The following is a 55,030-nucleotide window of genomic DNA, read 5'->3' on the forward strand; positions in this document are numbered from 1 at the left end:
TGAACCTGCGCGAGCGCCGGCTCGAGATCGTCTCCTGCCCCAGCTGCGGCCGCGCCCAGGTCGACGTCTACACGTTGGCCGAGCAGGTCACCGCGGGGCTGGAGGGCCTCGAGGTGCCGTTGCGGGTGGCCGTCATGGGGTGCGTGGTCAACGGACCTGGAGAGGCACGGGAGGCAGACCTCGGCGTGGCCTCGGGCAACGGCAAGGGGCAGATCTTCGTCAAGGGCGAGGTCATCAAGACCGTGCCGGAGTCCCAGATCGTGGAGACCCTCATCGAGGAGGCTCTGCGCATCGCCGAAGGCATGGAGCCCGTCGACGGTGCGGCGCCCTCCGTCAACGTCTCCTGACTGCCGGCGGTGGCACTGCTCGGACTAGGCTCGCGGCCGTGACCACCGACGAGCTCCGCGTCCTCGGCGCCGCCGACCTGGTGGAGTTCCTGGCCCTCGCGGACGCCGACCCCGTGGTCAACGTCTTCGCCGACCACCGGGCGCGGACCACCGGGCTGGACCCGCGATGGCTCGGCGGGGAGGTCTGGGGGCGCTTCGTCTCGGGCCGGCTGGTGGCTGCCTGCCACGCCGGCGCCAACCTGGTGCCGGTCCAGTGCGACCAGGAGTCCGCGGCCCGGTTCGCCGAGCGCGCGGTCCAGGTGGGGCGCCGGGCCAGCACCATCGTGGGGCCGGACGCGGCCGTGCGTCAGATCTGGCGGACGATCGACGGTGCCTGGGGTGCCGCGCGTGAGGAGCGGTGGCTCCAGCCTCACCTCGAGATCGCCGGTGATCCCCTCGTCGATCCCGATCCCGGTGTCCGCAACACCACGCGGGAGGACCTCGCAGCGCTCTACCCGGCGTGCGTGGCGATGTACACCGAGGAGGTCGGGGTCTCACCCGAGGCCACCGGCGGGGCAGAGCTCTACCGAGCCAGGATCCAGCAGCTGATCGCGCGACAGTGGTCCTTCGCCCGGTTCGACGACGCGGGCGAGGTGATCTTCAAGGCGGAGGTGGCGTGCGTGTCGCCGTACGCCGCCCAGGTGCAGGGCGTCTTCGTCCCACCGCACCGCCGGGGCGAGGGACTGGCCACCCACGGCATGGCGGCGGTGGTGGAGCACGTGCGACGCAGCATCGCGCCGGTCGTCTCGCTCTACCTCAACGACTGGAACCACCCGGCCCGCACGGCCTACGAGCGTGTGGGATTCACCGAGAGCGCCAGGTTCGCCACCATCATGTTCTAGGGGCACGTCCGGTTCGTCGCACGCCTCGACGCGCCAGTAGCCTGACCCCCATGATCCTGCGGATGTCCCAGCTCTTCCTGCGCACGCTCCGAGACGACCCGGCTGACGCGGAGGTGCCCAGCCACCGGCTGCTGCTCCGCGCGGGCTACATCCGCCGCGTGGCCCCGGGCATCTACACCTGGCTGCCGCTGGGGCTGCGGGTGCTGCGCCGCATCGAGGGGGTCATCCGGGAGGAGATGGACGCGATCGGCGCCCAGGAGGTGCTCTTCCCCGCGCTCCTGCCCAAGGAGCCCTACGAGGCCACCAACCGGTGGACCGAGTACGGCGACAACATCTTCCGGCTCACCGACCGCAAGGGCGGTGAGTACCTGCTGGGTCCCACCCACGAGGAGATGTTCACCCTGGTGGTCAAGGACCTGTACTCCTCCTACAAGGACCTGCCGCTCTCGATCTACCAGATCCAGACCAAGTATCGCGACGAGGCGCGGCCCCGCGCTGGTCTGCTGCGGGGCCGGGAGTTCGTGATGAAGGACTCCTACTCCTTCGACGTCGACGACGCCGGACTGGAGGCCGCCTACCAGCGGCACCGTGACGCCTACATCAGGATCTTCGACCGGCTCGGGTTCGACTACGTCATCGTCCGGGCGACCAGCGGCGCGATGGGCGGTTCGCGCTCGGAGGAGTTCCTGGCGCGTACCGACGTGGGGGAGGACACCTACGTGCGGTGCACCCACTGCGACTACGCGGCCAACGTCGAGGCGGTCACGGTCCGGGCGCCGGAGCCCGTGGCCCACGACGGGGTGCCGCCGGCGCACGCCGAGGACACCCCGGCCACGCCCACGATCGCCACCCTGGTGGACCACCTGAACGCGCAGTACCCCCGCCAGGACCGCCCGTGGCACGCTGGAGACACCCTCAAGAACGTGCTCGTGGTGCTCAAGCACCCCGACGGCACCCGGGAGCCCCTGGCGATCGGCCTGCCCGGGGACCGCGAGGTCGACCAGAAGCGGCTGGAGGGCCAGCTCGAGCCCATCGAGGTCGAGGCCATGGACGAGGCTGAGATGCGCAAGCACCCGACGCTGGTCAAGGGCTACATCGGCCCCGGGGTGCTCGGCGAGGAGTCCGCCTCCGGCATCCGGTACCTGGTCGACCCGCGCGTGGTCGAGGGCACCCGGTGGGTCACCGGCGCCGACGCCGAGGGTCGCCACGTCATCGACCTGGTGGCAGGTCGGGACTTCACCCCGGACGGCACCATCGAGGCGGCCGAGGTGCGCGACGGCGACGAGTGCCCGGCATGTGCCGAGGGCTCCCTGGAGTCGGCGCGGGGCGTGGAGATGGGGCACATCTTCCAGCTCGGCCGCAAGTACGCCGAGGCGCTGGACCTGAAGGTGCTCGACGAGAACGGCAAGCTGGTCACCGTCACCATGGGCTCGTACGGAATCGGTCCCTCCCGGGCGGTGGCGGCGATCGCCGAGAACACCCTCGACGCCTCGGGGCTGTGCTGGCCGCGTGAGGTGTCCCCGGCCGACGTACACGTCGTGGCTGCGGGCAAGGACCCCGCGGTGTTCGCCGCGGCTGAGCAGCTCTGTGCCGACCTGACGGCCCAGGGGCTGGACGTGATCTACGACGACCGGGCCGGCAAGATCAGCCCCGGGGTGAAGTTCAAGGACGCCGAGCTCATCGGCGTTCCCACCCTGGTCACGGTCGGGCGGGGGCTGGCCGACGGCACCGTCGAGGTGCGGGACCGGGGCAGCGACGACCGGGTCGAGGTGCCGGTGGCGGAGGCGGCCGGTCGTATCGTCGCGGCGGTCCGAGCCTGACGGGATTGTTGCGGGTTTACGCACTGCAAGAACATGCAGGCGACAAGCCGTTACTCCGGTCGGTTCTCTGCTGCATACTCATGTCAGTGAAGTGATCCTCGACCCAGGTTGAACTCCACGACGGACTGCTGCTGACCAGTCCACCAGGGCCCGCTGGCTCGGCTTTCTGGGGAAGATCTCGGGACTTCCCCAAGGAGTCGAGACCGCGGGCCTTCGGGCTTTTCCGGGCCCCTGTCCTCGCGCGAGTGCTGCGCCTACAGCTCGTCGGCCCCGGGGAACGACGCGGGTCGAGCGCCCCAGGCAAGCTCGGCCAGGGCGGTCTCGCCCAGGGCGCTGATGGCCCAGCGGCGCAACCGGCCCTCGCTCTGGCTCACCAGCTGGGCGTAGGCCCCCGCGCACTGCTGCTCGAGCTCGAGTCCGGCCGCCCCCACCGCGGCCGGCGACCCGAGGGCGGGCAGGTGGTAGGCACTCGCGGCGGGAGTCGGCTCGACGCCTCGCCGCCGCAGGGCCGAGGCCACGTCGTCGCGCCGTTCCCGGTGCACGGCGTACCGGGCGGTGATCAGGCCGTGCCGCGCAGGCTCGGCGGTCAACGACGTCTGGCCGCCCAGCAGGCCATAGAGCTGGACGGCGGCGTGCTCCAGGCTCAGCACCGCCTGCAGGGCGCTCGAGGTCGCCCCCGAGGTCGTCTCCGAGGTTGTCATGGACTCACCGTGGCGGCCGCCGCGCTCGCCAGGTGCTGGTCGACCCCGGCGCTCATGCACGCCAGGACCCGGGCGAACCGGCCACTGCGGGCCTCAGCCGCGCTGGCGCGCAACCACGCGGCATGCCGGCCCTCGGCCGACTGCATCCGGGTGAGGGCGCGGCGGGGAGCCGGTGGCACCGAGGGCGCCGGGGACGGGCTGGCCGAGGAGGTGTCCTCGGCCGGGTCCAGCAGTGCCAGGTGGTCGGCGTGCATCAGGTCGAAGGGGCTCAGGGCCGGCGCGAGTGAGGGGTGGACGGCGATGGTGTCGCCGAGCATCGTCCGCAGCGAGAGCGTCCTGGCCAGGACGGCCGCGAGGAGAGCGGAGTCGGGGTCCGGGGGAGGGGGCTTGGTGCTGGCCGAGCCCTCGACATCGCATCCCGTGAGCAGGGCGCCCGCCCCCAGGGCGGCGACGAGCACGGCACGTCTGGACGGGGCGAGCTGATACTCCGACACCGGACAACCCTACCGAGCCCCGGACGCTCCACGCGCCAGCGCCCGGACTCTGCCTCGGGGGTCGCTCGGGGCTATGGTGGGCGCCGACAACAGCACACGGAGGTCGACACATGAGCCAGGCCAGGAACGACGCCACTCGGAGCCGCATCGAAGCGGAGATCGCCGGCCCCCTGAGTGCGCTCGGTCTCGACGTCGAGGCTGTCGAGCTCACGCCGGCAGGCAAGCGCCGCGTGCTCCGCATCGCCGTGGACAAGGACGGCGGGGTGAACCTCGACGACGTGACCGAGGCGACCCGCGAGATCTCCGGGGTTCTCGACGACTCCGACGTGATGGGGGAGATGCCCTTCCTCCTCGAGGTGACCTCCCGGGGGGTGGACCGGCCGCTGACGCTGCCGCGGCACTGGCGACGCAACCAGGACCGCCTGGTGCGCGTCACCCTCGCCGAGGGCGAGCCCGTCACCGGGCGCATCCAGCAGCACGACGACGAGTCGGTGTCCCTCGAGGTCGAGGGAGCAACGGTGCGGATCGCCTACGCCGACATCGCCAAGGCGCTGGTGCAGGTGGAGTTCAACCGCAGGAAGCAGGACGAGGGCCAGGACCCTGACGTGCACGAGGACATGCACGAGGACACGCACGAGGACATGCACGGGGACGAGAACGAGGACGAGGACGACTGATGGACATCGACCTGAGCATCCTGAGGATGCTGGAACGCGAGAAGGAGATCTCCTTCGACGTGCTCGTCGAGGCGATCGAGCAGGCGCTTCTCACCGCCTACCACAAGACCCCCGGAGCCCAGGAGCGCGCCAGGGTGACGCTGGACCGGAAGAACGGGCACGTCTCGGTGCTGGCCGCCGAGCTCGATGCCGAGGGCAACGTGGTGGCGGAGTACGAGGACACCCCGGACGGCTTCGGCCGCATCGCCGCGACCACGGCGAAGCAGATCATGCTGCAACGGCTCCGGGACGCGGAGGACGACCTGCGGTTCGGCGAGTTCGCCGGACGCGAGGGCGACATCGTCTCGGGCGTCATCCAGCAGGGACACAACCCCGACGACGTGATGGTCGACCTCGGCAAGCTCGAGGCCGTCCTGCCGGTGAGCGAACGCGTCCCCGGCGAGGTCTACGCGCACGGCACCCGCATCAAGTGCCTCGTGGTCTCGGTGCGCAAGGGGATGCGGGGCCCACAGATCACCCTGTCCCGGACGCACCCGAGCCTGGTGAAGAAGCTGTTCGCCCTCGAGGTTCCCGAGATCGCCGACGGCACGGTGGAGATCGCGGCCATCGCGCGCGAAGCGGGACACCGCTCCAAGATCGCCGTCCACTCCACGGTCGCGGGGGTGAACGCCAAGGGTGCCTGCATCGGGCCGATGGGTCAGCGGGTGCGCAACGTGATGGCGGAGCTGCACGGCGAGAAGATCGACATCGTGGACTGGTCGGACGAGCCCGCCGAGTTCGTGGCCCACGCGCTCTCCCCGGCGCGGGTGACCTCGGTGGAGGTGCTGGACGCCGCTGCCCGTTCCTGCCGTGTCGTGGTCCCGGACTTCCAGCTCTCGCTGGCCATCGGCAAGGAGGGGCAGAACGCCCGCCTGGCGGCTCGGCTGACCGGCTGGCGCATCGACATCCGCTCCGACGAGCCCGACGAGGACTGAGCCTGGTCCCGGCTGCGCGCCCGCGGTGCGCTCCCGGTTCGGAATTACCTGGCAGCACCCGCTAAGGTTGAGTCAGTGGCACGTGCAACGCTCTCCCCAGTCCTCAGCCCCATCAGGACCTGCGTGGGATGCCGGAAGCGGGCCACGAAGAGCGAGTTGTTGCGCGTGGTGGCAGGCAAGGGGCCAGACGGTCTTCCGGCCGTCGTCCCTGATCCCACCGCCACGTCACCAGGTCGCGGGGCGCACCTGCACCCCACGCCCGAGTGCTATGAACTCGCGGTGCGACGCCGAGCTTTCACCCGGGCCCTCAGGGTCCGCGAGGGGCTCGCCGCCACACCGCTGGGGGAGTACCTCACCGCTCACCCACCAAGATCGACACCATGATCGACACCGTGATCGACCGACCAGAAACTGGAGCAGGCAGCTCATGAGCACTCGATGAGTACTTTCCGATGAGCCAGCACCACAACTAACGGTCCGAAAAACATCCCTTCGGGGCTCGGGCCAGAAGGAGCAGCGTTCTAACGTGGCCAAGACCCGAGTCCACGAACTCGCCAAGGAGTTCGGAGTCGAGAGCAAGTTCGTTCTCGAGAAGCTGAAGGAGATGGGGGAGTTCGTCAAGTCGGCATCGTCGACCGTCGAGCCCCCTGTCGAGATGCGCTTCAAGAAGCAGTACGGCGCCGAGCTGAAGAGCTCCGCGTCCTCAGCCCCGGCAGCGGAGCAGACCGCGGCGGCACCTGCCGCCAAGCCCGGCCCCAAGCCCGCGCCCCGTCCCGTGGAGACCGCACCGGTCGTCCAGGACGTCGCGCCCGTCGTCGAGGCAGCCGCTCCAGCGGCCGCCCCCGCAGCTGCGCCCGCCGCCGCTGAGGCGCCGTCCCCGGCCCCCGCCCGCCCGGGTCCCAAGCCCGGTCCCAAGGCCAAGCCGACCCCGGAGCCGAAGCCGGAGCCGGAGCCGCAGGCTCCCGTCGCGCCCGAAGCCCCGACCGCCGAGGCGCCCGCCGCGGCAGCGCCGAAGGCCGCGTCCCCGGCTGCGCCGAAGGCTCCCACGCCCGCTCCGCGGCCCGTGGGCAAGCCCGGTGCGCCTCGCCCCGGCAACAACCCGTTCGCCCCGAGCCAGGGCATGGGCCGCCGTCCGGCTGCTCCTGCCGCGCCCGCCGCGGCGCCCGGCGACGAGCAGCGTCCCCCGAGGCCGCCGGCCTCCCGCGAAGGCGGTGCCCCCGCGGCCCGTCCCGGGATGCCGCGACCCAACCCGGCGATGATGCCCAAGTCCCCCTCATCCTTCGGTCGTGGCCCCGGTGGCCCCGGCGGCGGTCCTGGTGGACCGGGCGGACGCGGTGGTGCCCCGGGCGTCCCGGCGCCCCGTCCCGTGGTGGAGCCCCGGGCCGTCCCGGTGCCGGTGCGCCTGCAGGCGGCCGTCCCGGTGGCTTCGGTCCGCCGGCCAGCGGCCGTCCGGGCCAGCGCCCGGGCCAGCGTGGCCAGACCCAGGGTGCCTTCGGGCGTCCCGGTGGTCCGTCGCGTCGCGGCCGCAAGTCCAAGCGCGCCCGTCGCCAGGAGTTCGAGGCCATGGAGGCCCCGACCATCGGCGGCGTGCGCGTCCGCAAGGGCAACGGGGAGACCGTCCGTCTCCCCCGCGGTGCCTCGCTGACCGACTTCGCCGAGCGCATCAACGTCGACGCAGCAGCTCTGGTGCAGATGCTCTTCTCGCTGGGCGAGATGGTCACCGCCACCCAGTCCGTGGGTGACGAGACCTTCGAGCTGATCGGCGAGGAGCTCAACTACGTCGTCCAGATCGTCTCTCCCGAGGACGAGGACCGCGAGCTGCTGGAGTCCTTCGACCTGGAGTTCGGCTCCGACGAGGGCGACGAGTCCGACCTGGTCATCCGACCGCCGGTCGTCACCGTCATGGGTCACGTCGACCACGGAAAGACCAAGCTCCTCGACGCGCTGCGCAACGCCAACGTCGTCGCCAAGGAGGCCGGTGGCATCACCCAGCACATCGGTGCCTACCAGGTCCACACCGAGGTCGACGGCGTCGACCGCCGGATCACCTTCATCGACACCCCCGGTCACGAGGCGTTCACCGCCATGCGTGCCCGTGGTGCGCAGGCCACCGACATCGCGATCCTCGTGGTCGCGGCGGACGACGGCGTCATGCCCCAGACGGTCGAGGCGCTCAACCACGCCAAGGCTGCCGGAGTGCCGGTCGTGGTCGCGGTCAACAAGATCGACAAGCCGGACGCGGACCCGACCAAGGTCCGTGGCCAGCTGACCGAGTACGGCCTCATCCCCGAGGAGTACGGCGGCGACTCGATGTTCGTCGACGTCTCGGCCAAGTCCGGGCTCAACCTGGACAAGCTCCTGGAGGCGGTCGTGCTGACCGCCGACGCGTCCCTGGACCTGCGGGCCAACCCCACCCAGGACGCCCAGGGCCTCGTGGTCGAGGCGCACCTGGACCGCGGTCGCGGCCCGGTCGCCACGGTGCTGGTCCAGCGCGGCACCCTGCGGGTCGGCGACTCGATCGTGGCCGGTCCGGCACACGGCCGGGTCCGGGCCATGCTCGACGAGTTCGGCAACGAGATCACCGAGGCAGACCCGGCACGTCCGGCGATGGTCCTCGGCCTCAGTGCCGTGCCGGGTGCGGGTCAGAACTTCATCGTGGTCGACGACGACCGCATGGCCCGCCAGATCGCCGAGAAGCGCGAGGCGCGCGAGCGTGCGGCCATGCAGGCCAAGCGTCGCGTCCGTCGTACCCTCGAGGACTTCATGGCCTCCATGGAGAAGGGCGAGAGCCAGGAGCTCAACCTCATCCTCAAGGGTGACGTGTCCGGCTCGGTCGAGGCCCTCGAGGACTCGCTGGCCCAGATCGACGTCGGCGACGAGGTCACCCTGCGGGTCATCGACCGCGGTGTCGGTGCGATCACCGAGACCAACGTCGACCTGGCCGCTGCGTCCGACGCCATCATCATCGGCTTCAACGTCCGGCCCCAGGGCAAGGCGGCTCAGATGGCCGACAAGGAAGGTGTCGAGATTCGCTACTACTCGGTCATCTACCAGGCGATCGAGGAGATCGAGGCGGCGCTCAAGGGCCTGCTCAAGCCGGAGTACGAAGAGGCCGTCCTGGGTCAGGCGGAGATCCGCGAGATCTTCCGCTCCTCCAAGGCGGGCAACATCGCCGGCTGCATGGTCACCTCGGGGACCGTCCGCCGCAACGCCAAGGTGCGCATCCTGCGCGACGGCAAGACCGTGGCTGACAACCTCGACCTGGCCTCGCTCAAGCGGGAGAAGGACGACGCCTCCGAGGTCCGCGAGGGCTTCGAGTGTGGTCTGGTGCTCAAGAACTTCCAGGACATCAAGATCGGCGATGTCGTGGAGTCCTTCGAGATGCGCGAGATCCCGCGCTCCTGAAAGTAACCCCCGTCGAGTCGGCGCCGGCCGCAAGGCTGGCGCCGACTCGGCATTTTCACGAAGGTAGGAACATGGGCAACGCACGGTCGCGCAAGATCGCCGACAGGATCCAGGTCATCGTGGCCGAGATGCTGGAGCGTCGGATCAAGGACCCCAGGCTCGGGTTCGTCACGGTGACCGAGGTTCGCGTCACCGGCGACAACCAGCACGCCACGATCTTCTACACCGTGCTCGGTGAGGAGACCGAGGCTGAGGCGTCGGCGGCTGCGCTCGAGTCGGCCAAGGGGCTGCTCCGCTCGGAGGTGGCCAAGCAGCTCGGCATGAGGCTCTCCCCGACGCTGGAGTTCGTCCGCGACGCCCTGCCGGAGACCGCCCGCCACCTCGACGAGGTGCTGGCGGCGGCTCGGGCCAGCGACGAGGCGGTGGCGGCACAGCGTGCCGGCGCCACGTACGCCAGCGAGGAGGACCCGTACCGCAAGCCCCGCGAGGCGGCCGAGGAGCCCGACAGCTCCGAGGCTGGGCCCGAGGTCGGGGACGACGAGGACGACGAGCGGGAGTGAGTGTGGAGCCCGGGCTCGTCGTCGTCGACAAGCCCGCCGGGATCACCTCGCACGGAGTGGTGGCCCGGGTACGTCGTCTGGCCGGCACCCGCAAGGTCGGCCACGCCGGCACCCTGGACCCGATGGCGACCGGGGTGCTCGTGCTCGGGGTGGACCGCGCCACGCGGCTGCTGGGGCACCTCATGCTGACGGAGAAGGCCTACGACGCCACCGTGGTGCTGGGAGTGGCCACCGACACCGACGACGCCGAGGGCGAGCCCACGGCTCGCACGGACGCCTCGGGGGTGGACCCGGCAGCGGTGCGCACGGCGCTGGCGGCGTTCGTCGGGGACATCGAGCAGGTGCCCACCTCGGTCTCGGCGATCAAGGTCGACGGCAAGCGCGCCTACCAACGCGTGCGCGAAGGCGAGGACGTGGTGCTCCCGGCCCGACCCGTCACGGTCCACGAGATCACCGTGGCGAGGATCGAGACGGTGGGGGAGACCGTCGAGGTGGACATCAGGGTGCGCTGCTCCAGCGGCACGTACATCCGGGCCATCGCCCGCGACCTGGGCGCGGCGCTGGGCGTCGGCGGTCACCTGGGTGCCCTGCGGCGCACCGCGGTGGGGAGCTTCGACCTGAGCACCGCCCGCACGCTGGAGGAGCTGGAGGAGCACTTCGCCGTGCTCCCCATCGCGGAGGCCGCCCGGCGCAGCTTCGCCTGCCGGGAGCTCGACGAAGACCAGGCCGCCTCGGCTCGGGTGGGTCGGGCGCTCGCCCTCGGCCTGGACGCGCTGACCGCGCTCTTCGCCCCCGACGGGCAGTTCCTGGCGCTGTACGAACCCACCTCGGACGGCGCACGACCGGTCGCCGTCTTCGTGTGACCAGGCCGTGTGGCAGGCTGATTACGTGCAGATCTGGCGTTCGCTGACCGAGGTGCCCGCGGACGCGGGCCCGACGGTCGTCACCATCGGCAACTTCGACGGGGTCCACCTGGGACACCAGCACGTGCTGCGACGCGCCCGGGAGGTCGCCGACGACCTGGGTGTGGCGCGGGTGGTGGTGGTGACCTTCGACCCTCACCCCATCGCGGTGCTGCGGCCCGAGCACGCCCCGCCGATCATGACCTCGATCCAGACCCGGGTGCGTCTGCTCGGGGACGCCGGCGTCGACGACGTGCTCGTCATCCCGTTCGACCGGGACATCGCGGGCTGGAGCCCGGAGGAGTTCATCGACCGCGTCCTGGTCGAGGCGCTCGGTGCCCGGGCGGTGGTGGTGGGCGCGAACTTCCGCTTCGGCAAGCGTGCGGCCGGTGACCTCGCCCTGCTGCGCGAGGTCGGGGCGGTCCGCGGCTTCGCCGTCGAGGGCGTCGCCCTGGACGGGGGCCCCCAGGTCTGGTCCTCCACCTACGTGCGCAACTGCCTGGCCGCCGGCGACGTGGCGGGGGCCGCGGAGGCGCTGGGACGTCCGTTCACCGTCCGCGGCGTCGTGGTGCAGGGGGACCAGCGCGGTCGGGGACTCGGCTTCCCCACCGCCAACGTGCCCACCGCCGCCATGGCCGCGGCTCCCAGCGACGGCGTGTACGCCGGGTGGCTCACCAGGCTCGACACCGGCGCGCGCTACCCGGCAGCGATCTCCGTGGGGACCAACCCCACGTTCGAGGGGGAGCGCGAGCGTCGCGTGGAGTCCTACGTGCTGGACCGCGACGACCTGGAGCTCTACGGCGTGGAGGTCGAGGTCTCCTTCGTCGAGCGGTTGCGCGGGATGGTGCGGTTCGAGGGGGTCGACTCCCTCATCGAGACGATGCACGACGACGTACGCCGGACCAGGCTCGCCCTCGGCTGATCCGGCCCGAGCGCCGACTCACTCGCTGGTGACGGTGACGACCACCCCGCTCAGCCCGGCGTTGCCGGAGACGTCGAGGATCTCGGTGTCGGTGAGGTCGTTGATCGAGACGCCCTCGACGCTCGCGGCGCGGTGCATGCGGCTGCCCGGGCGACCGTGCCCGTAGCCGTGGGGCAGTGACACGACGCCCTGCATGATGTCCTCGCTCGCCTGGACCTCGACCACGACGCTGCCCACCCGAGAGGCCACGCGTACCCGGCTGCCGTCGGGGATGCCCCGGGCTGCCAGGTCGTGCGGATGCATCAGCAGCTGATGCCGGGGGCGGCCCCGGGTGAGTCGCTCGGCGTTGTGCATCCAGGAGTTGTTGTCCCGCTGGTGACGGCGCCCGATGAGCTGCAGCGAGCCTGCCGCTGGGGCCACGGCGGCGTCCAGGCGAGACAGGTCGTCGAGCACGAGGTCGGGGGCGGCGTCGACCCGGCCGTCCCGGGTGTGGAGCCGGTGGGGCAGCTGGCCCTCCCGGAGGGGGCCCAGGTCGATTCCGGACGGAGCGCGTCGCAGCGCCCTCAGGGTGACCTTGGAGGAGCCGGTCCGCAGCAGCAGGGCGACCGTCCGGGTGGGGGAGACCGCGAGCCGCGCACGGGTGACGAGGCGCTTGCGGACCGACGACCTCCGCTCCAGCCGCTGCCCGAGACGGCGTACCAGTCCGGCGTAGATCTGCCAGTCGTGACGCTGGTCGGCGCTCTTGGCGAAGACCGCGGGGGAGAAGCGCGCGGTGTTCCGGACCGCGAGAGCGTTGAAGACCAGGTCGTAGTGGTCTCGCTCCAGGTGCGAGGTGGGCGGCAGGATCACGTCGGCGTGCCGCGTGGTCTCGTTGATGTAGAAGTCGACGGCCGCCATGAACTCCAGCCCGCCGAGAGCCCGGTCGAGCCGGGCGCCGTCGGGAGTGGAGAGCACCGGGTTGCCACTCATGGTGAGCAGGGCGCGGACCTGTCCGCGCCCCGGGGTCTCGATCTCCTCGCTCAGCGCCGCCACGGGCAGCTCTCCGTGGGTCTCGGGGAGCCCGCGGACCCGGCTGTGCCAGAGGCCGCGATGCCCCCGGCCGACGAGCCCTCGGCCGACCACGTCGATGGCGGGCGTGGTGAACATCGCGCCGCCGACGCGGTCGGTGTTGCCGGTGAGCAGGTTGAGCAGCTGCACGCCCCACTGGGCCAGTGTGCCGAACTCGGTGGTGGAGACTCCGATGCGGCCGTGCACCACGGCCCGCTCCGCGGTGGCGAGCTCCCGGGCCAGGGCCCTGATCCGGTCCGCGGGTATGCCGCTGGCGCGCTCGGCCCGTTCCGGCGTCCGGTCGGCAAGAGCGGCCGCCACCCGGTCCAGCCCGTCGACGTACGCCCCGGGGCGGGCCAGGTCCTCGGTGATCAGCACCCGCGCCATGGCCAGCAGCACGTGGACGTCGGTGCCGGGGCGGATGAACAGGTGCTCGTGCGCGACGCGCGCTGTCTCGGTCCGTCGGGGGTCCACCACCACCATCCGGCCGCCCCGTGCCTTGAGCTCGCGCAGGCGCGCTGGGAAGTCCGGGACGGTCATCAGGGAGCCGTTGGAGGCCATCGGGTTGTAGCCGAAGGCCAGGAAGAGGTCGGTGCGGTCCAGGTCCGGCACCGGGAGGAGGAGCTGGTGGCCGTACATCAGGTGGGCCAGCAGCTGATGGGGGAGCTGGTCGACCGAGGTGGCACTGAACCGGTTGCGGGTGGGGATCGCCTTGGCCAGGGCCGCGCCGTGGGTCATCGAGCCCAAGCTGTGCACGTTGGGGTTGCCGAGGTACACCCCGACGGCGTCCGCGCCGTGCTCGTTCACGATGCCCGAGAGGCGATCGGCGGTGAGGTCGAGGGCCTCGTCCCAGCCGATCTCCTCCCAGGTGGGGTCCTCGACCGGGCCCCGACGGCGCACGGGCGCGCGCAGCCGGTCCGGGTCGACGAGCACGTCGGCGATCGCCACGCCCTTGGGACAGACGTGACCGCGCGACAGCGGATCGTCGGGGTCGCCGCGAACGGCTGTCACTGCACCATCGGTGAGCTCGAGCCGTAGCCCGCAGATGGCCTCGCACAGGTTGCAGGTCGTGGTGCGAGTGATGGTCGTCACACGCCGCATCCTGCCATTTGCACCCACTGGGCACGAGGCCCGAACCAAACCTGCTCAATGTTGTGGAAACGCGCCACTCGGATGCGACGCATATGGAAGCGTCCGCGGTGCCTCGGACCTACACGCCGGGTGAGACCAAGCAGTCTCACCGAACCAGGAAGATGGAGACTGCTGTGCCGCGACGACCTCCTGTGAAACCGGCCAGCAGGGTGGTGCTCAGCAGGTTCGTCGGCACCTCGCGGGCATCTTCAGTGCTCGTCGCGGTCATCGTCTGCTCCACGTTCGCCCGGTTGTACCTCGCAGCGAAATCGGGGGGCTCCAGCGACGTCGCGTACTGGTCGGAGTTCGCACAAGGGGTCCGGGAGCATGGTCCCATCGGCATCTACGGCCACGAGTTCGACATCCAGTACAACCACGCGCCCCTGGCGGGTTGGTTCCTGAAGTTGGTCAACGCGGGGATCGACGTAGGGCTTCCGTTCGCGTACCTGATCCGTGTCCCCTCCTCGCTCATGGATGGTGTGACGTGCTGGTTGATCTACCGGCTGCTCTCGGAACACCTCAGTACCAGGGAGGCGTGGGCGGCCACCGCCGCAGTTGCCTGGAGTCCGGTGCTGATCGTCATCTCGGGATTCCACGGCAACACCGACACGGTCTTCGTTGCGCTCGTGCTTGTCTCCTACTACCTCCTCACCCGTCGCTCGCGGCCGTTCGTCGCGGGTGTGTGCATCGCACTGGCCATCAGCTTGAAGCTGGTGCCGGTGGTGGCGCTCCCGTGGTTGTTGTATCTCGCGTGGCGCGCCGGCTGGGCCGCATGGGGGCGCTTCGTGCTGGGCGGGATGCTGGTGGTGGTCGTCCTGTGGTTGCCGGTCATCGTCCTGGCTTGGCCCGAGTTCCGGGACAACGTCTTGGGCTACCAGGGCATGCCATTCGGGCAATGGGGGGTGGCAGAGCTGCTGCAGGGAGCTGGCTATCCCGGCGGGGACGCCTGGCTGGCGGCACACGCGACGTGGGCGGCGTTCGTCGCGGCAGCCCTTCCATTCTCGACGTTGCTGTCACGGCGACGTCGTCAGGACACGGTCGGCATCGCCCTCGCCCTGGTGTCGATGCTCCTGCTCACGCCAGCCTTCGGCATGCAGTACCTGGCGTGGGGCGTGGCCGCCGCCTACCTGGTCTCCCTTCGCGGTGGTTGGTTGTTCAACGTGGCCGCGAGCGTGTTCGTGCTGCAGGTCTACGGCAGCTGGAGTGGCGGCGGCGGGCCCTGGGTGTGGGAAGTCGCAGTGGCCGAGCCGTTGCATGACGGGCAGCTCCCGCTGATGGCGTTGACCTGGGCGTGCCTCCTCGTCGTGTGGATCGACGGGCTCGTCCCGGCGTCATGGGAGCGCCGAAGGAATGGAACGCTGGGAAGTGGGTATACCTGCGTCGGGCCTCGCATTCGAGGCACCACACTTGACATGGACGGAGACCGCAGATGGGCTACGGAGGCGCAGTCGGACTGATCGTGGTGGGGCTCATCCTGTCCCTGGCGGTCAACAAGGAGCAGGTGGGCCCGGTCAACCTCGGCACCATCGGGTGGATCCTCGCGATCGCGGGGGTGGCGCTGCTGGTGCTGAGCATCGCCCAGCAGAACGCGCGTCGCCGCACCAGCACGGTGGCGACCACCACCGACGCCCAGGGGCGACAGGCCACCACCGAGCGTCACATGGAGACCGACCCGCCGGCCCCGCCGGTGGCCTGATCAAGCTGCACCACCGCCAGCGGGCTCTCGATTGGGAGCCCGCTGTCGTGCGCTGTTAATCTGGTCCGGTGTCCCCGTGTCATGCGGGGCCACGTGCCGTCCAACGGCCGCGGATCCAGAGTGCCCGGGTGAACAGGCCCCGGCGCGCCGCGCAACGAGTGAGCCCCAGGTGGGCCGGAAGGAGCCTTCGCATGTCAATCGGTACCGACGCGGAGACCAAGAAGAAGATCATCGCTGAGTACGGCACCACCGAGGGCGACACCGGTTCGCCCGAGGTGCAGATCGCACTGCTCAGCCACCGCATCTCGCACCTCACCGAGCACCTCAAGCAGCACAAGCACGACCACCACAGCCGTCGTGGTCTGCTGCTGCTCGTCGGCCAGCGCCGTCGCCTGCTGAACTACCTGCAGAAGACCGAGATCGAGCGCTACCGCTCGATCGTCGAGCGCCTCGGCCTGCGACGCTGATGTGACGGAGGGTCCACCCGTGCGGGTGGGCCCTCCCACCATTTTTCGCTAACATTTCAACCGTGGGCTTCGGCCCGCACGCACAACTGAACACCAAACCCATCAGGAGCGACCCGCCGATCCGGCTCGGTCCTCGGTAGTGGCCCTCAGGAGAGAGCTCGCGAGAGCGAGACGTTCTTGGCCTGCGAGCCTCGATCGGAGACCGGCCCACCCCCGTTGGGGGCAGGTCAACCGCGGGTTCGCTCCGCGAAGAGAAAGGGACCACATACTCCGTGGAACCCATCATTTCTGCAGTCGAGACCGTTCTCGACAACGGCAAGTTCGGCAAGCGCACCGTCAAGTTCGAGACGGGCCTCCTGGCGCGGCAGGCCGCCGGCTCGGTGACCGCCTACCTGGACGACGAGACCATGCTGCTCTCGGCCACCACGGCCTCCAAGCAGCCGAAGGACCACTTCGACTTCTTCCCCTCACGATCGACGTCGAGGAGCGGATGTACGCCGTGGGCCAGATCCCCGGCTCGTTCTTCCGCAGCGAGGGTCGTCCGGGTGAGGACGCCATCCTCACCTGCCGCCTGATCGACCGGCCGCTGCGCCCGACCTTCAAGAAGGGTCTGCGCAACGAGGTCCAGGTCGTCATCACCGTGCTGGCGCTCGACCCCGAAATGCCCTACGACGTGCTGGCGATCAACGCCGCGTCCCTCTCCACCCAGCTCTCCGGCCTGCCGTTCTCCGGCCCGGTCGGCGGCGTGCGCGTCGCGCTGATCGAGGGCCAGTGGGTGGCCTTCCCGAGCCACAGCCAGCTCGAGAGCGCTGTCTTCGACATGGTCGTGGCCGGTCGGGTCACCGACACCGGCGACGTCGCCATCATGATGGTCGAGGCCGAGGCCACCGAGGAGGTCCTCTCCCTGGTCTCCGGCGGCGCGCAGGCGCCGACCGAGGAGGTCGTCGCCGAGGGCCTCGACGCGGCCAAGCCGTTCATCAAGCAGCTGTGCGAGGCCCAGGCCGAGCTCGCCAAGGAAGCCGCCAAGCCGGTTCAGGACTTCCCGGTCTTCCTCGACTACGAGGACGACGTGTACGCCGCCGTCGAGGCCGCGGTGAAGAACGAGACCTCCGAGGCGCTCGTCATCGCGGGCAAGCAGGAGCGCGAGGAGCGCCTGGACGCGATCAAGGCATCCCTGCTCGAGAAGGTCGCTGGCGACTTCGAGGGCCGCGAGAAGGAGATCGGCGCTGCCTTCCGTTCGCTGAGCAAGTCGCTCATGCGCGAGCGGGTGCTGCGCGACAAGGTGCGGATGGACGGACGCGGCCTGGCCGACATCCGTCCGCTGCACGCCGAGGTCGGCCTGATCCCTCGCGTCCACGGCTCGTCGCTGTTCGAGCGCGGAGAGACCCAGATCATGGGTGTCACCACTCTCGACATGCTCAAGATGGAGCAGCAGCTGGACACGCTCTCCCCGGAGAAGCACCGCCGCTACATGCACAAGTACGTCTTCCCGCCGTTCTCCACCGGTGAGACCGGCCGGGTCGGCTCCCCGAAGCGTCGAGAGGTCGGGCACGGCGCCCTGGCGCGCCGGGCACTGCTGCCGGTGCTGCCCAGCCGCGAGGAGTTCCCCTACGCGATCCGCCAGCTCTCCGAGGCCATGGGTTCCAACGGCTCCACCTCGATGGGCTCGGTCTGCGCCTCGACCCTGTCGCTGCTGCAGGCCGGAGTGCCGCTGAAGGCCTCCGTCGCCGGCATCGCGATGGGCCTCATCTCCGGAGAGGTCGACGGCAAGACCGAGTACGTCGCGCTGACCGACATCCTCGGAGCCGAGGACGCCATGGGCGACATGGACTTCAAGGTCGCCGGCACCCGTGAGTTCGTCACGGCGCTGCAGCTCGACACCAAGCTCGACGGCATCCCCGCCGAGGTGCTCGGCGCGGCGCTGAAGCAGGCGCGCGACGCCCGTCACGCGATCCTGGACGTCATGGCCGAGGCCATCGATGCTCCGGAGGAGATGTCGATCCACGCGCCCAGGATCATCACGGTCCGGGTGCCGGTCGACAAGATCGGCGAGGTCATCGGCCCGAAGGGCAAGGTGATCAACCAGATCCAGGACGACACCGGCGCGACGCTCTCCATCGAGGACGACGGCACGGTCTACATCGGTGCGACGAGCGGCGCTGCTGCCGAGGCTGCCAAGGCCGCGGTCAACGCCATCGCCAACCCGACGATGCCGGAGATCGGTGAGCGCTACCTGGGGACGGTCGTGAAGACGACCAACTTCGGTGCGTTCGTCTCGCTCATGCCCGGCAAGGACGGCCTGCTGCACATCAGCAAGCTGCGCGGCCTGGCTGGCGGCAAGCGCGTCGACAACGTCGAGGACATCCTATCGGTGGGCCAGAAGGTCCAGGTGCAGATCGCCGAGATCGACGACCGCGGCAAGCTCTCGCTGGTCCCCGTGGTCGAGGACGAGGCTGCTGGTTCGGACGCCGACGCCCCCGAGGGGTCCGACTCCGAGTGACGTCTCGAAGTCAGAGGACGACCGGCCAGCAGAATTCTGCTGGCCGGTCGGCCTTTACCCCTGCTGCACCGACGCAGCCGGTCGGGTCGACCCGCACGTTGCAGACCGTCAAGGACGAGGACGGGCAGGTCACCTCCCGGGTGCGTCGTACCCTGCTCCCCGGTGGCCTGCGCGTGGTCACCGAGCAGATGGCAGGCGTGCGCTCGGCGAGCGTCGGCGTCTGGGTGGCGGTGGGCTCCCGGGACGAGTCGCCCACCCTGCACGGCTGCTCGCACTTCCTCGAGCACCTGCTCTTCAAGGGCACGCGCGAGCGTTCCGCGCTGGACATCTCGGTGGCACTCGACGCGGTGGGGGGCGAGTGCAACGCCTTCACCGCCAAGGAGTACACCTGCTTCCACGCGCGGGTGCTGGACGAGGACCTGCCGTTGGCCGTGGACGTCATCGGCGACATGATCACCAGCTCCACCCTCGCCGAGGACGACGTCGAGGCCGAGCGTGAGGTGATCCTGGACGAGATCGCGATGCACGACGACGACCCCGACGACGCGGTGCACAACCTGTTCGCCCAGCAGGCGTGGGGCGACTCTCCGCTGGGCCGCCCGATCGCGGGCACCCAGGCCTCCATCACCGCCCTGACCCGGGCCCAGGTGCTGCGCTTCTACAAGCGTCACTACCGTCCGGCCAACATGGTCGTGACGGTCGCGGGCAACGTGGACCACGCGTCGGCGGTCCGCACGGTGCGGCGGGCCTTCGGGCGCAACAACTTCCTGGTGGGGGACGAGCCTCCGGTGCGGCCCCGTGTCGGGACCGAGGCACGGCGGGTGTCGGCGGGGGAGTCGCACGTACGGCGCCCCTTCGAGCAGGTCAACCTGGTGCTGGGGGTCAGGGGGATCACCCGCAACGATCCGCGTCGGTTCGTGCTGGGAGTGCTCAACACCGCCCTGGGCGGCAGCACCTCCTCGCGGCTCTTCCAGGAGGTGCGCGAGCACAAGGGGCTGGCCTACTCGGTGTACTCCTTCGCCAGCCACCACGACGACGCGGGGGTCGTCGGCGTCGCGGTCGGGTGCCTGCCCGCGAAGGTGGACGACGTGCTGGAGACCGTGCGGGGCGAGCTCGCCAAGGTGGCGGCAGAGGGGATCACCGAGGAGGAGCTGGTACGCGGCAAGGGGCAGATGCGCGCCGGTCTCGTCCTCGGTCTCGAGGACAGCGGTGCGCGGATGTCCAGGCTCGGGAAGGCGGAGCTGGTCTACGACGAGCTCCTCAGCATCGACGAGATCCTGGCCCGGATCGATGCCGTGACGCTGACCGAGGTCAAGGACCTTGCCGCCGAGCTCTTCACCCAGCCGGAGCTGCTGGCGGTCGTCGGTCCCTGACCGACTAGGTGAGCAGCAACACGCCTGCGCACGACGCCGCCCAGAGGACGCTGACGAAGGTACCGATCAGGAACCTCTCGGCGATACCCGGCCGCTCCTGGTGACGGAGCTCCGGGTATCGCCCCAGGCCCTTGAGCGCCAAGGTGATGGCGATCCCCTCCGGCCAGCCGGCGGCGATCGAGACGAAGATGGCCGCCCGCTCCAGGGCGCCGATCCAGGCCCCACCGCGCAGCACCTCCGCGGCACGGCGTACCGAACCGGTTTCGTCGGGGCCGCGGCCGTCGACCAGGCTGAACACGGCCGTGGTCACCGGGCCCCCGCCGGCGACGGCGAGCGCCCCGGTGAGCACCACCAGGGCGACGCTCCAGCGTGCGCTCGGGGCCTCCCCGGTCCACAGCGCGGCGAGCAGGGCCGCGGTCGCGAGGAGGACGAGCGTGAGCGCCGCCACCAGCCGGCGTCGGCGCACCCGCCAGCCCAGGGCCGAGAGCGCCAGCGCGGCGCTCAGGAGCCCCGCGACAGTGGCGGTCGCGGCGCTCACGCGTCGCCTCCCGCGAGCCACTGCCCGGCCCACGCGGCGACCAGCTCGCGGGCCCGGCGACCTTCGACCAGTCCTGCGGCGGCAGCGCGCTGGCTGACGGCCGACTGGCTGATCCCGAGCCGTTCCCCCGCGCCCTCGTAGGAGAGGCCCTGGTCGACGAGGTCGACCACCTGCCACCCCTTCTCGGTACGGCGGTCGAGCACCGCGGCCCACAGCCACAGGGTCGACTCGAGGTGACGGGAGACGACGTCGGCACCGGCCACCCGCAGGTGCCACGGGGCGGTGCGGGCCGTGGTGACGGCCTCGCGGGCCGCCACGAACGCCGGGCCACGGCCTTCCCGGGTCGAGGTCGGCAGGGGCGTCTCGACCTGGCCGAGCCCCAGTCCGACGTGCCAGCGGCCGTCGCGCATCAGGTCCTCCAGCACCGGTGCCAGCGACTCGGGGGCGGTCAGGACGCCCTGGATCTCGTCCCCCGCGGTGCGTTGGAAGGCGCGGAAGCTGGGCCGGCGCGCCAACCTGGCCAGCACGTCGGGCACGGCATCGGCCGAGGACCTGCTGGAGCGCTGGTCCGCGGTGAGCACGATGGCCCGCATGACGACCTCCTCAGAAGGAAAGTATCTGATGAGGTGTCATTATTAGGTGTAAACCTAATATGAGCAAGGCATGAGGCTCTGGCCTAACGACGGCCGATCACGCCGATCACCGGCGGAGCCTTCTGCTCGATGATCGAGACGCGGAACCCGCCGGCGGCCAGTGCCCGGGAGGCCCGCTCCGCGATGGTGGGGACGAGCTCGGGCCGGTTGGCGTCGTAGAACAGGAACACCGCGCCGCCGGGGACCACCCGCTCGTGGAGCAGGGCGATCTCGTCGGGGCAGTCGCGCACCCAGAAGAGGTTGACGTTGAAGGCGAAGACCTTGTTGAGGCGCTTGACCGGAACCCTCAACGTGGCCAGGTCGATCTGGCGGACCGTGAGCCGACCCGACTCCACGTGCTTGGCATTGCGCCGCTTGGTGCGGTCCACGCCAGACTCCGAGCGGTCGATGGCGAAGAGCTTTCCGGACTCGAGCTTGCCGCAGATCAGCTCGGCGCCGGCCCCTGGGCCGCACCCGATCTCCAGGACCTGGTCGCTGGGCTGGACGTCCATCATGTCCACCGCCCAGCGAAGCCGCGGCGGAATCGTCTGCAGAGCCATGGTGGACAGCCTGCCACTAGGCGGTCCGGGAGTCAGCCACCGGCACCCGTTCCAGCGTCGCGCGGCTAGATTGTGAGCCGTGAGCAACGACGTCGAACCACTCCGTGTCGCAGTCCTGGGAGCCAGGGGCAAGGTCGGGAGGGAGGTGTGCCGTGCCGTCGAGCAGGCCACCGACATGAGCCTGGTGGCCTCCATCGACGCCGACGACCCGATCGAGGAGCTGGTCCGGACCGGCGCGCAGGCCGTCGTGGACTTCACCCACCCCGACGTGGTGATGGAGAACCTCAGGTTCTGCGTCGAGCACGGCATCCATGCCGTGGTCGGGACCACCGGCTTCGACGACGACAGGCTGGGCACGCTGCGAGGCTGGCTCGCGGACTCCCCGGACACCGGAGTCCTCATCGCCCCCAACTTCTCCATCGGCGCGATCCTGATGATGCGATTCTCGGCGCTCGCAGCCCCGTTCTTCGACTCCGTGGAGATCATCGAGCTCCACCACCCCGACAAGGCCGACGCGCCCTCGGGCACGGCACGGCGTACCGCGGAGCTGATCGCCGCCTCGCGCCGGGCCGCCGGGTCCGACCCCATGCCCGACGCCACCTCGACGGCCCTGCCGGGTGCGCGCGGCGCCGAGGTCGACGGGGTTCCGGTGCACGCACTACGCATCCGAGGGCTGGTCGCCCACCAGGAGGTGGTGCTGGGACAGCTGGGGGAGACGCTCACCATCCGGCACGACTCCCTGGACCGCGCCTCCTTCACCCCCGGTGTGCTCGTGGGCCTGCGGGCGATCGGTGGGCGTCCCGGCCTGACGGTCGGGCTCGAGCACCTCCTGGACCTGCCCAGCCTGGAATAGCCCGCTGGGTCAGACCATGCGGATCAGGGCCGCGGTGAGCGCCGCTCCGAACACCACCACGAGGAACGGAGCGCGCAGCACCAGGGCGAGGACCGCGAAGGCCAGCCCGCCGGTCCGCGCGTCCAGGACCAGCGTGGAGTCCGACGCGGCCACCTGCACCGCCACCAGGGCGGAGAGCAGGGCCACGGGGATCAGGTCGGCGACCCGCCGTACCGCGGGCCGCTCGAGCACCGCCGCCGGCACCGAGAGGCCCGCAAGCTTCAGCAGGTAGCAGCCGAGGCTGGCCACCAGCACCGCGGTCCACATCAGTCTGGCCCTTCGCCCGCGGGACGGACCGCATCCGAGGTGGCACCGCCCTCGGTGCCGCGACTCAGCAGTCCGACGAGCAGGGCGACGCCGCCCGCCGCCAGCACCGGGACCCCCGCAGGGGTCACGGGCACCAGGCCCAGCGCCACCGCGGCCGCCAGGAGTGCCACCACCTGGTGGCGACGCGCGGCGAGGCGTGGCCACAGCAGCGCCAGGAAGGCCGCTCCCACGGCTGCGTCCAGCCCGTAGCGCCGCGGGTCGCCCAGTGCGTTGCCGGCGACCGCCCCCACCAGGGTGGCCAGGTTCCACAGCACCAGCACCGAGACGCCGGTGGTCCAGAAGCCCAGTCGCGCCGCCTCCCGGGACGACCGGGTCACCGACATCGCGCTGGACTCGTCGATCACCACGTGGGCGGCGGCGAAGCGGGTCGCGGGCCCGAGCTGGAGCAGCGGGGCCAGCCGCAGCCCGTACAGCGTGTTGCGGGTGCCCAGGAGCAGGGCGGTGAGCGCGCCGGACCAGCCGGAGGCGCCCGCGGCCACGACCCCGACCAGGGCGAACTGCGACGCCCCGGTGAACATCAGCAGCGACAGCGCCACGGTCTGGGCCACGCTCAGCCCGCTGGAGACCGAGATGGCCCCGAACGAGACGCCGTACAGGCCGGTGGCGGCTCCCACGGCCAGCGAGTCACGCACGATCCCGCGCCGCTCGGCGTCCGGGAGTCCGGGCTCCGGACCGGGCGCCGGGACCGGCTCGGAGCCCATCAGCCGATGGCGGTGTGCAGGCGGACCTGCTTGAGACCGGAGGTCTCGGCGCCGTCGAGGGCGAGCTCGCGGTGCGCGCCGTCGGGGGCCCAGCCGGCCTCGACGAGGAAGGTCCGCAGCGCGTCGTCCCGTGCCGATACCCACGTCACCGCACGGGTGAACCGGTCGGCCACCAGGGTGTCGACCGCGGCCTGCAGCAGCCGCGACCCGTGGCCCTTGCGTCGTTCCTCCGGGTGCAGGGTGATCTCGGCGATCTCGCCGTCGGCGATGGGGTCACAGTCGGGGTCGCCCGCGGGGGAGGTGAGGGCGAAGCCGACGACGCGGTTGCGCTCGAGCGCGACCAGGACCCGGTTGCGCGCGTCGGCGGGACGGCTCAGCGCCTGGCGCCACACCGGCGCGAGCGCCTCGGCGTCCTGGGGGAGCGCGTCGGGCGGCACGAGACCGTCGTACAGGGCGGGCCAGGCGACGACCTGCAGCGCGGCGATGGCGGTGGCGTCGTCGGCCCAGGCGATCCGGACGGAGACGTCTGCGGTGGGGCTGTTCATGGGGCCATCCTGCCTTGTCCTGTCCATTACAGAGACACGTTTGAGTTGCACGGGAGTGTTATACCGGTGCTAATGTCGTGATGTGGATCACAGGCAGGCGGCCATCCGGGTCTCGGACGACGAGTTCGACCGGCTGCTGGCCGAGGACGGGCGGATCGAGCCGCGGGACGCGATGCCGCAGGGCTACCGCGACACCCTGGTGCGCCAGATCGCCCAGCACGCCCACTCCGAGATCATCGGCATGCAGCCCGAGGCCAACTGGATCAGCCGGGCCCCCAGCCTGCGCCGCAAGGCGGTGCTCATCGCGAAGGTGCAGGACGAGGCCGGACACGGTCTCTACCTCTACGCCGCGGCCGAGACGCTCGGGGTCTCCCGCGAGGAACTGCTCGACAAGCTGCACCGGGGTCAGCAGAAGTACTCCTCCATCTTCAACTATCCGACCCTGACCTGGGCCGACGTCGGAGCCATCGGCTGGTTGGTCGATGGTGCCGCCATCGTCAACCAGGTGCCGCTGTGCCGCTGCTCCTACGGCCCGTATGCCCGCGCCATGGTCCGCGTCTGCAAGGAGGAGTCCTTCCACCAGCGGCAGGGCTTCGAGATCCTGCACACCCTCACTCGGGGCACCCCGGCCCAGCGCGACATGGCCCAGGACGCCGTGGACCGCTACTGGCGTCCCAGCCTGATGATGTTCGGACCGCCCGACGACGCCTCGCAGCACTCTGCCCAGTCGGCGGCGTGGGGGATCAAGCGCTTCTCCAACGACGAGCTGCGCCAGCGCTTCGTCGACATGACCGTCCCGCAGGCGCAGGCGCTGGGGCTCACGCTGCCCGACCAGGAGCTGAGGTGGAACGAGGAGCGGGGGCACTTCGACTTCTCACCCGTCGACTTCACCGAGCTCCGCGAGGTGATCGCCGGGCGGGGACCCTGCAACGCGCAGCGCCTGGAGCACCGGGTGCGCGCCCAGGAGGACGGCGCCTGGGTGCGGGACGGGGCCGCGGCGTACGCGGCGAAGCAGGCGGCGCGGGCTCCCGGTGCAGCATGAGCGCCTGGACCGAGCCGCTGTGGGAGGTCTTCGTGCGCTCCCGGCGCGGGTTGTCCCACGTGCATGCCGGGTCCCTGCACGCCCCGGACGCCGAGATGGCGCTGCGCAACGCCCGTGATGTCTACACCCGTCGCCAGGAGGGGGTCTCGGTCTGGGTGGTCCCGTCCGCGGCCATCACCGCGAGCAGCCCGCAGGAGAAGGACTCCTTCTTCGACCCCGCCGCGGACAAGGTCTACCGGCACCCGACCTTCTACGACGTGCCGGAGGGGGTCGAGCACCTGTGAACGCAGCGTTGGCGCGCTACGTGCTGGCCCTGGCTGATGACGCGCTGGTCTCCAGCCAGCGCCTGGCCTGGTGGATCAGCCGCGCCCCCCAGCTGGAGGAGGACGTCGCCCTGGCCAACATCGCCCTGGACCAGCTCGGACAGGCACGCTCGCTGCTGTCGTACGCCGCAGAGCTCACCGGCCGAGCCGGGGGAGAGGACGAGCTGGCCTACCTGCGGGAGGAGCGCGAGTTCCGCAACGTCTGCCTGGTGGAGCGTGCTCAGACGGACTTCGGGGTGACGATGGCCCGCCTGCTGTGCCTCTCCACCTGGCAGCACGTGCTCTACGCCGAGCTGGCGCGACAATCCGACGACATGCTCGCCGCCATCGCAGCCAAGGCCGTCAAGGAGGTCGCCTACCACCGGGACCACGCACAGCACTGGGTGGTCCGGCTGGGGGATGGGACCGCGGAGTCCCACCGGCGCATGCAGGCGGCGCTCACGGCCGAGTGGCCCTGGGTGCACGAGCTCTTCGACGACTCCTGGCTGGACCCCGGACTGGCCGCGACAGGGACCGTGCTGGCCCCCTCCACCCTGCGCGAGCAGGCCAGTGCCGAGATCGAGGCCGTGGTCGAGGCGGCGACCCTGACGCTGCCCACGGACCCCGACGCGGTCTCCCGGGGCCGCCACGGCCTGCACACCGAGCAGATGGGCTTCCTGCTCGCCGAGATGCAGCACCTCGCACGCTCCCACCCGGGGGCGACGTGGTGAGCGCCCCCGCCACGGGACGAGGCTCGCGGCCCTGGGCGCTGGCCGCGACGGTGGAGGATCCCGAGCTGCCCGTGGTGACCATCGGGGACTTGGGCATCCTGCGCGACGTCACCGAGGACGACCAGGGGCGGGTCCACGTGCAGATCACCCCGACCTACTCCGGCTGCCCGGCGATGGAGTCCATCCGCGAGGACCTGATCGAGGTGCTGAGCCGCTCCGGCTACCGCAGGGTCTGCGTGGAGCTCGTGCTGGCGCCCGCCTGGACCACCGACTGGATGACCGACGCGGGGCGCCGCAAGCTCGCCGAGCACGGCATAGCCCCGCCGGCCCCGCGGGGACCGGTCCTGGTCCCGGTGTCGGTGCGCTGCCCGCTCTGCGGGAGCCTGGAGACCCGGGAGTCCAGCCGCTTCGGGTCGACGGCGTGCAAGTCCCTGTGGGTGTGCCTCTCCTGCGGCGAGCCGTTCGACCACTTCAAGACTCTGTGATGGCCCTGTGATGGCCCGGTGATGGCCCGTCCCCAGGCGAGCGTGCACCCGCTGACCGTGGCCCGCGTCGACCCGCTCACCGACGAGGCGGTGGCGATCACCTTCGAGGTTCCCGACGACCTGCCGGGGGACTACGCCTTCGTGGCCGGCCAGCACCTGACGATCCTGGGTCCCGACGACGTGCGCCGCTCCTTCTCGTTGTGCTGCGCGCCGTCCAGCGGCACGCTGCGCATCGGCGTCAAGCGTCTGCCCGGTGGCGTCTTCAGCGACCAGGTGGTCAGCACCCTGCGCCCCGGGGACGTGCTCGAGGTGATGACGCCGGCGGGACGGTTCGTCGCGGAGCCGGACCCGTCGCGCAAGGCGTCGTACGTCGCCATCGCCGCCGGCTCGGGCATCACCCCGGTGCTCTCCATCGTCACCGCCCTGCTGGAGGGGGAGCCCGGCTCCACCGTGACCCTGCTGTGCGCGAACCGGACCGCGGCCTCGGTGATGTTCCTCGACGAGGTGCACGACCTCAAGGACGCCCATCCCACCCGGCTCCAGGTCCTGCACGTGCTCTCCCGGGAGGCCCGGGACGCGACGCTGCTGTCCGGTCGGCTCGATGCGGCCCGGCTCGCGCAGCTCCTGGCGGCGTTCGTCGACTCCGCCGCGGTCGACGACTGGTTCCTGTGCGGCCCGCAGCCGATGATGACCGAGCTGCGCGCCCTGCTGGTGGCCCGGGGGACGGGTCGGGTGCACGTGGAGCTCTTCCATGCCACCGCGCCGAGCGGCGAGCCGGCGCGCGGTGGGAGGCTGGCGCAGGTGGCCACCCCCGACGGCTCGGCCCGCGTGGTGGCCCACCTCGACGGACGCGCCAGCGAGATCGACCTCCGCCCGGACGGGCCCACGGTGCTGGACGCCATGGCGACCGTGCGCGGCGACCTGCCCTTCGCGTGCAAGGGAGGCGTGTGCGGCACCTGCCGCGCCAAGGTGGTCCAGGGGACGGTCGCGATGGACCTCAACTACGCGCTGGAGCCCGACGAGGTGGCAGGCGGCTACGTGCTGACCTGCCAGTCACACCCCACGGCGACCCGCGTGGTCCTGGACTACGACGCCTGACCCGCCGACCGCCAGCAGCAGCCCCACGGCGATGCCGGGCCACCAGCCCGGACGCACGCCGTCGCCCAGCAGGGCCAGCCCCACCAGCGCCGGGACGAACGTCTGGGCGGTGATGAGGGGCGCGGTCGCGGCGGAGACCGCACCGCGCTCCAGGGCCGCGGAGTACAGCCAGAACGCCAGCAGGCCCAGTGCGGGGACCAGGAGCGCGGCCAGCACCATGGGCGCCTGGAGCGGCCACCCCACGCCTCGGACGGCGATGGCGGAGCCGGCGTACCCCAGCCCGGCCAGCCAGCCCAGCATCGCGCCGCTGCCGCTACCCCCCAGGCGGCCCGACAGCACGAGCAGGCACGTGGCCAGTGCCAGGATGCCGGAGAACCACCAGTTGGTGACCACGTCCCCGGGCTGGCCGGACGAGTAGGCCAGCAGCAGCAGGCCTGCGGTGATGGCCGCCACGCCCGCCCAGGCCTGCCGGCCCAGCCCCTCGGAGAGGCGGCGCGAGGCGAGCGCCGTGACCGGGAGCGACAGCGAGATCGTCGCCTGCGCGAGGTAGAGGGGGAGCAGCCAGATGGAGACCGCGTGCAGGACGAAGCCGAGGAGGTAGGCCACGACCACGGCCAGCAGCAGCGGGTCGCGGATCCCCGCATGGACGAAGGCACCGAGGCCGTCGGCGGCCGTGGTGCCCCGCCGTACGGCATGGGCCTGGACCACCGCGGAGACGCCGAAGAGGGCCGCGGCCAGCAGCCCGGCGACCAGCCCCCACGTCATAGCGGATCCGCCGTCGCGATCAGCGGTAGCGCTCGGGCAGCGTCTGGCCGATCTTGACCTGGGTCTTGGGCAGCCGCATGAAGCGGATCTGCAGGGCCCGCATGATGGCGTAGTACGTCGTCCCCTTGGTCGACTCGCCGGGGAAGCGGGCCGCCAGCTCGCGGCGCAGCCTGAAGCGCAGGAAGAAGGCGTCGAGCACGATCAGCATCAGGGCCCCGAACAGCAGGGTGTTGCCCGTGCTGACCAGGTAGGGCTTGCCGGACCAGCCGAGGATCAGGGTCACCAGCATCACCGGCAGCATCAGCTCCATGAAGGAGAAGCGGGCATCCACGAAGTCGCGGACGAAACGGCGCATCGGGCCCCGGTCGCGCGCCGGCAGCTGGCGGTCGTCGCCGGACTTGGTGGCGCCGCGCCCGCCCTGGCCGGACTCGGCGCGGGCCGCGCGCTGGGCAGCTGCCAGCTCCTTGCGGGTGCGAGGCACCTTGGCCTTGGCCCGGGCCGCCGCCTCCGCCTCCTTGCGGGTGGGCGTGGGACGCCCCTTGGCGCCGGGCCTCTCGGGTGCCGCAGCGGTCTGCGGGACCGGCTCCGAGGTGGTGGAGGGGGAGTCGGACTTGCTGCGACGGAACAACGCGGGGCCTTCGGACGAAGCGGCGGGTGAACGCGCAAAGCCTACCTTCTCCGGGCAGGTCGCCTCTTGTCTCGCCCCGCTTGGGGTTTGGTCATAGGGTGAGTTGCACAGCACACGACCAGTACAAGGGAGGGGCCCGCCCCGATGAGTCTCATGAAGCGCATCAGCCTGATCTTCCACTCGAAGGCGAACTCGGCGCTGGACCGGGCCGAGGACCCCCGACAGACGCTCGACTACAGCTACCAGCGCCAGCTCGAGCTCCTCTCCAAGGTACGCCGCGGCGTCGCGGACGTGGCGACGAGCCGCAAGCGCGTGGAGCTCCAGGTCAACCAGCTCGAGCAGCAGGCCAACAAGCTGAGCGCCCAGGCCCAGAAGGCCATCGAGATGGGTCGTGAGGACCTTGCTCGCGAGGCCCTCACCCGCAAGTCCGGGCTCGCGACCCAGATCAACGACCTCAAGACTCAGCACGCCAACCTCCAGGGCGAGGAGGAGAAGCTCACCCTCGCGCAGCAGCGACTGCAGGCCAAGGTCGAGTCGTTCCGCACCCGCAAGGAGACCATCAAGGCCACCTACACCGCGGCGGAGGCCCAGACCCGCATCGGCGAGGCGATGTCCGGCATCGGCGAGGAGATGGGCGACGTCGGCCTGGCCATCCAGCGGGCCGAGGACAAGACCGCCCAGCTGCAGGCCCGGGCGGGCGCCATCGACGAGCTGATCAGCTCCGGCGCCCTCGACGACGTCTCTCAGGTCGGCGGGAGCGACGACATCAGCCGCGAGCTCGACGCGATGAGCTCGCAGTCCGACGTGGAGTCCGAGCTCGCCCGCCTCAAGGCGGGCAAGACCCCCGAGGCCCTCGAGGCCGGCGACATCCTGGCCGAGGAGCCGCGCCGCACCAGCACGGAGGGTCAGTCCTGATGATCGTGCGCATCCTCGGTGAGGGGCAGTTCGACGTGGCCGACGAGTCGCTGGAGCAGCTCAACCAGCTCGACTCCGCCCTGGAGACCGCGATCGAGGCGCTCGACGAGGTCGCCTTCGCCCGGACGCTCGAGGCCCTGCTGGCCGGGGTGCGCGAGCTCGGGGTCCCGCACCAGGCCGACAGCCTCGACGAGTCCGACCTGATCCTGCCCATGGCCGACGCGACCCTGGACGAGGTCAAGGGCATGCTCAGCGACGACGGACTCATCCCCGGCTGACATGGCCCACTCGCGCTTCATCAAGGACAACGGGCTGGTCGCCCGCATGGGCCTGGTCATGTTCCTGCTGGGCGCGCTGCTGGTGGGGCTGGTGGTCGTGCTGATCTACCTGTTCCCGAACTTCGCGGTGCTCATCGCTCTCGGCGGCATCGGCATCGCCTTCTACCAGTGGTGGAGCTCGGACAAGGTGGCGATGCGCGCCATGAGGGCCCGCGAGGTCACCCCGGAGCAGGCGCCCGAGCTGCACGGGATGATCGACCGACTGTGCGCCATGGCGGACATGCCCAAGCCTCGGGTCGGGATCGCCGACCTGGACATCCCCAACGCCTTCGCCACGGGACGCTCACCCCAGCGGTCGGTGGTCTGCGTAACCACCGGGATCCTGGGCAAGCTGAACGCCGAGGAGCTCGAAGGGGTGCTGGCCCACGAGCTCTCCCACGTCGCGCACCGTGACGTGCTGGTCATGACCGTCGCCTCGTCGGCCGGAATCGTGGCGGGCATGATGACCAGGGGCGCCCAGTTCGGCGGCCTGACCCGCAACCGCAGCAACGGCAACAACGGGGGAGCGGCCGCTGCGTTCGCCATCGCCCTGCTCGTCAGCCTGGTCGTCTACGCGGTCAGCTTCCTGCTGATGAGGCTGCTCTCGCGCTATCGCGAGATGGCGGCGGACCGCGCGGGGGCCTACCTGACCATGAACCCGGCGGCCCTCGCCTCGGCGCTGCAGAAGATCACCGGAGAGATGTCGGCGATCCCACAGCGCGACCTCCGGGGCGCCCAGGCGATGAACGCCTTCTTCATCGCCCCCGCCGTCAGCGGTGCCTCCCTCAAGACCCTCACCGCGACCCACCCGTCGTTGGAGCAGCGTCTCGAGCAGCTCGCCCGGATCCAGGCCGAGCTCGGCCGCCCGATAGGCTGAGACGTGGGACTGTGGGATGCGGTGCTGGGCCGGACCAGACCGAAGGCCCCTGACCTCGACGCGCTGTTCCTGGTGCCCAGCGCCTCCATGACGCTCCAGACGGCCGCCGGGTTCGAGCCCACCGGCACTGGTTCGGTGTGCTACCGCGCCACCGCCGGGGCAGCCTTCGCCCAGACCCAGCGCGAGGTCGTCGAGCTGCTCGAGGCGGACCCCCAGGCCCCGGCGGTCCGCACCACCCAGGACTCCTACGGCTACACCTGGCTGGTCGTGGACGGCCAGCCGAACGACCTGGCGGGGCTGTGCACCGGACTGCACGCGGTCAACTCCAGCCTGGAGGCCCAGGGCTTCGGCGGCGGCTTGCTGTGCACCATGGTGCCGTTCGCGGACGCCACGGGCCGAAGCGTCGGGCTGGTCTACCTCTACAAGCAGGGCACGTTCTACCCCTTCGCCCCCGTGCCGGGTGAGCACCGCCGGGACAACCTCCTCGAGCTCCAGCTGCGCGACCAGCTCGCGGGCGAGCTGCCGATGGAGAAAGACCTCCAGAGGTGGCTCGCTGTGTGGGATGCTCCGGGACTGTGACCAGCCCCACCGATGCCCGGCTCCATGACCTCGAGACCGCCGGCGCCCTGACTCCGGCGCCACGACCTCGGCTCGACGCGCTGACCGGCCTGGCGGCCCGACTCGCGGGCGTGCCTGCCGTCGCCGTCGACGTCGCCTCGGCCCAGGGCTGGGCCACCCTGTCCGGACCGGCCCAGGACCAGCGGCCCGGCATGCACGTGGTCGCGGAGCTTCCGCTGGTCTCCGACGGTGCGCAGGTGGGGGTCCTCCGCGTGCTCGACGGCTCGCCCCGAGAGCTCGACGAGGGCGTGGTCCAGGATCTCTCCGTGCTGGCCGACGGCGTGGTGGGCGCCCTGGAGTCCGAGGCGCTCGCCCACCAGGCCTTCGAGGCACGGGAGGGTGCGGCACGGTCGCAGGAGCAGCTCACCCAGGTGCTGGGCAAGGTCGCCCACGACCTCAACAACCCGCTGGCGGCGGTGGCGATGTCGCTGGAGATCGCCCGCGACCAGGTGGACGAGGGCTCCCAGGCACTCCTGGCCTCGCTGCTGGACCGCGCCGGCAGCAGCGCGCTGCGGATGAAGCGGATGACCTCCGACCTGCTCTCCTACGCGCAGGATCCGGTCGCCGGGCTGACCGACCTCCAGGCCGAGGTGGAGCGGACGCTCGGTGATCTCGAGGACGTGCTGGCCGGTCAGGTGCGGGTCTCGGGAGCCCTGCCGACGGTCGTGGGAGACCCCGGGGCTCTCCGGGTGGTGCTGGTGTCCCTGATCGAGAACGCGCGCAAGTTCACCCACGACGGCGTCGAGCCCCAGGTGGAGATCTCAGCCGAGGACCTGGGTGGCCAGTGGCGGATCAGCGTCCTCGACAACGCTCGCGGCATCCCGGCCGAGGAGTGCGAGCGGATCTTCGACCCGATGGTGCGCCTGGACAAGAAGGTCCCCGGGCTCGGACTGGGTCTCTCCACCGCCCTGCGCATCGTGACGGCGGCAGGGGGCCGGATGGGGGCCGCCCCGCGTCCCGGCGGAGGCAGCGAGATCTGGTTCACCCTGCCAGCAGCCGGGCGACCCGCGGGGTCCGTGATCGTCGCGGACTAGGATCCGAGCATGACGACGATCGACCTCCCCCTTCTTCCGCTGGGCAAGGGGCGCGACCTCGGAGCCGAGCGCGGGGTCGAGTGCCCCGGCGACCTGCCGGCGGCCTCGGACCCGGACCTGGTGGCACGCGCTGCCGCAGCCAAGGCGGCCCTGGGGGACCGGGTCTTCGTGCTGGGCCACCACTACCAGCGCGACGAGGTCATCGCGTTCGCCGACGTCACCGGCGACAGCTTCAAGCTGGCCCGGGACGCGGCCGCCCGACCCGCGGCCGAGTTCATCGTCTTCTGCGGCGTCCACTTCATGGCCGAGTCCGCCGACATCCTCACCTCGGACTCCCAGAAGGTGATCCTCCCCGACCTCGCCGCCGGCTGCTCCATGGCGGACATGGCGCGCCTGGCCCAGGTCGAGGATGCCTGGGACGCGATGGCCGACGCCGGCATCCAGGACAGCGTCGTGCCGGTGACCTACATGAACTCCTCTGCCGACATCAAGGCGTTCTGCGGGCGCAACGGCGGGGTCGTGTGCACCTCCTCCAACGCCGATGTCGCGCTCGAGTGGGCGTTCGACCAGCGGCCCGAGGCTCCCGGCGGCGCCAAGGTGCTGTTCCTCCCCGATCAGCACCTGGGTCGCAACACCGCCGTGCTCAAGATGGGGTTCTCGCTGGGGGACTGCGTCGTGTGGGACCCGCTCCTGCCCGGCGGAGGGCTCACCCCGGACCAGCTGCGCGACGCGCGCGTCATCCTGTGGCGCGGTCACTGCTCGGTGCACGGCCGGTTCACCGAGGAGGTCGTCGACGAGCTGCGCGCCAAGCACCCCGGCATCAACGTGCTGGTGCACCCGGAGTGCCGCCACGAGGTCGTGCTGAAGGCCGACCTGGTGGGTTCCACCGAGTTCATCATCAAGACCATCGAGGCGGCGGCGCCGGGTTCCACCTGGGCCATCGGCACGGAGCTGAACCTGGTCAAGCGTCTTGCCGACGCCCACCCGGACAAGAACATCGTCTTCCTCGACCGCAACGTGTGCTTCTGCTCCACGATGAACCGGATCGACCTGCCCCACCTGGTCTGGGCGCTGGAGTCGCTGGTCGCCGGCGACGTCGTCAACCAGATCGACGTCGACGACGAGACCGAGGAGTGGGCGCGCGTCGCGCTGCAGCGGATGCTGGACCTGCCGGGGAGATCGCACCGCGACTGAGGGGCCGAGCCTGCAGGGTGCCGGGGTTGGGCCGGCTCTCAGTCGCAGTTGTCGCAGATCCCCGTCGAGGGCAGCACCATGAAGCACCTGGGGCAGACCGGCGCGGCCACCGGCTCGGGCTTGCGGGCCGCGGGACGGGCCGACGACGTCTTCGCGGCGCGCGGCGACGAGCTGGTCCGGCCGGCGCGAGCCGTCGCCGGTCGCTGGGGCGGGAGAGCCGGCTGGCCCCCGTCGGGCGGCAGCTCGGCCCCGTGGGTGCGATAGCACTCGAGCCGCTCCTGGGCCGCGTGCTGCTCCACGTCGGTGACCACGTCGCCCCGGACGGCGGCGACCGTGTCGGCGTACCAGTCGCTCATCCGGCCGTCGGGGCCGACGCACAGCGACCCGAGCAGCGGCTCGCGTCGGCGCACGCAGTCCTTGGCGACGCGGTAGAGCACGTCGCCGACCCACTGGCTCGCCGGCTGGCGGTTCCTGATCCGGGTCCGCTGCTGCACGGCCTCGCCGAGCTCCGACACGGTGATCACCGCGTGGTACTCCCGAGCCACGTCTGCGAGCAGGTGCCGGGCGGCGAGCGCCCAGGTCTCGCGGACGGTCTCTGTGTCGAGCGTGCGGGCCTCGATCCAGGGAACGTCGTTCACCCCACGAATCTAACCTGCGCCCGGCGGGGCGCAGGCACTGGCCTCGTCCCGCTCAGAGCAGGGCGCCGTGGTGCAGGTACGGCGTCGGGGGCTTCAGGCCCCGAAGGCCGAGGTAGCCCCGGGTGCTCAGGGAGAGCCCGGCCGCCATGCCCACGTCCACCGCCCACTGGTTGGCGGCGGTGACGTGCGAGAGGGTCGTCTCCGCGGTCGGGCAGGACAGGAAGGTGTGCCAGAGCAGCCTGGTGGCGGTACGACGGCTGGAGGCGGCGAGCACGGCCACCTGCCCCGCCTCGTCGGCGTAGACGTAGCCCCGCCCGCTGCTGCGGTCGAGCACCTGGAGGTTGTGGGTCTCACGCAGGAACTCGTGGTCGCGTCCGTGCGCGGCGCCCCGGGCGGACCGGTCCAGGGAGTCCATCCACTCCTGGTCTCCGGAGGTGCCGCCGCGCACGTGGCTGATCTCCGGGGCCTGGCTGAGGTCGAGCGGTCCGCTGAGCGTCATCTGGGGATGCAGGTCGAAGCCGGCCGCCTTGTAGCGTCGCGCGGCGCGGGGATCCACCGAGGCCGAGAGCATCCCCCGCAGACACCCGCGGGAGTGCGTCAGCGCGGCCTCCAGCAGGGCCTTGCCGATGCCTCGTCCCTGGCGGTCGCTGGCCACGGCGTAGGAGGCGAGGAACCAGGTGCTCTCTCGCCGGAAGGACGTCGCGAACCCGGTCATCGAGTGGTTCTCCTCCGCGACCCAGCAGCCGGCCGGGTCGTCCTCGACGAACCGCAGGGTGCGCTGCACCCAGAGACGGGCGCGCTGCGGCGAGCGCAGCCGGGGGGCGGGGGAGTCCAACGTGGCCAGGGAGCCCTCGAGCTCGACCAGGGTGTGGGCGAAGAGACGCTCCGCCACGGGCACGTCGTCGGGGCGCATCGGTCGCACCACGACGTCCATCGGTGGGGTCGTGCGGTGGAGGCCCATGGGCACGCATCGTATGGGTGCTGGGACGTGGAGGGGGCAGGATGTGCCCATGCGAGTGCTGATCGCCCCTGACAAGTTCGCCGGAACCCTGACCGCGGTGCAGGCGGCCGAGGCGATGGCCGCGGGCTGGGCGCGGCACGCGCCGGGCGACGAGGTGGACCTGGCGCCGATGGCGGACGGAGGTCCGGGGTTCGTGGACGTCCTTCACGCCTCCCTCGGCGGCGAGCTGCTGGCAGCCTCGGTCTCGGGGCCCTTCGGCGAGCAGGTCCCGGCCTCGATCCTGCTCCTCGACGGTGTCGCCCACCTCGAGTCAGCGCAGGCGTGCGGGCTGCACCTGGTCGGCGGCGGGGATCCCGAGCTGGCCTCGACCCTCGGGGTCGGTGAGCTGGTCGCCGCGGCGCTCGAGGCCGGGGCGCACCGAATCGTGGTGGGCCTGGGCGGGTCGGGGACCACGGACGGCGGGGCGGGTCTCCTCGCGGCGCTGGGCGCCACCGCGGATCGACCGCTGGACCAGGGACCCCGAGGTCTGACCGGCATCACCCGAGTCGACCTGAGCCGGCCCCGGGAGGCGCTGGACGGGGTGGAGCTGGTGCTGGCCAGCGACGTGGACAACCCGCTCACCGGGCTGTTCGGGGCGGTCAAGACCTACGGGCCCCAGAAGGGCGTCGCCGAGGACCGGATGCCGGCCCTGGACGCTGCCCTGGAGCGGTACGCCGAGGTGTGCGACCGGCGGCTCTCGTTGGAGCCCGGAGCCGGTGCCGCGGGAGGGCTCGGCTACGCCCTGCTGCTGCTGGGTGGCAGCCGGGAGCCGGGCATCTCGCTGGTGGCCCGGGCGGTGGACCTCCCCGGACGCGCCCGGCGTGCGGACCTGGTGCTGACGGGCGAGGGCGCCTTCGACTTCTCCAGCAGGGCCGGGAAGGTGCCCTACGGGGTGGCCGAGATCGCCGCGGAGGCGCTGCGCCCTTGTGTGGCGCTGGCGGGGCAGGTGCTCGTCGGGGCCCGGGAGATGCGCGCGCTCGGGATCGAGTCGGCGTACTCGGTCGTCGAGCTGATCGGGGAGGACCGGGCGTTCGGCGCTCCGGGCGAGGCGCTCGCGGAGCTGGCCGAGCGCGTGGCCCGCACCTGGTCGTCCTGAGTCGGCGGACCTGTGGAATAACCGGGTCTGTGAGAGCATTGGGGTCGGTAACAACCGCGACCTATCCCCACGGGAGATCACATGACCGAGCAGGTCGAGACCACCGAAGAGCGACGCACCGACCAGATCAACCTGAGCCCCGTTGCGGCCGCCAAGGTCAAGAGTCTCCTCGAGCAGGAGGGTCGCACAGACCTGGCGCTGCGGATCTCGGTGCAGCCCGGTGGCTGCTCCGGTCTGAGGTACCAGCTCTTCTTCGACGAGCGCACCCTGGACGGCGACGTCACCACCGACTTCGACGACGTCACCGTCGTCGTCGACCGGATGAGCGTGCCCTACCTCAACGGCGCGATGATCGACTTCGTCGACTCCATCGAGAAGCAGGGCTTCACGATCGACAACCCCAACGCGACCGGCTCCTGCGCGTGCGGCGACTCGTTCCACTGAGTCGGCGTTCCACCGAGTCACCCGTGACGTGAGAGAAGCCCCCGCCGAGCAGGCGGGGGCTTCTTCATGTCCGGCGTACGGACACGGGGTCAGTCCAGGTGCAGGTGCATCGCGTTGGCGATCCGGGCCGCTGCCGCGCTGACCTGGATCTCCCGCTTGGGCACCTCGCGTGGATAGTCCGCGAAGTGGATGCTCGGTGCCGGCCGGACTGCTGCCCTGGCCACTCCTTCCAGGCGGAGGGAGGACACCACCTGGCGCGCGTCGGCACTCATCTCGGTGGGTGTCGAGAGCTCGTCGTAGGGGAGGTGTGAACCTGGTATAGAAGCGGTCATGGCCCGACGCTAAGGGTTACCGATTGGTACTTGTAGCGCAACTCGCTAGTAGTGTGCCCAGACATGTCGCTGCTCATCGCGGGATCCGTCGCCACTGACCACCTGATGTCCTTCCGGGGCACTTCTCCGACTCGCTGGTGGTGGACCAGCTCGACAAGCTGTCGGTCTCCTTCTTGGTCGACGACTTGGAGGTGCGGCGCGGGGGAGTCGCGGCCAACATCTGCTTCGGACTGGGCAACCTGGGGTTGACCCCGGTGCTCGTCGGCGCGGTGGGTGAGGACTTCGCCGAGTACCGCGCCTGGCTGGAACGGCACCGGGTGGACTGCGACTCCGTCCACGTCTCCCAGACCCGTCACACCGCCCGTTTCGTGTGCACCAACGACAGCTCGATGGCGCAGATCGCCTCGTTCTACCCCGGCGCGATGAGCGAGTCCCGGGAGATCGAGCTCAAGCCGATCGTGGACCGCGTGGGGGAGCCGGACTACGTGCTGATCGGGCCGGACGACCCCGACGGGATGCTGCGCCACACCGACGAGTGCCGGCAGCGCGGCTACCGTTTCGTCGCCGACCCCTCCCAGCAGCTGGCCTTCGGGGACGGCGTCCTGATCCGGCAGCTGATCGAGGGCGCGCACATCCTGTTCTCCAACGAGTACGAGGCCTCGCTCATCATGCAGAAGACGGGGTGGAGCGAGGCGGAGGTGCTGTCCCGGGTCGGGACCTGGATCGTCACCCTGGGTGCCCGCGGGGTGCGCGTGCAGGCCGAGGGCGTCGAGACCATCACCGTCAGCGCCGTGCCGGACGTGGTGCCGCTCGAGCCGACCGGTGTCGGCGACGCGTTCCGAGCCGGGTTCCTCGCCGCCCTGACCTGGGGGCTGGGCCACGAGCGGGCCGCGCAGCTGGGCTGCCTGCTCGCCGTGCACGTGGTGGAGCGGGTCGGCACCCAGGAGTACGTCCTGTCCGGCGAGGCCTTCCTGGCACGCTGCGAGAAGACCTACGGCGTCGAGGCCGCCGCCGACATCGCCCCGCACCTGCGCACCCTGCATCCCTGAGGGCGCCCCGCGCGCAGCAGCCTCAACCGGTACGTCGCACCAGGTAGCGCGGCACCTGCTCGTCGGTGAGGTCGCTGCCCAGGTACTCCTGGCCCCGCATCCGGCACCAGGCGGGTACGTCGACCCGTGCTGCGGGGTCGCGCGCCACCACGGCCACCACCTGACCGACCTGCACCTGGTCCAGGTGGCGAGCCAGCTCGATCACGGGCATCGGGCAGAGCAGGTCGCGGCAGTCGAGCTCCAGGTCCGGGGGGACGATCACAGCCCCACCTCGGTCCGCAGTCGCTCCAGCACTTCGGGGAGCGCCGAGAGCAGGGCCTCCACGGCCCGACTGTCCGCGGAGCGGCCCAGCGAGAGCCGCACGTTGCCATGGGTCAGCGCACCCATGGCCGCCAGCACGTGGGAGGGGGCCAGCGTGGAGGCCGTGCACGCCGACCCGCTGGCCACCCCGAAGCCGAGACGGTCCAGCTCGGTCACCAGCCTCTCGCCCCCGACGTAGAGGCAGGAGAAGGTCACCAGGTGGGGGAGTCGCTGCGACGGCTCACCGACCACCTCGACGTCCGGCAGGGCCCCCACGCCCGACCGCACCCGCTCCACGAGTGCGGACTGCCGCGCCCCCAGCTCCTGCTGCTCTGAGACCATGGCCTGGAGCGCGGCAGCCGCGGCCAGCGCGGCCGGGATGTTCTCGAAGCCGCTGGAGCGCGGGTCGACCCGGTCGTCCTCGGGGAACGGGTTGCGCCAGCGCGCCCCCTTGCGCACCAGCAGCAGACCCACCCCCGCCGGTCCACCCCACTTGTGGGCCGAGGCCGCCGCCGCGGCCCAGCCGTCGGGCAGCGGCAGTCGACCGGCGCTGGCGCAGGCGTCCACGAAGAGCGGCACCTCCCCGAGCTCCTCGGCGATCCCGGCCACCGGGTGCACGGTGCCGACCTCGTGGTTGGCGTGCTGGACCGCAGCCACGGCCACCGGGGCGGCCGACGCCCCCAGGGCGGTGCGCACCGCATCACGGGTCACCTGCCCGGTGGTGGTGACGGGGACCTCCACGGTCGGGACGCCCGCCCAGCGCAGAGCGTGGTGCACCGCCGAGTGCTCCACCGCGGAGTGCAGCACCGTCGACCCGTGGCGGGCCCGGGCACGGTGCAGGCCGAGCAGCCCCCGATGCACTGCCTCGGTGCCGGAGGAGGTGAACGTGACCTCGTCAGGGCGCAGCTGCAGGGACTGGGCGACGACCTCGCGGGCGTTGTCCAGGAGCAGTCGAGCGCGTCGCCCGTCGTGGTGCAGCCGGCGGGGATCGGCGTACCCCTGGTCGAGCGCCGCCAGCAGGACGTCACGGGCAGCCGGGTGCAGGGGCTCCGACGACGCGGCGTCCAGCCCGGTACGAGCTTCGGCACTCACGGCTCAGAACTTAGCCCAGACCCGAGTGCGCGGAACCGGCATGACCCACCACGTGACCGACGGCGTGCTGCCAGTAGTGTGGGGGTCATACGTGAATGCCCTAGAGAGAGGCTCGTCCGTGGGTCTGAACATCCCCTCGCGCGCGGCTGCACCCGGCAAGCGGGTCGCGACGGCCGTGCTGCTGGGTATCGCCCTGCTCATGCTGGGCGCCTGCTCCGCTGAGGAACAGCAAGAGTGGAAGAACCTGGCGATGCCGTCCCCTGTGACCGAGCAGGGGCCGCACATCTTCGATCTCTGGAGGTGGGCATGGGTGGCTGCGCTGGCTACCGGCGTCATCGTCTGGGGTCTGATCTTCTACGTCATCTGGCGGTTCCGCCGTCGGCACCAGGACGACGTCCCGGTGCAGACGCGCTACAACCTGCCGCTGGAGATCTTCTACACGATCGCCCCGATCATGATGGTGGTCGTCTTCTTCTACTGGACCGTCAACGTCCAGAACGAGGTCACCGAGGTCAAGAGCGATCCCGACGTGGTGATCGACGTCGTGGGCCAGCAGTGGTCCTGGACGTTCAACTACACCGAGGAGGGCGAGGACGGCAGGACGCCGTACACGGTCGGCACGGTCGGTGAGCGCCCGCTGCTGGTGCTCCCCGTCGACCAGACGGTGCAGTTCAACCTGCACTCGCCCGACGTGAACCACTCGTTCGGCGTTCCGGCCTTCCTCATGAAGCTCGACGTCATCCCCGGTCGGGTCAACAAGTTCCAGGTGACCCCCTCCGAGCTCGGCACGTACGCCGGCAAGTGCTTCGAGTACTGCGGCGTCTCGCACTCGAGGATGCTGTTCAACGTCAAGATCGTGAGCGAGACCGACTACCAGGCGCACCTTGCCGAGCTGGCCGCGCGGGACGACGTGGCCGACGAGCCGCTGCTCGGCGGCTCCGACGCATACACCCAGGCCGGGCTCGACAGCGGGCAGGACGACGTGGAAGAGGGCTTCCCGGCTGAGGACGACGACGAAGAAGGAGGCCAGGAGTGACTGCCACCCAGGCCCGCCCGGAGATCCTTGCTCCGGAGGGCAAGCAGCACCAGCTCGGCCAGCAGGTCGTTCGCATGCTCACCACCACCGATCACAAGCTGATCGGCAAGATGTACCTCGTCACCTCGTTCATGTGGTTCATCCTTGGTGGCCTGATGGCCATGGTGATCCGCTCGGAGCTGGCGTTCCCCGGACAGCAGGTCGTCAACGACGAGCTGTACAACCAGCTGTTCACGATGCACGGCACGATCATGCTGCTGCTGTTCGCGACGCCGCTGTTCTTCGGCTTCGCCAACATGATCATGCCGATCCAGATCGGCGCGCCCGACGTGGCCTTCCCGCGGCTGAACATGTTCAGCTACTGGCTGTTCCTCTTCGGCGGCCTGATCGCAGCCTCGGGGTTCCTGACCCCTCGGGGGCCGCTGACTTCGGCTGGTTCGCCTACGTCCCGCTCTCGGACTCGGTGCGCTCGCCCGGTGCCGGTGGTGACCTGTGGGTCATGGGTCTCTACCTGGCCGGTCTCGGCACGATCCTCGGTGCGGTCAACTTCATCACCACGATCATCTGCATGCGGGCGCCCGGCATGACCATGTTCCGGATGCCGATCTTCGTCTGGAACACCCTCATCACCAGCATGCTCGTGCTGATGGCGTTCCCGATCCTGGCTGGTGCGCTGCTCTCGCTCGAGGCTGACCGGATGCTCGGGGCCCACGTGTTCGACCCCTCGCACGGGGGGCCGATCCTGTGGCAGCACCTGTTCTGGTTCTTCGGGCACCCCGAGGTCTACATCATCGCGCTGCCGTTCTTCGGGATCGTCTCCGAGATCATCCCGGTCTTCAGCCGCAAGCCGATCTTCGGCTATGTGGGCCTGGTCGGCGCCACGCTCGCCATCGCGGTCCTGTCGGTCGCCGTCTGGGCGCACCACATGTTCGTCACCGGTGCGGTGGACCTGCCGTTCTTCTCCGGGATGACGTTCCTGATCGCGGTGCCAACCGGAGTGAAGTTCTTCAACTGGATCGGCACGATGTGGGGTGGGTCCGTCTCGTTCGACACCCCGATGCTGTGGACGATCGGCTTCCTGACCACGTTCCTGTTCGGCGGTCTGACCGGGGTCATCCTGGCCAGCCCCCCGCTGGACTTCCACGTCTCGGACTCCTACTTCGTGGTCGCGCACTTCCACTACGTGGTCTTCGGCACCGTGGTGTTCGCGATGTTCGCGGGCTTCTACTTCTGGTGGCCCAAGATGACCGGACGGATGCTCGACGAGCGGCTGGGCAAGCTGCACTTCTGGCTGCTCTTCATCGGCTTCCACACCACGTTCCTGGTCCAGCACTGGCTGGGTGTGGAGGGCATGCCCCGGCGCTACGCCGACTACCTGCCGCAGGACGGCTTCACCACGCTCAACCAGATCTCCACCGTGGGTGCCTTCCTGCTGGCCTCCTCCACGCTGCCGTTCCTCTACAACGTCTACCAGGCACGCAACTCGCCGCTGGTCGACATGGACGACCCGTGGGGCTGGGGACGGTCCCTGGAGTGGGCGACCTCGTCGCCCCCGCCGCGGCACAACTTCACCAGCGTTCCCCGGATCCGGTCCGAGTCGCCGGCGTTCGATCTCCACCACCCGGAGATCGCGGCGTTGGAGCTGGAGGAGAACGACGCCGAGCGTCAGGGCGGCGTCGCCGACGCCCCCGACGTGGATGGGCGCAAGGAGATGCTCGAAGAGCGCATCGGCGAGAACATCGCGGACGACAAGGATGGTGACGCTCGATGAAGGCCGAAACTTGGATCTTCGCGATCACGGCAGTCTTCTTCACGCTCGTGGCGCCTGCCTACTGGGTGATCACGCACGACTGGACCGGCACCTCGGCGCTGACCATGACTGCCCTGCTGGCGCTGATGATCTCGTTCTACCTGGGCTTCCACGCCCGTCGGATGGACCCGCGTCCTGAGGACCGCAAGGACGGCGAGATCGCCGACGGTGCCGGCGAGCTGGGCTTCTTCCCGCCCTACTCCTGGTGGCCGCTGTGGTGCGCCCTGCCGCTGGCCCTGGCGATGTACGCGATCGCCCTGGGTGCTTGGTGGCTGCTCATCATCGCTGCCGGCCTCGGCATGATCGCGCTGTGCGGATTCGTGTTCGAGTACTACCGCGGAGAGCACGCGCACTGATCGCGGGCCAGCACTGCTGGCCTGGATCGTCCCGGATGCCCGGGTCCACGCAGAGATTGCGTGGGCCCGGGCATCCGGCATTTCGGGCCGGCCCCGGGCAGGAAGCGAGGCCGGTTGTGGGGAACTGGCCCCGGGTCCGCGCTCCCCGGGCAGAATGTGGGCGTGAGGGACCTGCCGACGCTCCTCGACCGCGACGCGTCACCGAGGTTGCGTGCGCTGGGCGGGGCTCTGGTGCCCCTGGTGCTGGTGGTCGTCTCCGCACTCTGGGCACTGGCTGCCGTCCGGGCATACGTCCCGGACGGGCTCGGCTACGACGCTCACGCCTACTGGCAGGCGCTACGCGTCGACGAGCCGTACGGAGCGCCGCCGGGGGAGAGGGACGCCTACCTCTACTCGCCGTTCTTCCTCCAGCTCATCACGCCCATCGCATGGCTGCCCTGGGCTGTGTTCCTGACCCTGTGGACGGGCCTCGAGATCGGGTGCCTGGTGTGGCTCACCTGGTCGCTGCCGCTGAGGTGGCGGGTCTCGGTGCTGCTGTTGTGCGCACCGGAGATCCTGTTCGGCAACATCTACGGGCTGCTCGGGGTCATGGTCTGCCTGGGCTTCCGACGCCCGGGCTTCTGGGCCTTCGCCTTCCTGACCAAGGTCACCATCGGTCTCGTCGGCCTGGTGTGGTTCCTGGGGCGCCGGGAGTGGTCGTCGGCAGCGTGGGTGATCGGTTGGACCGTCCTGCTCGCCTGTCTCTCCGCGGCGCTGGAGCCGGAGCTCTGGGTGCAGTGGGTGGGGTTCCTGGTGGGCAACTCTGACTCCGGCAGCCAGGTCTGGCGGGTGGTGCGTCTGGCTGTCGGCCTGGCCGTGGTCTACCTGGGGGCGCGCCAGGACCGACGCTGGGTGCTGCCCGTGGGGCTGTTGCTCGCCGCACCCCACCTGGAGCTCAAGAACAAGGACCCTGCGGTGCTGGCTGCGACACCACGGCTCACACGCCGGGCCCGCGGGGCGGGGACTGACTGGGGCTGTCCCGGCTGGTTTCCGCACCATCGTCGTCAAGATTGCGTCAGCGGTGCGACAGGGTTCTGTGAGCCGCTCCCTGGGCGTGGTCCCGCCCTCCACGATGAGTTCATGACTGTCCGACTTGCACCTGCGGGCCTCCCACCTGTGCGCGGGGTGAACGAATTGCTTCGTCTCACCGGATGCGCCCTGGACCGGATCGTCGGTATCGCCCTCGACGACGACCGACGGTCAGCCTGCCGACAGGGCCGAGACCTGGCCCGGCGTCGCGCGGTGCGCGCTATTCAGGACTCGATACGCCATGCGGGCGCGCACCACGTTGCCGACAGCTCCAACCTGCGGCGGGTGATCGAGCGCCTGCAGTTCCTGGAGGAGCTCGTGTTGCTCAATGAGCTCCTGGACTCGTTGGCGGCCCTCGTGGCTCGCGACGCGGTCCGCGAACTGTCTGCTGCTGATCGTTGCGACCTGGAGCTCCTACGGCATACGGGTGGGCAGCGTCTGCGCTGCCTGGCGGACGGTGCGCTGGGCCCAGCGATGGACACGGACTACCGACAGTGCGGAGAGCACCTGTTGACCGTGGTCGAGGACCTCACCATGGGACGGGACCTCTCTGGCGCGGGGGCGGAGCTCCAGTTGCTCTGTTCCGAGGTGGCAGGAGCAGTTCTCGCTGTGAGCGCGGTGCAGCACGGATCTGGGAAGCCCCTGCTTCTTGACGCGATCCTGACGCCCAGGTGCGGCCTCCTCCGTCATGCTCGTGACAGCGTTGAAGTCATGGGAATTGTGCACAATGCCGTCTACAACGAGGACGGTCGCAAGCTGGAGCCCGAGACTCTCGAGGTGACCTACGAGCTCCTGCGCGATCGGCACGGGATGGGGTGGATCGGTCTGTAGCGCCCGTCGCGTCGCGAGATCGATTCCATCGCGGACGAGTTCTCGCTGCACCCCCTTGCCATCGAGGACACCGTCAGCGCACACCAGCGACCCGAGATGGAGCGGTACGGGGCGGTGCTGTTCACCGTGCTGCGTCCCGCCTCCAACGTGGCAGCTGAGGACCGGATCGAGCTGGGCGAGCTGCATGTGTTCACGGGTCCGGACTTCGTGGTCACCGTGCGGCACGCGGAGTCACCGGACATCGCGACGATCCGTCGCCGCATGGAGGCCGACCCCGACCTGCTGGCGCTGGGGCCGGAAGCAGTGCCGTACGCGATCCTCGACCAGGTCGTCGACGAGTACGAGCCTGTCGTCGACGGGCCCGAGGTCAGCATTGACGAGATCGAGTCGGCTGCCTTCGCCGAGGACAGCGGTGTGTCACGACGGATCTATGCCCTCTCGCGCGAGCTGGCAGGCTTCCAGCGGGCTACGCGACGCTTCTGGCCATGCTCGAGAGGCTGACCGACGGCTTCGAGAAGTACGACGTGGACGAAGAGCTGCGTCGTTCCCTGCGCAACGTCGAGGACCACACCATCCGCGTGATCGAGCGGGTCGAGGGCCTCCGCGTACTCCTGCAGAACATCCTGACCGTGAACGCGACCCTGGTCGGGCAACGGCAGAACGACGAGATTCAGCGGCTCACCGAGTTCAGCCTGTGTCAATCCGAAGAGGTGAAGCGGATCTCCTCGTGGGCGGCAATCCTCTTCGCGCCTTCGCTGGTCCCGACGGTCTACGGCATGACCTTCCAGGTGATGCCCGAGCTGGACTGGCGGCTCGGGTATCCCTTCGCCTTGTTGATGCACGACAGAGCCCGGCCCCGTGGGGGAGCCGGGCTCTGAGCCGTGCTGAGGACGGTGACGCCTGCGAGGAGCGAGGCTCCCCGATGGCGCTAGTGGGAGCGGAGCTCCTCGCCGTCGACCGGGTGGTGCCCGTCGAACTGGTGACCGTCGGCGGAGTGGTCGAGCCCAGACTGCAGCTCGTGCTCGTGGTCGGTGTCGTGATGACCCGCCTCGAGCTCCGCCCGGGTGGGCTTCTGCACGTTGTGGCTGAACCACCAGCGGGAGAGCTTGGCGCGCAGCCGGCTCGACCTGGTGCCGGAGGCAGGCACGCCGTTCTCGTCCACGTCGGCCTCGATGGCGTAGACCTCGTCCCGGTCACGCGCGGTGAGCGTGTAGGCCTCGTCCGCGCTGATCGGGAGGTGACGCTCGCTGTAGGCGCCCTCCGCAGACCGCATGATGATGCCGGTCTCGTAGCCGTGCAGGATCTTCTCGTTGTCGTGACGCTGCAACGAGATGCACCAGCGACGGGCGATCCAGAACGCGATCACCGGCCCGACGAACACAGCCACCCGCATGAAGTAGGTGATCTGGTTGATGCTGAGGTCGAGCTTGATGGCGATCAGGTCGTTGCCGCCCGCTGCCCACATCAGACCGTAGAAAGTCATCAGGGCGACCATCAGCGCGGTACGCGTGGGAGCGTTGCGCGGACGCTGCAGCAGGTGGTGCTCCCGCTTGTCCCCGGTGATCCAGGCCTCCAGGAACGGCAGGGCCAGAACCACGCCGAACAGGAGCAGCGGCAGCACCAGGATGGGCAGGAACACGCTCCAGGCGAGGGTGAAGCCACCGATGTGGGACTCCAGGCCCGGCATGATGCGCAGCGCCCCGTCCGGCCAGCCCATGTACCAGTCCGGCTGGGAACCGGCGGTGACCTTGGACGGGTCGTACGGCCCGTACTTCCAGACCGGGTTGATCGTCATCAGGCCACCCATCAGGGCGATGACACCGAAGACGATGAAGAAGAACCCGCCGGCCTTGGCGGCGTACACGGGGAGCATCGGGTAGCCGACGACGTTCTCCTCGGTGCGTCCGGGGCCGGGCCACTGCGTGTGCTTGTGGTACACGAGCAGCATCATGTGGGCGGCGATCAGGGCCAGGAGCAGCCCCGGGATCAGCAGCACGTGGATGATGTAGAGCCGCGGGATGATCGAGTCCCCGGGGAACTCGCCGCCGAAGAGGAAGAACGACATGTAGGTGCCGATGACCGGAGCGGACTTCATGAACCCGTCGGCGGCCCGCACGCCGGTGCCCGACAGCAGGTCGTCGGGGAGGGAGTAGCCGGTGAAGCCCTCGAGCGTGCCCAGCAGGAGCAGCAGCATGCCGATGACCCAGTTGAGCTCACGCGGCTTGCGGAACGCACCGGTGAAGTAGACGCGCATCAGGTGGATCATCATCGAGCCGATGAAGATCATTGCGGCCCAGTGGTGCATCTGCCGCATGAGCAGTCCACCGCGCACGTCGAACGAGATGTCCAGCGTGGAGGCCATGGCCTCGGACATGTAGATGCCGCGGAGCTGGTCGTAGGAGCCCTGGTACTGGATCTCCGACATGCTGGGGGTGAACCAGAGGGTCAGGAAGACCCCCGTGAGCAGCAGTACCACGAAGCTCCACAGGGCGATCTCGCCCAGCATGAAGGACCAGTGGTCGGGGAAGACCTTGCGAAGGTTCTTCTTCATCGCCCCGGCGATGCCGAGACGCTCGTCGGCCCAGGTGGCGACACCGCCCATCTTGGACGGCTTCTGTGCGACGGCGGCAGTGGTGCGGTTGCTCGCGGCCACCTTGCTGGTGTCGATGCTCACGAGTCACGCTCCCAGTAGCTAGCTCCGACAGGTTCAGTGAAGTCGCGCTGGGCGACGAGGTAGCCCTCGCTGTCCACGGCCAGCGGAAGCTGGGGGAGTGGACGGGCAGCAGGACCGAAGATCACGCGGGCGCTGTCAGCCATGTCGAACGTGGACTGGTGGCACGGGCAGAGCAGGTGGTGCGTGGTGCGCTCGTTCAGCGAGATTGGGCAGCCCACGTGCGTGCAGATCTTGGAGTAGGCCACGATGCCCTCGACGGACCAGTTCTCGCGACCGCGTCCCGGGATGATGTCGTCGGGCTCCATCCGGAGCATGATCACCGACGCCTTGGACTTGGCGACCTGCAGCTCCACGCCCTCGATGACGTGGTGACCCTGGGCGTCGACCTCGAAGATCGCCGCGGGCTGGCAGTTCACCAGGTCGCCGACCTCCAGGTCGGAGACCTTGATCGGGGTACCGACCACGTCGCGGACCACGCGCATGCCCTTCTTCCACAGCGTGTGCTCCAGGCCGCCGCCGTTCTCCGCATCGACCGTCTGCGACGGAGTGGGGCCGAGGTCGCGCAGCAGCACGACCGCGGGCAGGCCCAGGGCCGCGACGGCGCCCAGGAGGGAGTTGCGGACCAGGGGCCGGCGTCCGATGCCGGACTCGTCCACCCCGAGGTTGAGGGCGGCCACTGCGGCCTCCCGGTCCTCCTCGGTGGAGGCGGCCGGGTGGCGGTTCTCGACGATCTCCTGGTCGGCCATGAGCTTGCGAGCCCACTGGATGATGCCCACGCCGATCAGCAGCAGGGCGCCACCGAGGGTGACCCCCAGTGCGACCGTGGAGGCACCGAAGCCGAGGAAGGTGTCGAAGTTGTCACCGATCTGCAGCGAGAAGTACGCGACCACGAAGAGGATCGCGCAGACCACCGAGAGGCCGAAGAGCGTCGCGACCTGTCGCTCGGCCCGCTTGGCCTTGCGCTCGTCGACGTCGGTGGGACGCCACGTGTGCGGGTGCAGGCCCGGGTCCGCGATGGGGTCCGGCTGGACCTCAGCGGGCAGGTTGTCGTCGTTGTGGCTCACGCTTCCACCTTGTTCTTCTGCGAGCGGGTCGTGTGGGCTGCGATCCAGATCGCGAAGCCCACCAGGCTGCCCAGGCCGACGAGCCAGGCGAACAGGCCCTCGGACACGGGACCGAGCCCGCCGAGGCCGAAGCCGCCGTACTCGGGGTGTTCTCGATGGACTTGATGTAGGCGATGACGTCGCGCTTCTCCTCGGGCGAGAGGTTGCCGTTGGAGAAGACGTCCATGGCCTGCGGCCCGGTCAGCATCGCCTCGTAGATGTGCTTCTCGTCCACGCCCTTGAGGGAGGGGGCGTAGCCACCCCGGGGCATGGCTCCGCCGGAGCCGTTGTAGTTGTGGCAGGCGGTGCAGTTGGTAAGGAAGATCTGGCCGCCGCGGACGATGGCCTCCTCGCGCTCAGCCTCGCTCAGCCCGTCCAGGCTGTAGTCGGCGGCGTCGGGGATGGCCGGGCCGGGGCCCAGGTCCGCGATGAACGCGGCGAGGGCCTCGATCTCCTGGTCGTTGTAGACCCTGTCCTTGCGGGGAGCCTGCTGGGCGGGCCGGGCCATCGGCATCCGGCCGGTGCCGACCTGGAAGTCCACGGCGGCAGCACCGACACCGACGAGGGAGGGCCCGAACTGGTAGCCCGTGCGGTTGGTGGAGACGCCCTCGCCGTTCGTGCCGTGGCACGAGGAACAGCCCACCAGGAAGAGCTCACGACCCTGGTCGATCAACTCCTGGTCGGCCTTGGTCTCTTGGGCGGTCGCGGGCGCGAGCACGGCGTAGACACCGCCGGTCATCAGCAGCCCTAGGAGCATCACGACGAGTCCCGCGAGCGGTCCTCGACGATGACGCGAGAGCCGTCCGGCTGTTCGATTCAGGAAACGCAATTGACTAAATCCTCTTCAGATCCGGATCCGGGACTTACTGGATGAGGTAGATCGTGGCGAACAGGGCGATCCACACGACGTCGACGAAGTGCCAGTAGTAGGACACGACGATGGCGCTGACCGCCTGCTCGTGGGTGAAGCGTCGGGCGAGGTAGGTGCGGCCGAGGACGAGCAGGAAGGCGAACAGGCCGCCGGCGACGTGGAGCCCGTGGAAGCCCGTGGTCAGGTAGAACATCGTGCCGTAGGCAGAGTCCTGGATCGTCATCCCCTCGTGGATCAGCTCGGCGTACTCCAGTGCCTGTCCGCCGATGAAGATCGCACCCATGACGTAGGTCAGGATGAACCACTCGCGTAGGCCCCACGCCTTGACGGCGAGGAGGGACCCGGTGCGTCCCACCTGCCCGCGCTCGGCCGCGAACACGCCGAGCTGGCAGGCGAACGAGGACAGCACGAGGATGAGCGTGTTCCCGGTGGCGAAGGGGACGTTGAGCAGCTCCGTCTCCTGGGCCCACAGGTCCGGGCTCACGGCCCGGATGGTGAAGTAGGCCGCGAACAGTGCCGCGAAGAACATCAGCTCGCTTGCGAGCCAGATGATCGTGCCCACGCTGACCATGCTCGGTCGGTCGTGGTGCCCGTGAAGTCGAGATGCTGGAATCGTCGTTGCTGTCGCCACGAGAGCCATTATGGCTCTAGTCCACCGTGGAAGCACCCCGGCCCCCCGACAATGAACGTTCCGGCTCGTGCCCCCCGCGTCGGGTGAGGGCCGCACGGCTCTGGGCTACGGGGGGCATCTAGGCTGGATGAGTGCATCCGGTCCTTCTGCAGAGCGTTCCGCAGCTGCCCGAGTTCACTCTCGGACGCGTCTTCTCGGACTGGGGACTGGACCCGATCCCCTTCGTCCTGACGGTGTGGATCGCCGGCCTCTACCTGTGGGGGGTCTACGCGCTGCGTCGCCGCGGCGACTCCTGGCCGCTGGGTCGAACGCTCGCCTTCGTCGGTCTCGGCATGGGGTCGTTCCTCTTCGCCACCGCCTCGGGACTCGCCCGCTACGACACGACGCTGCTCTCGGCACACATGGTCCAGCACATGATCCTGTCGATGGTCGTCCCGCTCTCGCTGGCGCTGGGCGCCCCGGTCACCCTGGCCCTGCGCACCCTCCCCGCCTCGCTGCGTCGCCTGCTGCTGGCGGTCCTGCACTCGCGGGTGGCCAAGGTGCTCTCCTTTGCGCCCCTGGCCTTCGGGCTCTACGTGCTCTCGCCCTGGGCCCTGTACTTCACCGACTGGTACGACGCCAGCCTGCGGTCGGCGTACGTGCACGAGATGATGCACGTCCACCTGGTGCTGATCGGGGCGCTCTTCTTCTGGCCCTTGATGGGGGTCGACCCGGTCCCCGGACGGGTGTCCTGGCCCTTCAGGCTCCTCCTGACGGTGATGACGCTGCCGTTCCACGCGTTCCTGGGGGTCACGATCATGGGTCAGTCCACCTTGATCGCCGGGGACTGGTACCTGGCGCTCCGCGAGGGGCCGATGGGCTCCTGGCTGCCGGACGCGATGGAGGACCAGCACCGCGCTGGCGGGATCCTGTGGGCGACCGGAGACCTGATCGGCCTGGTGTTCTTCGGCGTCCTGTTCGCCCAGTGGGTCCGCTCCTCGATGCGCGAGGCGGTGCGCGAGGACCGAAGGCTGGACCGGATCGAGGCACGCGAACGGGTGGCGCAGCGGGACGGGTAGCATCGCGGACGTGACCGACACGACTGCTTCGAAGCCCGCTCCGCTGAAGGTGCTCGTCTACTCCGACGACATCGACACCCGCCAGCAGGTCATCCTCGCGCTCGGGCGTCGGCCGCACCCCGATCTCCCCGAGGTGGAGTACGTGGAGGTGGCCACCCTGCCCGTCGTGCTGCAGAACATGGATGCCGGCGGCATCGCCCTGGCCATCCTCGACGGCGAGGCAGTGCCCGCGGGAGGGATGGGGATCGCCAAGCAGCTCAAGGACGAGATCTTCGAGTGCCCCCCGGTGATGGTGCTGACCGGTCGTCCGCAGGACGCGTGGCTGGCGACGTGGTCGCGGGCTGAGGCCGCGGTGCCGCACCCGCTCGACCCGATCCAGCTGGCTGAGTCCGCGGTGACGCTGCTCAGGTCGCGCGTACCCGCCACGGCCTGACGGCGCCGATGAGTGCGACCACCTGGCCCGAGGTTCTATCCACGCTGGTCCAGGGCACGGACCTGAGCGCGGACCAGGCCGGGTGGGTCATGGCTCAGGTGCTGGCCGGTGATGCCAGCCCGGCCCAGATCGCCGGGTTCGCCGTCGCGCTGCGGTCCAAGGGCGAGACGGTGGAGGAGGTGCTCGGCCTCTCCGACGCCATGCTTGCGGCGGGCAACTCCCTGAGTGTGCCGGGTCGTCTCCTCGACATCGTGGGCACCGGCGGTGACCGCTCCATGTCGGTGAACATCTCCACCATGGCCGCGATCGTGGCCGCCGGGGCCGGGGCGAGGGTCGTGAAGCACGGCAGCAGGTCGGCCTCGTCGCAGTCCGGCTCCGCCGACGTGCTGGAGGCCCTGGGCATCCGGCTCGACCTGCCCGTGCCGAGGGTGGCCGCCCTCGCCCAGGAGGTGGGCATCACCTTCTGCTTCGCCGCGGCCTTCCACCCCGCGATGCGCCACGCCGCCGTGCCCCGGCGCGAGCTGGGGATCGCAACCACCTTCAACTTCCTCGGCCCGCTGTCGAACCCGGCACGGCCGCACGCCCAGGCGATCGGCTGTGCCGACCTCCGGATGGCACCGGTGATGGCGGAGGTGTTCGCGCGGCGCGGAGTCGACGCGTGGGTCTTCCGCGGCGACGACGGCCTGGACGAGCTGACGGTGACGGGCACGTCGTCGGTGTGGAGCGTCAACGACGGCCACGTGGAGCAGTGGAGCGTCGGACCCGAGGACGTGGGGCTCGCGGTCAACCCCGTGGAGGCGCTGCGGGGCGGAGACGTGGCCTACAACGCCGAGGTCGTGCGGCGCACCCTCGCCGGCGAGCCGGGTGCGGTGCGGGACGCTGTGCTGCTGAACGCGGGAGCGGCCCTGGCCGTGTACGACGCGACCGGGTCGGACCGCCTGGACCAGCTGGCTGCGGGCGTGGCGAAGGCCGGCGAGGCGATCGACTCGGGCAGCGCGCAGGCGACCCTGGAGCGCTGGGTCGCTGCCTCAGCCGGCTGAGGGGTCCAGCCAGTCCGGCGGGGCCTCCAGGTAGGACATCCGCTCGTCCTGCTCGATGACTCGCCAGCCCTTGTCGTTGGTCAGCGCGTAGGTGAGGACGCCATCGGTGTAGAGCAGCGCGTGAGTCACTCCGAGCTCCCGCAGGCTCTCGTCCCACCCAGGGGCGAGCTTCAGCAGGTCGACGTTCCGTTCCAGCTCGTCATCGGTGAACATGTCGCCGTAGCCGTGCATCACCACCTGCAGGTCCGGATAGCGCCACACGTCGTGACCGCCCTCATCCCACTCGTTGAGGAGTCCCGTGCCGGGCGGGAGCGCCCTCAGGAGCTGGTCCTGGGCGCGCGGCACCTCCACGGGCTGGTCGCTGGTGAATGGGACCGCGAGCGCGAGCCCCGCGAGCGCGGCGACGAAGCCCCCTGCCGCCACGCCCACCTCGAGCCGGCCGACGCTGGGGCGGTCGGGGAGCACCCGCTGCATCCGCTGGGCCAGCAGCGGGACGAGCATGGCCGCACCCAGCGGCACCGTCCTCTGGGAGTAGACGAGCCACCCGGCGGCCACCACGCCCAACCCCAGCTCGGTCCACGGCACGCTACCGGCGCGCAGCGCCAGCACCAGCCACAGCAGCAGGACCGAGGCGGTCAGCGCGGGCGCGACCTCGGTGAAGTCGGTCGGTGCCCACTCGGCGAAGTACTCGGAGATGTTGCCGACCCGGAGCACGCCTCCGTACAGCGCCGGTCCGACGGGCGTCAGCCCTGCCGCGAGCAGTGACAGCACGGGCACCAGCAGCGCCTTGCGACGCGAGGTCCGCCGGGTGCTGGCCTGCGGTGCGCGGTCCAGGGCCAGGCCCAGCAGGCACAGCACCCCCAGCGCCGGCCCCACGGGCCACATGCCGTGGACCATGGCCCACAGCCAGGTCAGGGGGACCAGCCACCAGGGCGCTGCGCCGGTCTCGCGGTAGCGCAGCCAGGCGCCCACCGTCAGCACGACGAACAGGTAGCTGGCGACCTGGGGTCGTGAGGAGAGGAACGGTGCGGTGCTGCCGACGGTGAGTGGTGTGATGAGGGAGGCGACCAGCAGTGAGCTGTGGGCACGGGCGACCAGGAACACGGTGAGGGCGAATGCCAGGATCAGTGCGCCGGCGAGCCACGCGACACCGGAGAGGCCGAACCACTGCTCGAAGGCCGCGTAGCCGACCTGGCCGAGCCACTGCGTCGGGACCCAGTCCGCGGTGGAGAACTGGGAGAGGGTCCCGGGGGACCGGGCGGACCAGCCGTCCAGGAACTCGCGTCCCATGCGGAGGTGGAAGTACGTGTCGGTGTTGGTGACCGGAGCCGACACCTGTCGCACGATGGCGACGAACGTGCCGAGCACGATCAGCAGAGAGATCGCCGTCAGCACGGGGGATCGTCGTGCTGCCGCGCGGTCGTTGCTCACGGCGCACACTTTTCCACGGTCCACCGGGTCCTCGAGGTGATTCCGCAACGCTGTCGCGGAATCGGTCAGGATCGGCCGGGCGTCAGTCCAGCCCCAGGGAGAAGGCCGCCTCCAGGTCGTGCCGCGAGTAGGCCCGGAAGGCGATGTGGGTCTCGGTCTCCAGGACTCCGGGGACCTTGTTGAGCTGGTCGGCGATGACACTGGCGATGTCCTCGTGCCTGCTCACCCGGACCAGGGCGATGAGGTCGATCTGCCCCGTGACGGAGTAGACCTCGCTGACGCCCTCCAGCGCGGCGATGGACTCCGCGACCTCGGGGATACGAGCCACATCGGCCTTGACGAAGACGATGGCAGTGATCATGGTCGGCACACTATCGAGCCGGCTGGTGGATGGGCGAGGGCAGACGCTGCTCGTCGAAGGGCACCAGGCTGAGCCGGGACTGGCTGACCGCGTCGTACAGGGCCAGGTGGCGGCCGGCGCCGGCAACCGGACAGACCCAGTGACCCACGACGTCGATCAGCCGGATCCCGGGGGCCTCCAGCCACCGCAGGACCTTCTCGCTCTCCTCCGCCGTGGCGGCGGGCACGGGGCCCGGGGCGGGGAGCACCGTCTCGGCCGTCGCGCGCAGCTCCGCGACG

59 protein-coding genes and 3 pseudogenes (2 of these 62 only partly in view) are annotated in these 55,030 nt (G+C 70.4%); 39 read left to right on the plus strand and 23 right to left on the minus strand.

Annotation, left to right across the window (positions count from 1 at the left end):
- The 3 genes in view from ispG to C0R66_RS06845 are tightly spaced (at most 50 nt apart) and all read left to right on the plus strand, a layout consistent with a single transcriptional unit that may run on beyond the window.
- Positions 1–347: the final stretch of a flavodoxin-dependent (E)-4-hydroxy-3-methylbut-2-enyl-diphosphate synthase gene (ispG, locus tag C0R66_RS06835; RefSeq protein WP_101524070.1), read on the plus strand. 805 nt of this gene lie to the left of the window's left edge; 347 of the gene's 1,152 nt are visible here — the last part of the coding sequence; its start codon lies beyond the left edge, outside the window; its stop codon occupies positions 345–347.
- Positions 348–385: 38 nt separating this feature from the next.
- Positions 386–1,228 (plus strand): GNAT family N-acetyltransferase, encoded by an 843-nt coding sequence (locus C0R66_RS06840; RefSeq protein ID WP_101524071.1) that lies wholly within the window; start codon positions 386–388, stop codon positions 1,226–1,228.
- Positions 1,229–1,278: 50 nt separating this feature from the next.
- Positions 1,279–3,048, plus strand: coding sequence for a proline--tRNA ligase (locus C0R66_RS06845; protein ID WP_101524072.1), 1,770 nt, complete (start codon positions 1,279–1,281; stop codon positions 3,046–3,048).
- 254 nt (positions 3,049–3,302) lie between these two features.
- On the opposite strand, the gene C0R66_RS06850 is transcribed toward C0R66_RS06845, so the two are convergent.
- Positions 3,303–3,749 carry a ferritin-like domain-containing protein gene (locus C0R66_RS06850; protein ID WP_101524073.1) on the minus strand — a complete coding sequence of 149 codons (447 nt, stop codon included), beginning with the start codon at positions 3,747–3,749 and terminating at the stop codon, positions 3,303–3,305.
- Entirely contained in the window at positions 3,746–4,243 is a 498-nt protein-coding gene (locus C0R66_RS06855; protein ID WP_101524074.1) for a hypothetical protein, read from the minus strand. The genes C0R66_RS06850 and C0R66_RS06855 overlap by 4 nt, the downstream gene beginning before the upstream one ends.
- A 110-nt stretch (positions 4,244–4,353) precedes the next feature.
- Here C0R66_RS06855 and rimP point away from each other — a divergent pair, with 110 nt between their 5' ends.
- From rimP to C0R66_RS06890, 7 genes and pseudogenes are all read left to right on the plus strand, one after another.
- Positions 4,354–4,920 carry a ribosome maturation factor RimP gene (gene rimP / locus C0R66_RS06860; RefSeq protein ID WP_101524075.1) on the plus strand — a complete coding sequence of 189 codons (567 nt, stop codon included), beginning with the start codon at positions 4,354–4,356 and terminating at the stop codon, positions 4,918–4,920.
- Positions 4,920–5,894 (plus strand): transcription termination factor NusA, encoded by a 975-nt coding sequence (gene nusA, locus C0R66_RS06865; RefSeq protein WP_101524076.1) that lies wholly within the window; start codon positions 4,920–4,922, stop codon positions 5,892–5,894. The genes rimP and nusA overlap by 1 nt, the downstream gene beginning before the upstream one ends.
- Positions 5,895–6,017: 123 nt before the next feature.
- On the plus strand, positions 6,018–6,278 hold the full coding sequence (locus C0R66_RS06870) for a YlxR family protein (RefSeq protein WP_275888072.1): 261 nt from the start codon (positions 6,018–6,020) through the stop codon (positions 6,276–6,278).
- A 142-nt stretch (positions 6,279–6,420) separates the two neighbouring features.
- Positions 6,421–9,299 (plus strand): annotated as a pseudogene (gene infB, locus C0R66_RS06875) (translation initiation factor IF-2).
- Positions 9,300–9,370: 71 nt separating this feature from the next.
- Positions 9,371–9,859, plus strand: a complete 489-nt coding sequence (gene rbfA / locus C0R66_RS06880) for a 30S ribosome-binding factor RbfA (protein ID WP_101524078.1) — start codon at positions 9,371–9,373, stop codon at positions 9,857–9,859.
- Positions 9,856–10,722: a tRNA pseudouridine(55) synthase TruB gene (truB, locus tag C0R66_RS06885; RefSeq protein ID WP_199286844.1), complete on the plus strand. Its 867-nt coding sequence runs from the start codon at positions 9,856–9,858 to the stop codon at positions 10,720–10,722. Before rbfA ends, truB begins: the two co-directional genes overlap by 4 nt.
- Positions 10,723–10,747: 25 nt before the next feature.
- The gene (locus tag C0R66_RS06890; protein ID WP_101526093.1) at positions 10,748–11,683 is read left to right on the plus strand and encodes a bifunctional riboflavin kinase/FAD synthetase; all 936 of its coding nucleotides are present in this window, start codon (positions 10,748–10,750) and stop codon (positions 11,681–11,683) included.
- 18 nt (positions 11,684–11,701) lie between these two features.
- Here C0R66_RS06890 and C0R66_RS06895 read toward each other — a convergent pair whose 3' ends face one another.
- Positions 11,702–13,822 (minus strand): molybdopterin-dependent oxidoreductase, encoded by a 2,121-nt coding sequence (locus C0R66_RS06895; protein ID WP_240311620.1) that lies wholly within the window; start codon positions 13,820–13,822, stop codon positions 11,702–11,704.
- A 191-nt stretch (positions 13,823–14,013) separates the two neighbouring features.
- Here C0R66_RS06895 and C0R66_RS06900 point away from each other — a divergent pair, with 191 nt between their 5' ends.
- From C0R66_RS06900 to C0R66_RS06920, 5 genes and pseudogenes are all read left to right on the plus strand, one after another.
- Positions 14,014–15,318, plus strand: coding sequence for a glycosyltransferase 87 family protein (locus C0R66_RS06900; RefSeq protein WP_158647932.1), 1,305 nt, complete (start codon positions 14,014–14,016; stop codon positions 15,316–15,318).
- On the plus strand, positions 15,291–15,557 hold the full coding sequence (locus tag C0R66_RS06905; RefSeq protein WP_101524082.1) for a DUF6458 family protein: 267 nt from the start codon (positions 15,291–15,293) through the stop codon (positions 15,555–15,557). Before C0R66_RS06900 ends, C0R66_RS06905 begins: the two co-directional genes overlap by 28 nt.
- A gap of 191 nt (positions 15,558–15,748) precedes the next feature.
- Positions 15,749–16,024, plus strand: coding sequence for a 30S ribosomal protein S15 (gene rpsO, locus C0R66_RS06910; RefSeq protein WP_101524083.1), 276 nt, complete (start codon positions 15,749–15,751; stop codon positions 16,022–16,024).
- 272 nt (positions 16,025–16,296) lie between these two features.
- A pseudogene (locus C0R66_RS06915) lies at positions 16,297–18,524 on the plus strand (polyribonucleotide nucleotidyltransferase).
- A 98-nt stretch (positions 18,525–18,622) separates the two neighbouring features.
- Positions 18,623–19,897, plus strand: a complete 1,275-nt coding sequence (locus C0R66_RS06920; RefSeq protein ID WP_241901604.1) for a M16 family metallopeptidase — start codon at positions 18,623–18,625, stop codon at positions 19,895–19,897.
- A gap of 4 nt (positions 19,898–19,901) precedes the next feature.
- Here the strand turns inward: C0R66_RS06920 and C0R66_RS06925 are convergent, their stop codons facing one another.
- The 3 genes from C0R66_RS06925 to C0R66_RS06935 form a co-directional block, all read right to left on the minus strand.
- The gene (locus C0R66_RS06925) at positions 19,902–20,435 is read right to left on the minus strand and encodes a hypothetical protein (protein WP_101524085.1); all 534 of its coding nucleotides are present in this window, start codon (positions 20,433–20,435) and stop codon (positions 19,902–19,904) included.
- A complete protein-coding gene (locus C0R66_RS06930; RefSeq protein WP_101524086.1) occupies positions 20,432–21,028 on the minus strand; it encodes a transposase in 597 nt (198 codons plus the stop codon). Before C0R66_RS06930 ends, C0R66_RS06925 begins: the two co-directional genes overlap by 4 nt.
- Positions 21,029–21,111: 83 nt before the next feature.
- Entirely contained in the window at positions 21,112–21,627 is a 516-nt protein-coding gene (locus C0R66_RS06935) for a class I SAM-dependent methyltransferase (protein ID WP_101524087.1), read from the minus strand.
- 79 nt (positions 21,628–21,706) lie between these two features.
- On the opposite strand from C0R66_RS06935, the gene dapB reads away from it, so the two are divergent.
- A complete protein-coding gene (dapB, locus tag C0R66_RS06940) occupies positions 21,707–22,480 on the plus strand; it encodes a 4-hydroxy-tetrahydrodipicolinate reductase (RefSeq protein WP_101524088.1) in 774 nt (257 codons plus the stop codon).
- A 9-nt stretch (positions 22,481–22,489) separates the two neighbouring features.
- Here dapB and C0R66_RS06945 read toward each other — a convergent pair whose 3' ends face one another.
- Genes C0R66_RS06945 through C0R66_RS06955 form a run of 3 tightly spaced genes read right to left on the minus strand, consistent with a single transcriptional unit; the run spans position 22,490 to position 24,092 of the window.
- On the minus strand, positions 22,490–22,786 hold the full coding sequence (locus C0R66_RS06945; RefSeq protein WP_101524089.1) for an AzlD domain-containing protein: 297 nt from the start codon (positions 22,784–22,786) through the stop codon (positions 22,490–22,492).
- Complete coding sequence (locus C0R66_RS06950; protein WP_101524090.1) at positions 22,786–23,547, minus strand: AzlC family ABC transporter permease; 762 nt, start codon at positions 23,545–23,547, stop codon at positions 22,786–22,788. Before C0R66_RS06950 ends, C0R66_RS06945 begins: the two co-directional genes overlap by 1 nt.
- Positions 23,547–24,092 carry a GNAT family N-acetyltransferase gene (locus C0R66_RS06955; protein WP_101524091.1) on the minus strand — a complete coding sequence of 182 codons (546 nt, stop codon included), beginning with the start codon at positions 24,090–24,092 and terminating at the stop codon, positions 23,547–23,549. The genes C0R66_RS06950 and C0R66_RS06955 overlap by 1 nt, the downstream gene beginning before the upstream one ends.
- A gap of 82 nt (positions 24,093–24,174) precedes the next feature.
- On the opposite strand from C0R66_RS06955, the gene paaA reads away from it, so the two are divergent.
- Genes paaA through C0R66_RS06980 form a run of 5 tightly spaced genes read left to right on the plus strand, consistent with a single transcriptional unit; the run spans position 24,175 to position 27,750 of the window.
- Positions 24,175–25,134, plus strand: coding sequence for a 1,2-phenylacetyl-CoA epoxidase subunit PaaA (gene paaA, locus C0R66_RS06960; protein WP_101524092.1), 960 nt, complete (start codon positions 24,175–24,177; stop codon positions 25,132–25,134).
- On the plus strand, positions 25,131–25,418 hold the full coding sequence (gene paaB, locus C0R66_RS06965) for a 1,2-phenylacetyl-CoA epoxidase subunit PaaB (protein ID WP_101524093.1): 288 nt from the start codon (positions 25,131–25,133) through the stop codon (positions 25,416–25,418). The genes paaA and paaB overlap by 4 nt, the downstream gene beginning before the upstream one ends.
- Positions 25,415–26,167, plus strand: coding sequence for a 1,2-phenylacetyl-CoA epoxidase subunit PaaC (gene paaC / locus C0R66_RS06970; protein WP_241901605.1), 753 nt, complete (start codon positions 25,415–25,417; stop codon positions 26,165–26,167). The genes paaB and paaC overlap by 4 nt, the downstream gene beginning before the upstream one ends.
- Complete coding sequence (paaD, locus tag C0R66_RS06975) at positions 26,164–26,652, plus strand: 1,2-phenylacetyl-CoA epoxidase subunit PaaD (protein WP_101526095.1); 489 nt, start codon at positions 26,164–26,166, stop codon at positions 26,650–26,652. Before paaC ends, paaD begins: the two co-directional genes overlap by 4 nt.
- 21 nt (positions 26,653–26,673) lie before the next feature.
- Positions 26,674–27,750: a 2Fe-2S iron-sulfur cluster-binding protein gene (locus C0R66_RS06980; protein WP_101524094.1), complete on the plus strand. Its 1,077-nt coding sequence runs from the start codon at positions 26,674–26,676 to the stop codon at positions 27,748–27,750.
- On the opposite strand, the gene C0R66_RS06985 is transcribed toward C0R66_RS06980, so the two are convergent.
- Positions 27,706–28,515 (minus strand): hypothetical protein, encoded by an 810-nt coding sequence (locus C0R66_RS06985; protein ID WP_101524095.1) that lies wholly within the window; start codon positions 28,513–28,515, stop codon positions 27,706–27,708. The two genes, C0R66_RS06980 and C0R66_RS06985, sit on opposite strands and share 45 nt — an antisense overlap.
- Positions 28,516–28,534: 19 nt before the next feature.
- Positions 28,535–29,143 (minus strand): DUF3043 domain-containing protein, encoded by a 609-nt coding sequence (locus tag C0R66_RS06990; protein WP_101524096.1) that lies wholly within the window; start codon positions 29,141–29,143, stop codon positions 28,535–28,537.
- A 144-nt stretch (positions 29,144–29,287) separates the two neighbouring features.
- Here C0R66_RS06990 and C0R66_RS06995 point away from each other — a divergent pair, with 144 nt between their 5' ends.
- The 6 genes from C0R66_RS06995 to nadA are packed head-to-tail and all read left to right on the plus strand — an operon-like array spanning position 29,288 to position 34,098.
- Positions 29,288–30,058 (plus strand): PspA/IM30 family protein, encoded by a 771-nt coding sequence (locus tag C0R66_RS06995; protein WP_101524097.1) that lies wholly within the window; start codon positions 29,288–29,290, stop codon positions 30,056–30,058.
- The gene (pspAA, locus tag C0R66_RS07000) at positions 30,058–30,336 is read left to right on the plus strand and encodes a PspA-associated protein PspAA (protein WP_101524098.1); all 279 of its coding nucleotides are present in this window, start codon (positions 30,058–30,060) and stop codon (positions 30,334–30,336) included. The genes C0R66_RS06995 and pspAA overlap by 1 nt, the downstream gene beginning before the upstream one ends.
- A gap of 1 nt (position 30,337) precedes the next feature.
- Positions 30,338–31,252 carry a zinc metalloprotease HtpX gene (htpX, locus tag C0R66_RS07005; RefSeq protein ID WP_101524099.1) on the plus strand — a complete coding sequence of 305 codons (915 nt, stop codon included), beginning with the start codon at positions 30,338–30,340 and terminating at the stop codon, positions 31,250–31,252.
- Between the two features lie 3 nt (positions 31,253–31,255).
- Positions 31,256–31,831 (plus strand): PspA-associated protein PspAB, encoded by a 576-nt coding sequence (gene pspAB / locus C0R66_RS07010; RefSeq protein WP_101524100.1) that lies wholly within the window; start codon positions 31,256–31,258, stop codon positions 31,829–31,831.
- The gene (locus tag C0R66_RS07015; protein ID WP_101524101.1) at positions 31,828–32,904 is read left to right on the plus strand and encodes a sensor histidine kinase; all 1,077 of its coding nucleotides are present in this window, start codon (positions 31,828–31,830) and stop codon (positions 32,902–32,904) included. Before pspAB ends, C0R66_RS07015 begins: the two co-directional genes overlap by 4 nt.
- 9 nt (positions 32,905–32,913) lie before the next feature.
- Positions 32,914–34,098 (plus strand): quinolinate synthase NadA, encoded by a 1,185-nt coding sequence (gene nadA, locus C0R66_RS07020; protein WP_101524102.1) that lies wholly within the window; start codon positions 32,914–32,916, stop codon positions 34,096–34,098.
- A 38-nt stretch (positions 34,099–34,136) separates the two neighbouring features.
- Here nadA and C0R66_RS07025 read toward each other — a convergent pair whose 3' ends face one another.
- Together C0R66_RS07025 and C0R66_RS07030 are read right to left on the minus strand one after the other, a co-directional pair.
- Entirely contained in the window at positions 34,137–34,736 is a 600-nt protein-coding gene (locus C0R66_RS07025) for a hypothetical protein (RefSeq protein WP_101524103.1), read from the minus strand.
- A 52-nt stretch (positions 34,737–34,788) separates the two neighbouring features.
- The gene (locus tag C0R66_RS07030) at positions 34,789–35,697 is read right to left on the minus strand and encodes a GNAT family N-acetyltransferase (protein WP_241901606.1); all 909 of its coding nucleotides are present in this window, start codon (positions 35,695–35,697) and stop codon (positions 34,789–34,791) included.
- Between the two features lie 49 nt (positions 35,698–35,746).
- Here C0R66_RS07030 and C0R66_RS07035 point away from each other — a divergent pair, with 49 nt between their 5' ends.
- Positions 35,747–36,832, plus strand: a complete 1,086-nt coding sequence (locus C0R66_RS07035) for a glycerate kinase family protein (protein ID WP_101524105.1) — start codon at positions 35,747–35,749, stop codon at positions 36,830–36,832.
- Between the two features lie 81 nt (positions 36,833–36,913).
- On the plus strand, positions 36,914–37,276 hold the full coding sequence (gene erpA, locus C0R66_RS07040; protein WP_101524106.1) for an iron-sulfur cluster insertion protein ErpA: 363 nt from the start codon (positions 36,914–36,916) through the stop codon (positions 37,274–37,276).
- A gap of 89 nt (positions 37,277–37,365) precedes the next feature.
- On the opposite strand, the gene C0R66_RS07045 is transcribed toward erpA, so the two are convergent.
- The gene (locus tag C0R66_RS07045; RefSeq protein ID WP_241901607.1) at positions 37,366–37,548 is read right to left on the minus strand and encodes a hypothetical protein; all 183 of its coding nucleotides are present in this window, start codon (positions 37,546–37,548) and stop codon (positions 37,366–37,368) included.
- 200 nt (positions 37,549–37,748) lie between these two features.
- Here C0R66_RS07045 and C0R66_RS07050 point away from each other — a divergent pair, with 200 nt between their 5' ends.
- Positions 37,749–38,657: a carbohydrate kinase family protein gene (locus C0R66_RS07050; protein ID WP_338418219.1), complete on the plus strand. Its 909-nt coding sequence runs from the start codon at positions 37,749–37,751 to the stop codon at positions 38,655–38,657.
- Between the two features lie 22 nt (positions 38,658–38,679).
- On the opposite strand, the gene C0R66_RS07055 is transcribed toward C0R66_RS07050, so the two are convergent.
- Both C0R66_RS07055 and C0R66_RS07060 read right to left on the minus strand, forming a co-directional pair.
- Positions 38,680–38,919, minus strand: a complete 240-nt coding sequence (locus C0R66_RS07055; RefSeq protein WP_101524108.1) for a sulfurtransferase TusA family protein — start codon at positions 38,917–38,919, stop codon at positions 38,680–38,682.
- Positions 38,916–40,049, minus strand: coding sequence for a cysteine desulfurase family protein (locus C0R66_RS07060; protein ID WP_199286846.1), 1,134 nt, complete (start codon positions 40,047–40,049; stop codon positions 38,916–38,918). Before C0R66_RS07060 ends, C0R66_RS07055 begins: the two co-directional genes overlap by 4 nt.
- A 118-nt stretch (positions 40,050–40,167) precedes the next feature.
- On the opposite strand from C0R66_RS07060, the gene ctaC reads away from it, so the two are divergent.
- The 6 genes and pseudogenes from ctaC to C0R66_RS19920 all read left to right on the plus strand — a co-directional run bounded on the left by ctaC (position 40,168) and on the right by C0R66_RS19920 (position 46,028).
- Positions 40,168–41,085: an aa3-type cytochrome oxidase subunit II gene (ctaC, locus tag C0R66_RS07065; protein ID WP_241901608.1), complete on the plus strand. Its 918-nt coding sequence runs from the start codon at positions 40,168–40,170 to the stop codon at positions 41,083–41,085.
- Positions 41,082–42,856, plus strand: a pseudogene (ctaD, locus tag C0R66_RS07070) (aa3-type cytochrome oxidase subunit I). Before ctaC ends, ctaD begins: the two are co-directional and overlap by 4 nt.
- Positions 42,853–43,251 (plus strand): cytochrome c oxidase subunit 4, encoded by a 399-nt coding sequence (locus C0R66_RS07075; RefSeq protein WP_101524110.1) that lies wholly within the window; start codon positions 42,853–42,855, stop codon positions 43,249–43,251. Before ctaD ends, C0R66_RS07075 begins: the two are co-directional and overlap by 4 nt.
- Positions 43,252–43,413: 162 nt before the next feature.
- Positions 43,414–45,150, plus strand: a complete 1,737-nt coding sequence (locus C0R66_RS19365) for a glycosyltransferase family 87 protein (protein WP_241901609.1) — start codon at positions 43,414–43,416, stop codon at positions 45,148–45,150.
- A gap of 60 nt (positions 45,151–45,210) precedes the next feature.
- On the plus strand, positions 45,211–45,651 hold the full coding sequence (locus C0R66_RS19915; RefSeq protein ID WP_277869181.1) for a CorA family divalent cation transporter: 441 nt from the start codon (positions 45,211–45,213) through the stop codon (positions 45,649–45,651).
- Positions 45,636–46,028: a CorA family divalent cation transporter gene (locus tag C0R66_RS19920; protein ID WP_277869172.1), complete on the plus strand. Its 393-nt coding sequence runs from the start codon at positions 45,636–45,638 to the stop codon at positions 46,026–46,028. The genes C0R66_RS19915 and C0R66_RS19920 overlap by 16 nt, the downstream gene beginning before the upstream one ends.
- 50 nt (positions 46,029–46,078) lie before the next feature.
- On the opposite strand, the gene qcrB is transcribed toward C0R66_RS19920, so the two are convergent.
- The 4 genes from qcrB to ctaE form a co-directional block, all read right to left on the minus strand.
- Positions 46,079–47,824, minus strand: coding sequence for a cytochrome bc1 complex cytochrome b subunit (gene qcrB / locus C0R66_RS07090; RefSeq protein WP_240311612.1), 1,746 nt, complete (start codon positions 47,822–47,824; stop codon positions 46,079–46,081).
- Entirely contained in the window at positions 47,821–48,888 is a 1,068-nt protein-coding gene (gene qcrA, locus C0R66_RS07095) for a cytochrome bc1 complex Rieske iron-sulfur subunit (RefSeq protein WP_101524111.1), read from the minus strand. Before qcrA ends, qcrB begins: the two co-directional genes overlap by 4 nt.
- Entirely contained in the window at positions 48,857–49,684 is an 828-nt protein-coding gene (gene qcrC, locus C0R66_RS07100) for a cytochrome bc1 complex diheme cytochrome c subunit (protein WP_479684921.1), read from the minus strand. The genes qcrA and qcrC overlap by 32 nt, the downstream gene beginning before the upstream one ends.
- A gap of 106 nt (positions 49,685–49,790) precedes the next feature.
- Positions 49,791–50,438 (minus strand): aa3-type cytochrome oxidase subunit III, encoded by a 648-nt coding sequence (gene ctaE / locus C0R66_RS07105; RefSeq protein ID WP_101524112.1) that lies wholly within the window; start codon positions 50,436–50,438, stop codon positions 49,791–49,793.
- Between the two features lie 122 nt (positions 50,439–50,560).
- Between ctaE and C0R66_RS07110 the strand changes: the two genes are divergently transcribed.
- Genes C0R66_RS07110 through trpD form a run of 3 tightly spaced genes read left to right on the plus strand, consistent with a single transcriptional unit; the run spans position 50,561 to position 52,960 of the window.
- The gene (locus C0R66_RS07110; RefSeq protein ID WP_101524113.1) at positions 50,561–51,487 is read left to right on the plus strand and encodes a cytochrome c oxidase assembly protein; all 927 of its coding nucleotides are present in this window, start codon (positions 50,561–50,563) and stop codon (positions 51,485–51,487) included.
- Positions 51,488–51,497: 10 nt separating this feature from the next.
- Positions 51,498–51,920, plus strand: coding sequence for an Rv3143 family two-component system response regulator (locus C0R66_RS07115; protein ID WP_101524114.1), 423 nt, complete (start codon positions 51,498–51,500; stop codon positions 51,918–51,920).
- A gap of 8 nt (positions 51,921–51,928) precedes the next feature.
- On the plus strand, positions 51,929–52,960 hold the full coding sequence (gene trpD, locus C0R66_RS07120) for an anthranilate phosphoribosyltransferase (protein ID WP_101524115.1): 1,032 nt from the start codon (positions 51,929–51,931) through the stop codon (positions 52,958–52,960).
- Here trpD and C0R66_RS07125 read toward each other — a convergent pair.
- The 3 genes from C0R66_RS07125 to C0R66_RS07135 all read right to left on the minus strand — a co-directional run.
- Complete coding sequence (locus tag C0R66_RS07125) at positions 52,949–54,391, minus strand: hypothetical protein (protein ID WP_158647933.1); 1,443 nt, start codon at positions 54,389–54,391, stop codon at positions 52,949–52,951. The two genes, trpD and C0R66_RS07125, sit on opposite strands and share 12 nt — an antisense overlap.
- 82 nt (positions 54,392–54,473) lie before the next feature.
- Positions 54,474–54,752 (minus strand): Lrp/AsnC family transcriptional regulator, encoded by a 279-nt coding sequence (locus tag C0R66_RS07130; RefSeq protein WP_101526098.1) that lies wholly within the window; start codon positions 54,750–54,752, stop codon positions 54,474–54,476.
- 10 nt (positions 54,753–54,762) lie between these two features.
- Positions 54,763–55,030, minus strand: partial view of a DEDD exonuclease domain-containing protein gene (locus C0R66_RS07135; protein ID WP_101524117.1) — the final stretch only. Its footprint extends 1,514 nt past the window's final position; the window shows 268 of its 1,782 coding nt (coding positions 1,515–1,782); its start codon lies off the right edge, out of view; its stop codon occupies positions 54,763–54,765.

Source organism: Nocardioides houyundeii, from assembly GCF_002865585.1.
Taxonomy (GTDB): Bacteria; Actinomycetota; Actinomycetes; order Propionibacteriales; family Nocardioidaceae; genus Nocardioides; species Nocardioides houyundeii.

Excerpts from the sequence above, each read along its gene's own strand:
- C0R66_RS06845 (WP_101524072.1), top strand. The coding sequence starts at position 1,279 with ATGATCCTGCGGATGTCCCAGCTCTTCCTGCGCACGCTCCGAGACGAC.
- C0R66_RS06850 (WP_101524073.1), bottom strand. The coding sequence starts at position 3,749 with ATGACAACCTCGGAGACGACCTCGGGGGCGACCTCGAGCGCCCTGCAG.
- rimP (WP_101524075.1), top strand. The coding sequence starts at position 4,354 with ATGAGCCAGGCCAGGAACGACGCCACTCGGAGCCGCATCGAAGCGGAG.
- nusA (WP_101524076.1), top strand. The coding sequence starts at position 4,920 with ATGGACATCGACCTGAGCATCCTGAGGATGCTGGAACGCGAGAAGGAG.
- rbfA (WP_101524078.1), top strand. The coding sequence starts at position 9,371 with ATGGGCAACGCACGGTCGCGCAAGATCGCCGACAGGATCCAGGTCATC.
- C0R66_RS06905 (WP_101524082.1), top strand. The coding sequence starts at position 15,291 with ATGGGCTACGGAGGCGCAGTCGGACTGATCGTGGTGGGGCTCATCCTG.
- rpsO (WP_101524083.1), top strand. The coding sequence starts at position 15,749 with ATGTCAATCGGTACCGACGCGGAGACCAAGAAGAAGATCATCGCTGAG.
- C0R66_RS06930 (WP_101524086.1), bottom strand. The coding sequence starts at position 21,028 with ATGCGGGCCATCGTGCTCACCGCGGACCAGCGCTCCAGCAGGTCCTCG.
- C0R66_RS06935 (WP_101524087.1), bottom strand. The coding sequence starts at position 21,627 with ATGGCTCTGCAGACGATTCCGCCGCGGCTTCGCTGGGCGGTGGACATG.
- C0R66_RS06945 (WP_101524089.1), bottom strand. The coding sequence starts at position 22,786 with ATGTGGACCGCGGTGCTGGTGGCCAGCCTCGGCTGCTACCTGCTGAAG.
- C0R66_RS06950 (WP_101524090.1), bottom strand. The coding sequence starts at position 23,547 with ATGGGCTCCGAGCCGGTCCCGGCGCCCGGTCCGGAGCCCGGACTCCCG.
- C0R66_RS06955 (WP_101524091.1), bottom strand. The coding sequence starts at position 24,092 with ATGAACAGCCCCACCGCAGACGTCTCCGTCCGGATCGCCTGGGCCGAC.
- paaB (WP_101524093.1), top strand. The coding sequence starts at position 25,131 with ATGAGCGCCTGGACCGAGCCGCTGTGGGAGGTCTTCGTGCGCTCCCGG.
- C0R66_RS06980 (WP_101524094.1), top strand. The coding sequence starts at position 26,674 with ATGGCCCGTCCCCAGGCGAGCGTGCACCCGCTGACCGTGGCCCGCGTC.
- C0R66_RS06985 (WP_101524095.1), bottom strand. The coding sequence starts at position 28,515 with ATGACGTGGGGGCTGGTCGCCGGGCTGCTGGCCGCGGCCCTCTTCGGC.
- C0R66_RS06995 (WP_101524097.1), top strand. The coding sequence starts at position 29,288 with ATGAGTCTCATGAAGCGCATCAGCCTGATCTTCCACTCGAAGGCGAAC.
- pspAA (WP_101524098.1), top strand. The coding sequence starts at position 30,058 with ATGATCGTGCGCATCCTCGGTGAGGGGCAGTTCGACGTGGCCGACGAG.
- htpX (WP_101524099.1), top strand. The coding sequence starts at position 30,338 with ATGGCCCACTCGCGCTTCATCAAGGACAACGGGCTGGTCGCCCGCATG.
- nadA (WP_101524102.1), top strand. The coding sequence starts at position 32,914 with ATGACGACGATCGACCTCCCCCTTCTTCCGCTGGGCAAGGGGCGCGAC.
- C0R66_RS07030 (WP_241901606.1), bottom strand. The coding sequence starts at position 35,697 with ATGGGCCTCCACCGCACGACCCCACCGATGGACGTCGTGGTGCGACCG.
- C0R66_RS07035 (WP_101524105.1), top strand. The coding sequence starts at position 35,747 with ATGCGAGTGCTGATCGCCCCTGACAAGTTCGCCGGAACCCTGACCGCG.
- erpA (WP_101524106.1), top strand. The coding sequence starts at position 36,914 with ATGACCGAGCAGGTCGAGACCACCGAAGAGCGACGCACCGACCAGATC.
- C0R66_RS07045 (WP_241901607.1), bottom strand. The coding sequence starts at position 37,548 with ATGAGTGCCGACGCGCGCCAGGTGGTGTCCTCCCTCCGCCTGGAAGGA.
- C0R66_RS07075 (WP_101524110.1), top strand. The coding sequence starts at position 42,853 with ATGAAGGCCGAAACTTGGATCTTCGCGATCACGGCAGTCTTCTTCACG.
- C0R66_RS19920 (WP_277869172.1), top strand. The coding sequence starts at position 45,636 with ATGCTCGAGAGGCTGACCGACGGCTTCGAGAAGTACGACGTGGACGAA.
- qcrC (WP_479684921.1), bottom strand. The coding sequence starts at position 49,684 with ATGCTCCTAGGGCTGCTGATGACCGGCGGTGTCTACGCCGTGCTCGCG.
- ctaE (WP_101524112.1), bottom strand. The coding sequence starts at position 50,438 with ATGGCTCTCGTGGCGACAGCAACGACGATTCCAGCATCTCGACTTCAC.
- trpD (WP_101524115.1), top strand. The coding sequence starts at position 51,929 with ATGAGTGCGACCACCTGGCCCGAGGTTCTATCCACGCTGGTCCAGGGC.
- C0R66_RS07130 (WP_101526098.1), bottom strand. The coding sequence starts at position 54,752 with ATGATCACTGCCATCGTCTTCGTCAAGGCCGATGTGGCTCGTATCCCC.